Origin of the sequence: Agromyces sp. NPDC058484 (assembly GCF_042720415.1) — a bacterium.
In the GTDB taxonomy this organism is placed as follows: Bacteria; Actinomycetota; Actinomycetes; order Actinomycetales; family Microbacteriaceae; genus Agromyces.
Map to the genome: position 1 here is coordinate 79,017 of NZ_JBHXMP010000002.1, position 54,968 is coordinate 133,984.

The 54,968-nt window shown below is 70.8% G+C and carries 57 protein-coding genes and 1 pseudogene (1 of these 58 only partly in view); 39 read left to right on the forward strand and 19 right to left on the reverse strand.

The annotated features are described in order from the left end of the window. Positions 1-151 precede the first annotated feature (151 nt). Entirely contained in the window at positions 152-667 is a 516-nt protein-coding gene (gene rbfA, locus ACFWN7_RS02845) for a 30S ribosome-binding factor RbfA (RefSeq protein WP_376937172.1), read from the forward strand. A 28-nt stretch (positions 668-695) separates the two neighbouring features. Here rbfA and ACFWN7_RS02850 read toward each other — a convergent pair whose 3' ends face one another. Further along, on the reverse strand, positions 696-1,619 hold the full coding sequence (locus ACFWN7_RS02850) for a LysR family transcriptional regulator (RefSeq protein ID WP_376937173.1): 924 nt from the start codon (positions 1,617-1,619) through the stop codon (positions 696-698). A gap of 111 nt (positions 1,620-1,730) precedes the next feature. Between ACFWN7_RS02850 and ACFWN7_RS02855 the strand changes: the two genes are divergently transcribed. After that, entirely contained in the window at positions 1,731-3,092 is a 1,362-nt protein-coding gene (locus ACFWN7_RS02855) for an MFS transporter (protein ID WP_376937174.1), read from the forward strand. Between the two features lie 67 nt (positions 3,093-3,159). Here the strand turns inward: ACFWN7_RS02855 and ACFWN7_RS02860 are convergent, their stop codons facing one another. After that, positions 3,160-4,047 carry an A/G-specific adenine glycosylase gene (locus ACFWN7_RS02860; RefSeq protein ID WP_376937175.1) on the reverse strand — a complete coding sequence of 296 codons (888 nt, stop codon included), beginning with the start codon at positions 4,045-4,047 and terminating at the stop codon, positions 3,160-3,162. A 186-nt stretch (positions 4,048-4,233) separates the two neighbouring features. Here ACFWN7_RS02860 and ACFWN7_RS02865 point away from each other — a divergent pair, with 186 nt between their 5' ends. Further along, positions 4,234-4,848: a hypothetical protein gene (locus ACFWN7_RS02865; RefSeq protein ID WP_376937176.1), complete on the forward strand. Its 615-nt coding sequence runs from the start codon at positions 4,234-4,236 to the stop codon at positions 4,846-4,848. A 13-nt stretch (positions 4,849-4,861) separates the two neighbouring features. On the opposite strand, the gene ACFWN7_RS02870 is transcribed toward ACFWN7_RS02865, so the two are convergent. Next, positions 4,862-5,857, reverse strand: coding sequence for a ketopantoate reductase family protein (locus ACFWN7_RS02870; RefSeq protein ID WP_376937177.1), 996 nt, complete (start codon positions 5,855-5,857; stop codon positions 4,862-4,864). A gap of 86 nt (positions 5,858-5,943) precedes the next feature. Here ACFWN7_RS02870 and truB point away from each other — a divergent pair, with 86 nt between their 5' ends. The 5 genes from truB (at position 5,944) to ACFWN7_RS02895 (ending at position 9,926) form a co-directional block, all read left to right on the forward strand. Further along, the gene (truB, locus tag ACFWN7_RS02875; protein WP_376937178.1) at positions 5,944-6,924 is read left to right on the forward strand and encodes a tRNA pseudouridine(55) synthase TruB; all 981 of its coding nucleotides are present in this window, start codon (positions 5,944-5,946) and stop codon (positions 6,922-6,924) included. Next, positions 6,921-7,289 (forward strand): hypothetical protein, encoded by a 369-nt coding sequence (locus ACFWN7_RS02880; protein ID WP_376937179.1) that lies wholly within the window; start codon positions 6,921-6,923, stop codon positions 7,287-7,289. The genes truB and ACFWN7_RS02880 overlap by 4 nt, the downstream gene beginning before the upstream one ends. 72 nt (positions 7,290-7,361) lie before the next feature. After that, entirely contained in the window at positions 7,362-7,754 is a 393-nt protein-coding gene (locus ACFWN7_RS02885) for a hypothetical protein (protein ID WP_376937180.1), read from the forward strand. Continuing rightward, positions 7,751-8,698, forward strand: coding sequence for a bifunctional riboflavin kinase/FAD synthetase (locus tag ACFWN7_RS02890; RefSeq protein ID WP_376937181.1), 948 nt, complete (start codon positions 7,751-7,753; stop codon positions 8,696-8,698). The genes ACFWN7_RS02885 and ACFWN7_RS02890 overlap by 4 nt, the downstream gene beginning before the upstream one ends. A 10-nt stretch (positions 8,699-8,708) precedes the next feature. Beyond that, complete coding sequence (locus ACFWN7_RS02895; protein WP_376937182.1) at positions 8,709-9,926, forward strand: CynX/NimT family MFS transporter; 1,218 nt, start codon at positions 8,709-8,711, stop codon at positions 9,924-9,926. 20 nt (positions 9,927-9,946) lie between these two features. On the opposite strand, the gene ACFWN7_RS02900 is transcribed toward ACFWN7_RS02895, so the two are convergent. Beyond that, a complete protein-coding gene (locus ACFWN7_RS02900; protein ID WP_376937183.1) occupies positions 9,947-10,879 on the reverse strand; it encodes an ROK family protein in 933 nt (310 codons plus the stop codon). Positions 10,880-10,991: 112 nt separating this feature from the next. Here ACFWN7_RS02900 and ACFWN7_RS02905 point away from each other — a divergent pair, with 112 nt between their 5' ends. From ACFWN7_RS02905 to ACFWN7_RS02925, 5 genes are all read left to right on the forward strand, one after another. Then, positions 10,992-11,942: a sugar-binding transcriptional regulator gene (locus ACFWN7_RS02905; protein ID WP_376937334.1), complete on the forward strand. Its 951-nt coding sequence runs from the start codon at positions 10,992-10,994 to the stop codon at positions 11,940-11,942. Between the two features lie 62 nt (positions 11,943-12,004). Further along, complete coding sequence (gene deoC / locus ACFWN7_RS02910) at positions 12,005-13,027, forward strand: deoxyribose-phosphate aldolase (protein WP_376937335.1); 1,023 nt, start codon at positions 12,005-12,007, stop codon at positions 13,025-13,027. A gap of 86 nt (positions 13,028-13,113) precedes the next feature. Continuing rightward, positions 13,114-14,748 carry an aldehyde dehydrogenase family protein gene (locus tag ACFWN7_RS02915; RefSeq protein WP_376937185.1) on the forward strand — a complete coding sequence of 545 codons (1,635 nt, stop codon included), beginning with the start codon at positions 13,114-13,116 and terminating at the stop codon, positions 14,746-14,748. Continuing rightward, entirely contained in the window at positions 14,745-15,605 is an 861-nt protein-coding gene (locus ACFWN7_RS02920; protein WP_376937186.1) for an aldehyde dehydrogenase family protein, read from the forward strand. Before ACFWN7_RS02915 ends, ACFWN7_RS02920 begins: the two co-directional genes overlap by 4 nt. Before the next feature lie 108 nt (positions 15,606-15,713). Continuing rightward, positions 15,714-16,595: a glycerophosphodiester phosphodiesterase gene (locus ACFWN7_RS02925; protein WP_376937187.1), complete on the forward strand. Its 882-nt coding sequence runs from the start codon at positions 15,714-15,716 to the stop codon at positions 16,593-16,595. A 7-nt stretch (positions 16,596-16,602) separates the two neighbouring features. On the opposite strand, the gene ACFWN7_RS02930 is transcribed toward ACFWN7_RS02925, so the two are convergent. Both ACFWN7_RS02930 and ACFWN7_RS02935 read right to left on the reverse strand, forming a co-directional pair. After that, the gene (locus ACFWN7_RS02930; protein WP_376937188.1) at positions 16,603-17,145 is read right to left on the reverse strand and encodes an O-acetyl-ADP-ribose deacetylase; all 543 of its coding nucleotides are present in this window, start codon (positions 17,143-17,145) and stop codon (positions 16,603-16,605) included. Positions 17,146-17,153: 8 nt separating this feature from the next. Beyond that, positions 17,154-17,432, reverse strand: a complete 279-nt coding sequence (locus ACFWN7_RS02935) for a metal-sensitive transcriptional regulator (protein WP_376937189.1) — start codon at positions 17,430-17,432, stop codon at positions 17,154-17,156. Between the two features lie 74 nt (positions 17,433-17,506). Between ACFWN7_RS02935 and ACFWN7_RS02940 the strand changes: the two genes are divergently transcribed. Next, positions 17,507-19,444, forward strand: a complete 1,938-nt coding sequence (locus ACFWN7_RS02940; RefSeq protein WP_376937191.1) for a DUF2207 family protein — start codon at positions 17,507-17,509, stop codon at positions 19,442-19,444. A 43-nt stretch (positions 19,445-19,487) separates the two neighbouring features. Here ACFWN7_RS02940 and ACFWN7_RS02945 read toward each other — a convergent pair whose 3' ends face one another. Beyond that, the gene (locus ACFWN7_RS02945; RefSeq protein ID WP_376937192.1) at positions 19,488-19,691 is read right to left on the reverse strand and encodes a hypothetical protein; all 204 of its coding nucleotides are present in this window, start codon (positions 19,689-19,691) and stop codon (positions 19,488-19,490) included. Positions 19,692-19,773: 82 nt separating this feature from the next. On the opposite strand from ACFWN7_RS02945, the gene ACFWN7_RS02950 reads away from it, so the two are divergent. The 8 genes from ACFWN7_RS02950 (at position 19,774) to ACFWN7_RS02985 (ending at position 28,329) form a co-directional block, all read left to right on the forward strand. Next, positions 19,774-20,505 (forward strand): ZIP family metal transporter, encoded by a 732-nt coding sequence (locus tag ACFWN7_RS02950; protein ID WP_376937194.1) that lies wholly within the window; start codon positions 19,774-19,776, stop codon positions 20,503-20,505. A gap of 278 nt (positions 20,506-20,783) precedes the next feature. Next, positions 20,784-22,907 carry a DEAD/DEAH box helicase gene (locus ACFWN7_RS02955; protein ID WP_376937195.1) on the forward strand — a complete coding sequence of 708 codons (2,124 nt, stop codon included), beginning with the start codon at positions 20,784-20,786 and terminating at the stop codon, positions 22,905-22,907. A 97-nt stretch (positions 22,908-23,004) separates the two neighbouring features. Beyond that, positions 23,005-24,033, forward strand: coding sequence for a 6-phosphofructokinase (locus ACFWN7_RS02960; protein WP_376937196.1), 1,029 nt, complete (start codon positions 23,005-23,007; stop codon positions 24,031-24,033). Positions 24,034-24,086: 53 nt separating this feature from the next. Then, positions 24,087-24,569 carry an 8-oxo-dGTP diphosphatase gene (locus tag ACFWN7_RS02965; RefSeq protein ID WP_376937197.1) on the forward strand — a complete coding sequence of 161 codons (483 nt, stop codon included), beginning with the start codon at positions 24,087-24,089 and terminating at the stop codon, positions 24,567-24,569. A gap of 109 nt (positions 24,570-24,678) precedes the next feature. Beyond that, positions 24,679-25,857: an anion permease gene (locus ACFWN7_RS02970; RefSeq protein WP_376937198.1), complete on the forward strand. Its 1,179-nt coding sequence runs from the start codon at positions 24,679-24,681 to the stop codon at positions 25,855-25,857. Continuing rightward, on the forward strand, positions 25,854-26,198 hold the full coding sequence (locus ACFWN7_RS02975) for a peptidase (RefSeq protein ID WP_376937199.1): 345 nt from the start codon (positions 25,854-25,856) through the stop codon (positions 26,196-26,198). The genes ACFWN7_RS02970 and ACFWN7_RS02975 overlap by 4 nt, the downstream gene beginning before the upstream one ends. A gap of 111 nt (positions 26,199-26,309) precedes the next feature. After that, positions 26,310-26,636, forward strand: coding sequence for a hypothetical protein (locus ACFWN7_RS02980; RefSeq protein ID WP_376937200.1), 327 nt, complete (start codon positions 26,310-26,312; stop codon positions 26,634-26,636). A 256-nt stretch (positions 26,637-26,892) separates the two neighbouring features. Next, complete coding sequence (locus tag ACFWN7_RS02985) at positions 26,893-28,329, forward strand: aspartate ammonia-lyase (protein WP_376937336.1); 1,437 nt, start codon at positions 26,893-26,895, stop codon at positions 28,327-28,329. A gap of 9 nt (positions 28,330-28,338) precedes the next feature. Here the strand turns inward: ACFWN7_RS02985 and ACFWN7_RS02990 are convergent, their stop codons facing one another. Both ACFWN7_RS02990 and ACFWN7_RS02995 read right to left on the reverse strand, forming a co-directional pair. Further along, positions 28,339-29,214, reverse strand: a complete 876-nt coding sequence (locus ACFWN7_RS02990; RefSeq protein WP_376937201.1) for a fumarylacetoacetate hydrolase family protein — start codon at positions 29,212-29,214, stop codon at positions 28,339-28,341. A gap of 149 nt (positions 29,215-29,363) precedes the next feature. Then, entirely contained in the window at positions 29,364-30,938 is a 1,575-nt protein-coding gene (locus tag ACFWN7_RS02995; RefSeq protein ID WP_376937202.1) for a DNA-3-methyladenine glycosylase 2 family protein, read from the reverse strand. 73 nt (positions 30,939-31,011) lie between these two features. On the opposite strand from ACFWN7_RS02995, the gene ACFWN7_RS03000 reads away from it, so the two are divergent. From ACFWN7_RS03000 to ACFWN7_RS03015, 4 genes are all read left to right on the forward strand, one after another. Then, positions 31,012-32,424, forward strand: a complete 1,413-nt coding sequence (locus ACFWN7_RS03000; protein WP_376937203.1) for an FAD-binding oxidoreductase — start codon at positions 31,012-31,014, stop codon at positions 32,422-32,424. A 25-nt stretch (positions 32,425-32,449) separates the two neighbouring features. Next, on the forward strand, positions 32,450-33,601 hold the full coding sequence (locus ACFWN7_RS03005) for a PrsW family intramembrane metalloprotease (RefSeq protein WP_376937204.1): 1,152 nt from the start codon (positions 32,450-32,452) through the stop codon (positions 33,599-33,601). 176 nt (positions 33,602-33,777) lie between these two features. After that, positions 33,778-34,149, forward strand: coding sequence for an FKBP-type peptidyl-prolyl cis-trans isomerase (locus ACFWN7_RS03010; protein WP_376937205.1), 372 nt, complete (start codon positions 33,778-33,780; stop codon positions 34,147-34,149). A 104-nt stretch (positions 34,150-34,253) separates the two neighbouring features. Beyond that, entirely contained in the window at positions 34,254-34,793 is a 540-nt protein-coding gene (locus ACFWN7_RS03015; RefSeq protein WP_376937207.1) for a ferritin, read from the forward strand. A gap of 9 nt (positions 34,794-34,802) precedes the next feature. On the opposite strand, the gene ACFWN7_RS03020 is transcribed toward ACFWN7_RS03015, so the two are convergent. Then, the gene (locus ACFWN7_RS03020; protein WP_376937208.1) at positions 34,803-35,141 is read right to left on the reverse strand and encodes a protealysin inhibitor emfourin; all 339 of its coding nucleotides are present in this window, start codon (positions 35,139-35,141) and stop codon (positions 34,803-34,805) included. 77 nt (positions 35,142-35,218) lie between these two features. Then, positions 35,219-36,343 carry a M4 family metallopeptidase gene (locus tag ACFWN7_RS03025; RefSeq protein WP_376937209.1) on the reverse strand — a complete coding sequence of 375 codons (1,125 nt, stop codon included), beginning with the start codon at positions 36,341-36,343 and terminating at the stop codon, positions 35,219-35,221. 47 nt (positions 36,344-36,390) lie between these two features. Here ACFWN7_RS03025 and ACFWN7_RS03030 point away from each other — a divergent pair, with 47 nt between their 5' ends. Continuing rightward, positions 36,391-37,233 carry a CPBP family intramembrane glutamic endopeptidase gene (locus ACFWN7_RS03030; protein ID WP_376937210.1) on the forward strand — a complete coding sequence of 281 codons (843 nt, stop codon included), beginning with the start codon at positions 36,391-36,393 and terminating at the stop codon, positions 37,231-37,233. Between the two features lie 42 nt (positions 37,234-37,275). Here the strand turns inward: ACFWN7_RS03030 and ACFWN7_RS03035 are convergent, their stop codons facing one another. Continuing rightward, a complete protein-coding gene (locus ACFWN7_RS03035) occupies positions 37,276-37,641 on the reverse strand; it encodes a DUF488 domain-containing protein (protein WP_376937211.1) in 366 nt (121 codons plus the stop codon). A 67-nt stretch (positions 37,642-37,708) separates the two neighbouring features. Between ACFWN7_RS03035 and ACFWN7_RS03040 the strand changes: the two genes are divergently transcribed. Then, positions 37,709-38,686: an NAD(P)-dependent alcohol dehydrogenase gene (locus ACFWN7_RS03040; protein WP_376937212.1), complete on the forward strand. Its 978-nt coding sequence runs from the start codon at positions 37,709-37,711 to the stop codon at positions 38,684-38,686. Positions 38,687-38,899: 213 nt separating this feature from the next. Continuing rightward, positions 38,900-39,169: a 30S ribosomal protein S15 gene (gene rpsO, locus ACFWN7_RS03045; RefSeq protein WP_231431357.1), complete on the forward strand. Its 270-nt coding sequence runs from the start codon at positions 38,900-38,902 to the stop codon at positions 39,167-39,169. A gap of 119 nt (positions 39,170-39,288) precedes the next feature. Here the strand turns inward: rpsO and ACFWN7_RS03050 are convergent, their stop codons facing one another. Then, positions 39,289-39,834 (reverse strand): CGNR zinc finger domain-containing protein, encoded by a 546-nt coding sequence (locus ACFWN7_RS03050; RefSeq protein ID WP_376937213.1) that lies wholly within the window; start codon positions 39,832-39,834, stop codon positions 39,289-39,291. 121 nt (positions 39,835-39,955) lie between these two features. Between ACFWN7_RS03050 and ACFWN7_RS03055 the strand changes: the two genes are divergently transcribed. The 3 genes from ACFWN7_RS03055 to ACFWN7_RS03065 are packed head-to-tail and all read left to right on the forward strand — an operon-like array spanning position 39,956 to position 42,486. Then, positions 39,956-40,939, forward strand: coding sequence for a DMT family transporter (locus tag ACFWN7_RS03055; RefSeq protein WP_376937214.1), 984 nt, complete (start codon positions 39,956-39,958; stop codon positions 40,937-40,939). Between the two features lie 9 nt (positions 40,940-40,948). Then, positions 40,949-41,863 carry an LLM class flavin-dependent oxidoreductase gene (locus ACFWN7_RS03060; RefSeq protein WP_376937215.1) on the forward strand — a complete coding sequence of 305 codons (915 nt, stop codon included), beginning with the start codon at positions 40,949-40,951 and terminating at the stop codon, positions 41,861-41,863. Between the two features lie 5 nt (positions 41,864-41,868). Continuing rightward, positions 41,869-42,486 (forward strand): hypothetical protein, encoded by a 618-nt coding sequence (locus tag ACFWN7_RS03065; protein WP_376937216.1) that lies wholly within the window; start codon positions 41,869-41,871, stop codon positions 42,484-42,486. 24 nt (positions 42,487-42,510) lie between these two features. Here the strand turns inward: ACFWN7_RS03065 and ACFWN7_RS03070 are convergent, their stop codons facing one another. Next, complete coding sequence (locus ACFWN7_RS03070; protein ID WP_376937217.1) at positions 42,511-42,909, reverse strand: thioredoxin family protein; 399 nt, start codon at positions 42,907-42,909, stop codon at positions 42,511-42,513. Positions 42,910-43,058: 149 nt separating this feature from the next. On the opposite strand from ACFWN7_RS03070, the gene ACFWN7_RS03075 reads away from it, so the two are divergent. Further along, complete coding sequence (locus ACFWN7_RS03075; RefSeq protein ID WP_376937337.1) at positions 43,059-43,976, forward strand: alpha/beta fold hydrolase; 918 nt, start codon at positions 43,059-43,061, stop codon at positions 43,974-43,976. Between the two features lie 41 nt (positions 43,977-44,017). On the opposite strand, the gene ACFWN7_RS03080 is transcribed toward ACFWN7_RS03075, so the two are convergent. After that, the gene (locus ACFWN7_RS03080; protein WP_376937218.1) at positions 44,018-44,815 is read right to left on the reverse strand and encodes a glycosyltransferase family 2 protein; all 798 of its coding nucleotides are present in this window, start codon (positions 44,813-44,815) and stop codon (positions 44,018-44,020) included. A gap of 272 nt (positions 44,816-45,087) precedes the next feature. Here ACFWN7_RS03080 and ACFWN7_RS03085 point away from each other — a divergent pair, with 272 nt between their 5' ends. The 3 genes and pseudogenes from ACFWN7_RS03085 to ACFWN7_RS03095 form a co-directional block, all read left to right on the forward strand. Then, positions 45,088-46,575, forward strand: a complete 1,488-nt coding sequence (locus ACFWN7_RS03085; RefSeq protein ID WP_376937220.1) for a M28 family metallopeptidase — start codon at positions 45,088-45,090, stop codon at positions 46,573-46,575. Positions 46,576-46,750: 175 nt separating this feature from the next. Then, positions 46,751-47,848 carry an LLM class flavin-dependent oxidoreductase gene (locus ACFWN7_RS03090; protein ID WP_376937221.1) on the forward strand — a complete coding sequence of 366 codons (1,098 nt, stop codon included), beginning with the start codon at positions 46,751-46,753 and terminating at the stop codon, positions 47,846-47,848. Then, a pseudogene (locus ACFWN7_RS03095) lies at positions 47,845-48,474 on the forward strand (FMN reductase); the annotation flags it as partial. The gene ACFWN7_RS03090 and the pseudogene ACFWN7_RS03095, both read left to right, overlap by 4 nt. Positions 48,475-48,489: 15 nt before the next feature. Here the strand turns inward: ACFWN7_RS03095 and ACFWN7_RS03100 are convergent. After that, positions 48,490-48,693, reverse strand: a complete 204-nt coding sequence (locus tag ACFWN7_RS03100) for a dodecin family protein (protein WP_376937222.1) — start codon at positions 48,691-48,693, stop codon at positions 48,490-48,492. Positions 48,694-48,764: 71 nt separating this feature from the next. After that, positions 48,765-48,956 carry a DUF5302 domain-containing protein gene (locus ACFWN7_RS03105; protein WP_376937223.1) on the reverse strand — a complete coding sequence of 64 codons (192 nt, stop codon included), beginning with the start codon at positions 48,954-48,956 and terminating at the stop codon, positions 48,765-48,767. Positions 48,957-49,307: 351 nt separating this feature from the next. Between ACFWN7_RS03105 and ACFWN7_RS03110 the strand changes: the two genes are divergently transcribed. After that, positions 49,308-51,602, forward strand: a complete 2,295-nt coding sequence (locus tag ACFWN7_RS03110) for a polyribonucleotide nucleotidyltransferase (RefSeq protein WP_376937224.1) — start codon at positions 49,308-49,310, stop codon at positions 51,600-51,602. 13 nt (positions 51,603-51,615) lie between these two features. Then, positions 51,616-52,620 (forward strand): SGNH/GDSL hydrolase family protein, encoded by a 1,005-nt coding sequence (locus ACFWN7_RS03115; protein WP_376937225.1) that lies wholly within the window; start codon positions 51,616-51,618, stop codon positions 52,618-52,620. Positions 52,621-52,652: 32 nt separating this feature from the next. Here ACFWN7_RS03115 and ACFWN7_RS03120 read toward each other — a convergent pair whose 3' ends face one another. Further along, positions 52,653-53,543: a RimK family alpha-L-glutamate ligase gene (locus ACFWN7_RS03120; protein WP_376937226.1), complete on the reverse strand. Its 891-nt coding sequence runs from the start codon at positions 53,541-53,543 to the stop codon at positions 52,653-52,655. Between the two features lie 6 nt (positions 53,544-53,549). Further along, positions 53,550-54,014: an Lrp/AsnC family transcriptional regulator gene (locus ACFWN7_RS03125; RefSeq protein ID WP_376937227.1), complete on the reverse strand. Its 465-nt coding sequence runs from the start codon at positions 54,012-54,014 to the stop codon at positions 53,550-53,552. Between the two features lie 166 nt (positions 54,015-54,180). Between ACFWN7_RS03125 and pdhA the strand changes: the two genes are divergently transcribed. Next, on the forward strand, positions 54,181-54,968 hold the 5' portion of the coding sequence (pdhA, locus tag ACFWN7_RS03130; RefSeq protein WP_376937228.1) for a pyruvate dehydrogenase (acetyl-transferring) E1 component subunit alpha. It continues 382 nt past the right edge of the window; only the first 788 of its 1,170 coding nucleotides appear in the window; it begins with the start codon at positions 54,181-54,183; its stop codon lies off the right edge, out of view.

A 54,968-nucleotide genomic window follows, 5' to 3' on the forward strand; every position in this document is an offset into this window, starting at 1 on the left:
GGGGAAAGGTAATCGGAATGAACACCGAAATCCAGGTGGGCCACTATATCGTCACGATCGAGTTGCGCCATACGCCTGGGGTGTTGTGGTGGCCCGGGGGTGACGGACCAACCCTCACCCCCGGCCCCCATCCTCGGAAAGTGAGAACACCATGGCGGATCCGGCACGGGCCAGGAAGATGGCCGATCGCATCAGGGAGATCGTCGCCCGGCGGCTCGACAAGGGGCTCCGCGACCCGCGGCTCGGCTTCGTGACGATCACCGACGTGCGGGTGACGGGAGACCTGCAGCACGCGAGCATCTTCTACACCGTCTACGGCAGCGAGGAGGAGCGCAGGGATTCCGCGCTCGCCCTCAAGGCCGCGACCGGAATGCTCCGCAGTGAGGTCGGTCGCAACATCACCGCGCGCCTCACGCCCTCGCTCGAGTTCATCCTCGACGCCATTCCCGAGAACGCCGAGCACATCGAGGCGCTGCTCCGCGAGGCGCGCGACCGCGACGTCGAGACGTCGACGCTCGCGTCGAGGGCCGAGTACGCCGGCGAAGCCGATCCGTACGTCAAGCCGCGTGAGGTCGGCGACGAGGCCATCGATGCGCCCGACGGTGACGCCCCGGACGCAGACGGCGACGGGGCCGCCGACGCTGCGGAGGCCGGAGGCGCGCGCTGACACGACGCACGTCGCCATCGGGCGTCCGTCAGGCCGTGACGACAGGCCGCCCGATCAGCTCGTCGGCGACCTCGGCGATCCGCAGTCGCATCGCCTCGATGAACGCGAGCACAGCGGGTTGCCGCAGGGCCTCGGGCCGGCAGACGAGCCAGTACGGCAGGCGCTCGTCGATCTCGCCGGCGAAGAGTCGCACGAGGTCGTCATGGCGATCGGCGAGGAACGCCGGCAGCAGGCCGAACCCGGCGCCCGCTCGCGTCGCGTCGACGTGCACGTACACGTTCGTGCTCGAGACGGCGTCGACCATGCCGCGCGTCGATCGGCGTGCCTCGTCGAGGGCGTCGACCTGCAGCATCGACTCGATGAAGTACACGAGCGGCGCGCCGTCGAGAGCGGCCGGCGAACGGGGCATCCCATGCTGCGCGAGATACGCGCGACTGGCGTAGAGACCGAGCGCGTAGTCGGCGAGGTGCACCGCCTCCGCGCGATGCACATGCGGCTTGCCGACGACGACCTCGAGGTCGATTCCCACCCGCTGCTGCGCGACGCGGCGTTGCGCCGCGACGATCTCGAGCGAGACATCCGGATGCTCGCGTCGCACGGCGACGATGGCGGGCGACGCGATGAATCCGCTGAATCCGTCGGTCGCCGAGAGGCGCACGACCCCGGCGAGCCTGGGTGCCTCGGGGGAGAGGGCGCCGAGCGCCCGCTCCACGCCCTCGGCGGCTGCGATGGCGTGCTCGCCGAGCGCCGTGAGCACCCAGCCGGCGGCGCCCCGGGCGAGTACCCGGCCGCCGAGCGCGGCCTCGAGTGCGGCGATGCGCCTCGCGATCGTCGTGTGGTTCAGGCCGAGCTCGGCAGCGGCGGCGGTGTACCGGCCCGCTCGGGAGACGGCGAGCAGCACCAGGAGGTCATCGGGGTTCGGGCGCGGGGGGCGAAGCGTCGTGATCCTCACCTGTGCATCTTCGCACAGGTCGTCTGCGGAGTTCGGCATTGGATGTGCGTCGGACTGCAGTGATACTCGATCGACGGCGCGATCGCGTCGACCCCTGCAAAGGAGCATCGGATGACCCAGACCCGACCCCGCGACGCCGACCCCGCCGCCGCGCCCTCAGGACTCCGGCGAGTCGTCACCGCCTCGATGGCGGGCACCGTCGTCGAATGGTACGAGTTCTTCCTCTACGCCTCGGCGGCCACGCTCGTGTTCGGCACCGCGTTCTTCCCACCGTCCGACGACCCGTTCGCAGGGATCATCGCCGCGTTCCTCACCTATGCCGTCGGCTTCATCGCGCGCCCGCTCGGCGGCATCGTGTTCGGGCACTTCGGCGACAAGTACGGTCGGAAGCGCCTGCTGCAGCTCAGCATCATCCTGATCGGCGTCGCGACGTTCCTCATCGGCTGCCTCCCGACCTACGCCCAGATCGGACTCGTCGCGCCGGCGCTGCTCGTCGCGCTCCGCTTCCTGCAGGGCTTCGCCCTCGGCGGCGAATGGGGCGGCGCCGTCCTCCTCGTCGCCGAGCACAGCCCCGCCCGCTCCCGCGGATTCTGGGCGAGCTGGCCGCAGGCCGCGGTCCCCGTCGGCAACCTGCTCGCGACCGTCGTGCTGTTCGTGCTCTCGTCGACGCTCAGCGAGGCGGCGTTCCTCGGCTGGGGCTGGCGTGTGGCGTTCTGGCTCTCGGCGGTGATCGTGCTCATCGGCTGGTACATCCGCACGAAGGTCACCGACGCGCCGATCTTCCTCGAGATGCAGGAGGAGCGTGAGGCGGCGAAGGCGACGTCGTACGGTGTGCTCGAGGTGCTCCGCCGTTATCCGCGCGGAGTGGTGACGGCGATGGGCCTCCGCGTCGCGGAGAACATCCTGTACTACGTCGTCGTCACCTTCTCGATCGTCTACCTGACCCAGGTCGTGAAGGAGGGCACCGCGAACACCCTGCTCCTCCTGGTCGGTGCGCACGTCGTGCACTTCGTCGTCATCCCGATCTTCGGCCGGCTCTCCGACCGCATCGGCCGGCGACCGGTCTATGCGGCCGGTGCGATCCTCGGAGCGACGTGGGCGTTCTTCGCGTTCCCGCTGATGAACACCGGCCAGCCGGTCGTCATCTGGGCGGCGATCTCGCTCGGCCTCATCTTCCACGCCGCGATGTACGCGGGACAGCCGGCGATCATGGCCGAGATGTTCCCCACCAGGATGCGCTACTCGGGCGTCTCGCTCGGCTACCAGGTGACGTCGATCTTCGCGGGCTCGCTCGCCCCGATCATCGCGACGAGCCTCCTGTCGCAGTTCGGTTCGAGCGTGCCGATCGCGATCTACGTGCTCATCGCCTGCGTGATCACCCTCGTCGCCGTGGCCTTCGCCCGCGAGACGCGCGGGCTCGACCTTCGCGAGGTCGACGCCGCCGACCGCGAGCGGGCTCCGGTCGGCGCCTGAGTCGATCGGCGCGAGTCGATCGGGCACGAGACGGATGCCCCGGGCCGCGAGCCCGGGGCATCCGCTCTCATCCCTCGGGGAGGGCGAGTCCCACCGGGCCGTCGACCACCAGGCCGTCGGACACGAGCCCGGCGATGGCGCGATCGAGCTGCGCCGCGTCGCTCCAGACCGGGGTCAGCCGGGCCCGCGCCACCGGCCGATGCGCGGCGCGCACCTCGCGCATGACGAGCCCGCGCACCTGCCGGTCGGAACCGGCGAACTGCGCCTGTGCCCGCCTGCGCGGTCCGTCGTAGCCCGGGTACCCCGCGCGACGCCACGCACACCCCTGCGCGATCGGGCAGGCGTCGCAGCGTGGCAGGCGAGCCGTGCACACGGTCGCACCGAGCTCCATCGCGGCGGCGTTGAACACGCGGGCCTCGGCGTCCGACTCGGGAAGGAGCGCCTCCATCGCCGAGAGATCGCGGGCCGTCGACGGCGGCCCGGGCTCCGCCTGCCCCTGCCTGGCGCGAGCGATCACCCGTCGCGTGTTCGTGTCGACCACCGGATGCCGCCTGCCGAACGCGAACGCAGCGACCGCGCGTGCGGTGTACGCGCCGACCCCCCGCAGCGCGAGCAGGTCGCCGAGCTCCGACGGCACTTCGCCGCCGTGCCGCTCGACGATCTCGACGGCCGCACGATGCAGCCACAGCGCCCGGCGCGGGTATCCGAGTCGATCCCACGCCCGCACCGCCTCCGCGGGCGGCTCGGAGGCGAGGGCGGCCGGTGTCGGCCAGCGCGCGACCCACGCCTCCCATCGGGGCACGACGCGGGCCACCTGGGTCTGCTGCAGCATGAACTCGCTCACGAGCACCGCCCACGGCGACACCTCGGCGGCACGCCACGGCAACGGCCGCGCGGCATCCGCGAACCAGTCGTTCACGGCGACCGCGATCTCTGGGGCGGGTGCGCGGGACACCGTCTCAGACTATGCGTGCGAGTCCGGTTGGGCCCGTCGACGGCAGGATGCGCCTCGCGAAACCCGTGTATCTGCGACCGAACCCGCAGCAACCCGGGATTCGCGGGGAACAGGCCAGGCGAGGGCGGCGTGGTGCATCTCTCGCACACGGATCGCGGGCGGATGCCGCGCGGCTAGTCTCAAACCATGAAGCTCGTCACGACGCCCCGCGTGAGCTTCCTGCGCGACCTCGCCGACGAGATCGCGGCGCACTACGGCCGCGGCCGCATGATCGTGGCGATCGACGGCCCGCTGCAGAGCGGGAAGACGCAGTTCGCCGACGACCTCGCGGCGGTCCTCCGCGAGCGCGAGCACGCGGTGTTCCGCGCCAGCATGGAACGGTTCCACCGGTCGAGGGCCGCCCAGGACGCCTACGGTGACGACACTCCCGCGCGGTACGTCGGATACGGGTTCGACGAGTCGGCGCTCCGCCGGGTGCTCGTCGAGCCGTTCCGCATGGGCGGCTCGACCGCCTTCGTGACCGGCGTGATCGACCCGGCACGCGACGCGTGGGTGCAGCCGAAGTGGATCACCGGCCCGAGTGACGCGATCCTCATCCTCGACGGGCGCTTCGTGCTGCGGAAGCGGCTCGCGGGACTCTGGGACTTCACGATCGCGCTCGACGGCGAGCCCGCCGACCCCGCCGACGTGCTCGCCTACGCGGAGCGCGACCCGCGGCTCGTCGCCTCGGCGGTCGTCGACGACAGCGACCCCGAGCATCCGCGCCGGCGCCTCCGCGACGTCGACGACAACGCCCGCTGACCACGACGCACGGTCAGCCGGGCACCTCGGCGATCACGCGTTCGACGGCGATGTGCGCACCGGTCGCCTCCACCTCGTGCACGAGCGCCGTGAGGGCGGCGTTGACCGGTGCGCCGAGACCGGCGACGGATGCCTCGCGCACGACCGCCCCGTTCAGGAAGTCGACCTCGGTCGGCTGACCGCGGCGCACGCTCTGCTGCGTCGATCCGAGGTTCGGCACGCCTCCCATGCGCACCCGCATGAACCACGGCAGGAACTGCCCGGCCCAGAGGGGAGCACGGGCGAACAGCCGGAGCCGCCGGTCGCCGAGGCCCTGCAAGCGCCCGAAGCGCACACCGCGGGCGATTCCGACCCGAACCGCCTCACGCATCGACGCGGCCACGACGAGGCGGAGGCGCCGGTCGTCGACGATCTCCTGCACGCTCCGCCCGACGATCGCCGGCACGGCGTTCAGCATGTTCACGATGAGCTTCGTCCACTGCGCACCGCGGAACCCGCCGATCGCGACGACCGGCACCGCAGACGACAGCACGGCGGCGACGCGCGTGCACTCGGCATCCGCCGGGCCGTCGCCGCGGCCGAGATAGCTCGCCGCCGTGGTGGTGACCCGCACCGCGCCCGGCTCGGTGTAGTTCGCCGCGATGATCGACAGCAGGCCCATGCACGACGAGTCGGGGAGGATCCGGGCGGCGAGGTCGACGCCCTCGAGGCCGTTCTGCACGACGACGACGGGCACCCCGTCGATCGTCACCGCGTTCGCCTCGATCGCCGCCGCCGCATCCTGCGCCTTGGTGCACACCAGCACGAGCTCAGGCCGGGTGCTGAGCACCTCGGCGGCCGCGACACGCGCTTGCGCGTCGCCGTAGCCGCCCGTGAGCCGGATGCCGCCCGAGCGGATCGCCTCGAGCCCGGCGCCGCGTGCCGTGACCTCCACCTCGTGGCCGGCACGTGCGAGCAGCGCGGCGAACGTTCCTCCGAGCGCGCCCGCTCCGATGATCCCGATCCTCACCACCCCAGCGTAGGGGCGCCCGGGGTCGCGGCCGGCCCGAGCCCCTGCGGCGCTCCCGCGGCGGCCCGGCTGTTAGCCTGTACGGCGTGAACAGCGGCATCCTCCTCATCGACAAGCCGCAGGGAATCACCAGCCACGACGTCGTCGCGCGAACGCGCCGGCTCGCCGGCACCCGCAAGATCGGGCACGCCGGCACCCTCGACCCGATGGCGACCGGGCTCCTCGTCCTGGGTGTGAACCACGCCACTCGCCTGCTGCACCACCTCGTCGGACTCGACAAGGAGTACCTCGCGACCATCCGGCTCGGGTGGGGAACCACGACCGACGACGCCGAGGGCGAGCCCGGGCCCGCGGCATCCGCCGACCGCATCGCCGCGGCGACCGAGGCGGCCGTCGCGGCGGGCATGCTCAGGCAGTCCGGCGTGATCGAGCAGGTGCCGAGCGCGGTGAGCGCGGTGAAGGTCGCAGGCAGACGCGCCTACCAGCGCGTTCGCGACGGCGAGCAGGTCGAGCTCGCCGCGCGTACCGTGACGGTCTCCGCGTTCGAACTGCTCGCGCTGCGACCGGGCGACGGCGTCGTCGACGTCGACGTGCGCGTCGAGTGCTCGTCGGGCACCTACGTGCGGGCGCTCGCACGCGACCTCGGCGCCGACCTCGGCACCGGCGGGCATCTCACCGCGCTTCGGCGAACGCGCATCGGCGCGTTCCGGGTCGACGAGGCGGCCGGGCTCGAGGGCCTCGACGTCGCCGCGTCGCTCATGAGTCCAGCGGATGCCGCGCGCCGCGTCCTCCCCGTCGCCGCGCTCACCGCGCAGCAGGCGGTCGATCTCGGCCACGGCAAGCGCGTCGAGGCATCCGGGATCAAGGTATCCGGCGTCGAGGCATCCGGGATCGAGGCATCCGGGATCGAGGCATCCGGGATCGAGGCATCCGCCGACCTCGACAGCGTCACCGGTGAGGCGATCGCCGCGATCGACCCCGACGACCGGCTGGTCGCCATCGTCGAGCGCCACGGCCGGTCGCTCAAGGTCGTCACGGGATTCCCGCCCGGGGAGGCGCCCGCATGATCGAGTGGTTCACCTGGGTGCAGCTCGCGGTCGCCGGCGCGGCGGGGCTCGTCTGCCTCGTGCTCGGCTTCGCCGGACGCGTGCCGAACGACCTCGCGAACGGCGCGCTGGTGCTCGTCGAGCTCCTGCTCGTCGTGCAGCTCGTGGTCGCCATCGTCGCGCCGGCCTTCGGCAACGAGGCCACGGGCAGCCTCCTCGAGTTCTACACCTACCTGGTGGGCGCGCTGCTGCTGCCGCCCGCGGCGATCGTCTGGGGCCTCCTGGAGCGGAGCCGCTGGTCGACCGTCGTGCTCGGGGTCGCGGCCCTCGCGGTCGGGGTGATGGTGTACCGGATGCTGCAGATCTGGACCGTGCAGCAGGCCTGACCGCGTCTGAGAGAATCGAACGACATGACTGACGTGCAGAGCGCCCGGCCCGGCCTCCGAAGGGGGCGGCGGATGAGCGGCATCGGACGGGTGCTCGTGGCCGTCTACGGCGTGCTCGCGCTCGCCGCCGTCGGCCGCTCGTTCGTGCAGATCGTCTCCAGGTTCGGCGAGGCGCCGCTCGCGTACACGCTGTCCGCGCTCGCGGCGGTCGTGTACGTCGTCGCCACCGTGGCGCTCATCCGCTCGGGCCGCGGGTGGTACGGCGTGGCCTGGGCGACGATCGTCTTCGAGTTCACGGGCGTCGTCGTGGTCGGCACGCTGAGCATCGTGTATCCCGGGCTGTTCCCGCACGACACGGTCTGGTCGTGGTTCGGCCGCGGCTATCTGTTCATTCCGCTCGTCCTCCCGGTGCTCGGCATGTGGTGGCTCGCGAAGCATCGGCCGCGCGAGGCGGATGCCGCGTGAAGACCTTCAAGGGCCTCGGGTCGGTGCCCCACGGCTTCGGGCCGAGCGCCGTCACGATCGGCAAGTTCGACGGAGTGCACCGGGGGCACCGCGCCGTCGTCGAGCGGCTGCGCTCCATCGCGGCCGCCGATGACCTTCGATCCGTCGTGGTGACCTTCGACCGCAACCCGCTCGCGCTGCTCGCGCCCGAGAAGTGCCCCGAGTCGCTCGTGAGCGTGCGCCAGAAGCTCGAGCTGCTCGGATCGACCGGCATCGACGCCACGTTGCTGCTGCCGTTCGACCGGGCGCTTGCGTCGGTGCCCGCGACGGAGTTCGTCGAACGCGTGCTCGTCGACACGCTCGGTGCGAAGGCCGTGCTGGTGGGCGGTGACTTCCGCTACGGCGCGAGGGGCGCGGGCGACGTCGACCTGCTCATCGCGCTCGGCGGCGCGTTCGGGTTCACCGTCGAGGTCGTCGACGACGTGCGTCCCGGCGACGACCGCCGGGTCTCGTCGACCTGGATCCGCGAACTCCTCGCCGAGGGCGACGTGCGGCACGCGACCGAGCTGCTCGGCCACACGCCGACCGTCTCGGGCATCGTCGTGCACGGCGCGAAGCGCGGGCGCGAGCTCGGATACCCGACCGCGAACCTGAGCCCCGAATCCGAGGGGTTGATCCCGGCCGACGGCGTCTACGCGGGGTGGCTGACCGATGCCGGCACGCGGTATCCGGCGGCCATCTCGGTCGGGAACAACCCGACGTTCAAGGGTGTGCAGAAGCAGGTCGAGGCGTACGTGCTCGATCGCGAGCTCGACCTCTACGATCACGTCGTCGACGTGGAGTTCGTCGACCGCCTGCGCGGGATGGTCGCGTTCACGAGCATCCCCGATCTCGTCGACACGATGCGCGACGACGTCGACCGGTCGCGCAAGCTGCTCACCGACCCGCGCGAGGTCCCGGCCTAGACTCGACCCGATGCCGCCGACCGAGCCCCGACCCCTCTGGGCCGGTCGCGCCCTCGCCTTCGCGGGCATCGTGCTCGTCGCGTTCAACCTCCGCACAGCGGTGGCATCGCTGTCGCCGGTCCTCACGGAGCTCGAACGGGAGATCGCGCTCCCGCCGGCGGCGGTCGGGTTCCTCGGCATGCTCCCGCCGCTCTGCTACGCCGTCTTCGGCATCGTCACGCCGCTCTTCGCGAAGCGGCTCGGGCTCGAGGCGATGCTCGTCGTCGCCCTCGTCGCACTCTCGGCCGGGCTCCTCGGTCGAGGCCTCGCGGGCGATGCGGGCTGGCTCATGGCGATGAGCTCCCTCACCTTCGCCGCGATCGGCGTCGGCAATGTGCTGCTGCCGCCGCTCGTGAAGCGGTACTTCCCCGACCGCATCGGCCTGCTCACCACGGTCTACGTCACCGCCATGTCGGTGAGCACGTTCATGCCTCCGCTCATCGCCGTGCCGGTGGCGGATGCCGCGGGCTGGCGCGTCTCCCTCGGCGCCTGGGCGGTCGTGGCCGCCGTCTCGCTGCTGCCGTGGATCTTGCTGCTCGTGCATCCGCGACGCCGGATGCCCGGCGCCGTCCCCGAGGAGGCCGAGCCCGGGCTCCTCCGCTACGCCCTCCGTTCCCCGCTCGCATGGGGGCTCACCGTCGTGTTCGCGGCCGCCGGGTTCAACGCGTACGCGATGTTCGCGTGGATGCCGCCGATGCTCGACGACATCGCGGGCACACCGCCGGCCGAGGCGGGTGCGCTCCTCTCGCTGTACGCGGCGATGGGCCTGCCGGCCGGGCTCCTCGTGCCGATCATCGCCGCCCGATACGGCCGGGTGCGTCTGCTCATCGGTGTCGGCGTCGTCTCGCTCGTCATCGGCTACCTCGGGCTCCTCGTCGTCCCGACGTCCGCGACGTGGCTCTGGGTGTCGCTCGCGGGCCTCGGGCCGATCCTGTTCCCGCTCACGCTCGTGCTCATCAACCTGCGCACCCGCACGCACGCGGGCGCCGTGGCGCTGTCGGGGTTCGTGCAGTCGGCGGGCTATGTCATCGTGGCGATCGGCCCGCTCGCGGTCGGCCTGCTGCACGACGCGACCGACGGCTGGACGTTGCCGCTCGTGCTCCTGCTCTGCTCGGCCGTGCCTGCCGCGATCGCGGGCGGCGTCGTCGCCCGGCCGCGGTACTTCGAGGACGAGCGCGCGGGCGCTTGAATTCGATCCGCGTGGTGCGTTCAGTCGAGGAAGTCAGGTCGGTGCACGAGGGCGGCGGCGCCGATGAGCGGACCCTCGTCGGAAAGGCCGGACGGCACGATGCGCACGCGCGTCACGAACGGGAACACGGCGCGTTCGGCCAGCGCCGCCCCGGCGTGCTCGAAGAGCGCGGGGGAGACGCGTGAGAACCCGCCGCCGATCGCCACGAGGTCGAGGTCGAGCAGGTTCGCGGCCGACGCGACCGCGTGTCCGATCGCGCCGCCCGCACGGGCGACGGCCGCGATCGCGATCGGGTCGCCCGCCTCGTGCGCGAGTGCGAGGTCTTCGCCGGTCGCACCCGTGAAGCCCTGCGCCCTCGCCCAGGCGACGGTGCGCGGCCCCGAGGCCACGGCCTCGAGGCATCCGCGCCCGCCGCAGATGCAGGCGTCGTCGAAGCCGCCCACCTCGACGTGTCCCACGTGACCGGCATTGCCGGTCGGGCTCGGCGCCGCGCGGCCGCCGAGCACCACGCCGCCGCCGACCCCGGTCGACACGACCATGCCGAGCAGGTTCGGCACGCCGCGCCCCGCGCCCACCCAGTGCTCGGCGAGCGCGATGCAGAGCCCGTCGATGCGGAGGGTCACGGGCGCTTCGGGCACGGCGGCGGCGACGGATGCCGCGAGCGGATGATCACGCCAGGCCGGCACGTTGAGCGGCGACACGAGTCCGTGCAGGGCGTCGACCGGACCGGCCGCCCCGATGCCGACTCCGGCGAGCGCCGCGCCGGTGGGAAGCGCCGCTCGCGCGGACTCCACGACCTCCTGCACCGAGTCGTCGAGCGCGGCGCTCGAGGCGTCGGCGCCGGTCGGCCGCCGATGGCGCGACCCTGCGAGGAGCCGGCCCTGATCATCGACGAGCGCGGCCTCGACCTTCGTTCCGCCGAAGTCGACGGCGAGCGCGAGGGGTCGCTGCATGCCATCAGCATAGGCGCGCGGCATCCGTCGTCTCATTGCTCATGTGAGCAGGATCTCCCGCGAGTGTTGCCGATGCGCAGCCTGCTGCCTACGCTGGAACGTGAGCGGAAGGATGCGTGTGGACGAGATTGACGAACTCCTCTCGATCCGGGCTGCCGAGCTCTACTACGAGGAGAACAAGACGCAGGACGAGATCGGCCAGGCGCTCCGCCTGACCCGGTGGAAGGTGGGGCGTCTCCTCGCGCAGGCGAAGCAGCGCGGGTTCATCCGCATCGAGATCCTGCACCCGCGTGCGAGGCGCCTGCCCATCGAGCGGCGGTTGCGCGACGAGCGCGGCCTCACCGACGCGATCGTCGTCTCCATCGCGGGCGTGCACTCGGCCGAAGAGCTGCAGGAGCGCACGGCGCAGGCGGCCGCCGACTACCTCACCGCGCTCCGGCCGGTGCCGCGCACCCTCGGCGTGAGCTGGGGTCGCACGCTCTTCGAGATCTCGCAGCACCTGCGCAACGGCTGGGCCACCGGGGTCAACGTCGTGCAGATCAACGGCGGCGTGAGTCTCAACCGGCGCCCCGGCACCGCCGCGGCCACCGCGGTCGGCATCGCCCAGAAGGGCGGTGGCAGCGCCACCCTGCTGCCGAGCCCGGCCATCCTCGAGCGGCTCGCGACGAAGGAGGCGATCGAGTCCGATCGCGTCGTCGCCGGGGTCATCGAGTTGGCCCGCTCGGCCGACGCGTACCTGTTCAGCGCCGGTGCGGCCGACCACAGCTCCGTGCACGTCGAGAGCGGCTACCTCTCGGTCGGCGACGTCGACGTGCTCGTGCAGAAGGGGGCCGTCGGCGACGTCGTCGGTCGCTACATCGACTCCGACGGCAACATCGTCGATCCCGCCCTCGACGCCCGTACCGTCGGACTCACGCTCGACGAGCTCCGCGCCGCGCCGCTCGCCATCGCCGTCATCGCGGGCACGGCGAAGCACGCCGTCGCCGATGCGGTGGTGCGCAGCAGCCTGTGCTCGGTCCTCGTGACCGACGAGGCCACGGCACTCCACCTCCTCGACGGCTGAGCACAGGGCGCTCGCCACCGCTCCAGACGACGCAACATCACCAGGAAAGCCAGGTCATGACCATGCCACCTCCAGTCAGCGCAGGCACCGCCCTCGTCACCGCCCGGGAGCGCGCGCTCGCCGTGCTGGGCGGCGAACCCGACGATGCGACCCTTCGCCGCTACCTGCACGGCATCGCCGGCGTCGACGCCGTCGGCCTCGAGCAGCGCGCCGCGGGGCTCGCCACACGATCGATCAAGACCACCTCGAAGCAGTGGGCACTCGACAAGATCATCTCGCTCATCGACCTCACCACGCTCGAGGGCGCCGACACGCCCGGCAAGGTGCGCTCGCTCGTCGCCAAGGCGGTGAACCCCGATCCGACGGATGCCACGGTGCCCCGCGTGGCGGCGGTCTGCGTGTACGGCGACATGGTGCCGTACGCGATCGACGCGCTCGGCGGCGCGCACGGCGACCCCGACGACGGGCTCATCTCGGTCGCGGCCGTCGCCACGGCATTCCCGAGCGGCCGTTCGTCGCTCGAGATCAAGCTCGCCGACACGGCCGAGGCGGTCGCCGCCGGAGCCGACGAGATCGACATGGTCATCGACCGCGGCGCGTTCCTCGCCGGCCGCTACGGTCTCGTCTTCGACCAGATCGCCGCGGTGAAGGAGGCGTGCCGCCGCCCCGACGGCACGAGCGCGAGCCTCAAGGTGATCCTCGAGACCGGCGAGCTGGTCACCTACGACAACGTGCGCCGTGCCTCGTGGCTCTCGATCCTCGCGGGCGGCGACTTCATCAAGACGTCCACCGGCAAGGTGCAACCCGCCGCGACGCTGCCCGTCACGCTCCTGATGCTCGAGGTCGTGCGCGACTGGCACCTGGCCACCGGCCAGCGCATCGGGGTGAAGCCCGCGGGCGGCATCCGCGCGTCGAAGGATGCGATCCGGTACCTCGTGACCGTGGCCGAGACCGCCGGCGAGGAGTGGCTCCGGCCGCACCTGTTCCGCTTCGGGGCGTCGAGCCTTCTGAACGATGTGCTGCTGCAGCGACAGAAGATGACGACCGGCCACTACTCCGGCGCCGACTACCTGACCATCGACTGAGCCCCTTCGAGACGGCCCTGGCGGGCCTCCTCAGGGACCGAACCACACTCGACAACTGCTTCACGAACCGAAGGGTTCCACAGACCATGAGCTTCCTCGAATACGCACCGGCCCCCGAGTCGCGCGCGATCCTGTCGCTTCGCGACGGCTACGGCCTCTTCATCGACGGCGAGTTCGTCGACGGCCGCGGCACGCCGTTCCAGACCATCTCGCCGGCGAGCGAGGAGAAGATCGCGACGATCGCGAATGCGAACGCAGCGGATGTCGCCGATGCCGTCGCCGCGGCGCGGCGCGCCTACGACCGCACGTGGTCGAAGATGAGCGGCCGCGATCGCGGAAAGTACCTGTTCCGCATCGCGCGTCTCGTGCAGGAGCGCACCCGCGAGCTCGCCGTCGCCGAGTCGCTCGACAACGGCAAGCCGATCAAGGAGTCCCGCGACGTCGACGTGCCGCTCGTCGCGGCGTGGTTCTTCTACTACGCGGGCTGGGCCGACAAGCTCGATCACGCCGGACTCGGTGCCGATCCGCGCTCGCTCGGCGTGGCCGCTCAGGTCATCCCGTGGAACTTCCCGCTGCTCATGCTGGCGTGGAAGATCGCGCCGGCGCTCGCCGCCGGCAACACGGTCGTTCTGAAGCCGGCCGAGACCACGCCGCTCTCGGCGCTGATCTTCGCCGAGATCCTGCAGCAGGCCGAGCTTCCGCCGGGCGTCGTGAACATCATCACGGGCGCCGGCGACACCGGGGCCGCGCTCGTCTCGCACGACGGCGTCGACAAGGTCGCGTTCACGGGATCGACCGCGGTGGGCCGGGCCATCGCGAAGGAGATCGCCGGCACCGACAAGAAGGTCACCCTCGAGCTCGGCGGCAAGGCCGCGAACATCGTGTTCGACGACGCGCCCATCGACCAGGCGATCGAAGGCATCGTCAACGGCATCTTCTTCAACCAGGGGCACGTGTGCTGCGCGGGCTCGCGCCTGCTGGTGCAGGAGAACATCCACGACGAGGTCGTCGAGCGGCTGAAGCTGCGCCTGTCGACGCTGCGGCTCGGCGACCCGCTCGACAAGAACACCGACATCGGGGCGATCAACTCGAAGGAGCAGCTGGAGCGCATCCGCGAGCTCTCCGACGTGGGAGTTGCCGAGGGCGCCGACCGCTGGAGCGCTCCGTGCGTGATCCCCGAGAACGGATTCTGGTACGCGCCGACGATCTTCACGAACGTGCAGACCTCGAGTCGCATCGCCCGCGAGGAGATCTTCGGGCCGGTGCTCTCGGTGCTCACCTTCCGCACGCCCGCCGAGGCGATCGCGAAGGCGAACAACACGCCGTACGGCCTCTCCGCCGGCATCTGGACCGACAAGGGCAGCCGGATCCTCGCGGTCGCCGACCAGTTGCGCGCGGGCGTGATCTGGGCGAACACGTTCAACCGCTTCGACCCGTCGAGCCCCTTCGGCGGCTACAAGGAGTCGGGCTACGGCCGCGAGGGCGGCAGGCACGGACTGGCCGCGTACCTCGCGCCGGCGCCGATCGCCGGGCGGGCAGGCGCGAAGTCCGTCACCGCCGGTCGAGCAGCGGCCGTCACCGCCGGTCGAGCAGCGGCCGTCACCGCCGGTCGAGCAGCGGCGAAGCAGCCCATCGAGACCGCGGATGCCGCGCCCAAGCGCACCCGCCGAACCGCGCAGGGTCGATCAGCCGGGCCTGCGAAGAAGGGAGCCGCGAAGTGACCCGCCTCGCCGTGCCGAAGACCTACAAGCTCTACATCGGCGGCGCCTTCCCCCGCAGCGAGTCGGGCCGCACCTACGAGGTCATGGCCGCCGACGGCCGCTTCCTCGCGAACGCCGCGAAGGCCTCCCGCAAAGACGCGCGCGACGCGGTCGTCGCCGCGCGCGGCTCCGTCGGCGGGTGGGCGGGCGCCACCGCGTACAACCGCGGCCAGGTGCTCTACCGCATCGCCGAGCTCCTCGAGGGCCGGCGTGCGCAGTTCGTCGCCGAGATCGAGGAGGCCGAGGGCGCCTCGCGCGCCGTGGCAACCGCCCAGGTCGACGAGGCGATCGACCGCTGGGTCTGGTACGCGGGCTGGGCCGACAAGTTCGCGCAGGTCGCGGGCAACGCCAACCCCGTCGCGGGCCCCTACTTCAACATCTCGGTCCCCGAGCCGACCGGAGTCGTCGCGATCATCGCGCCGCAGGACTCGTCGCTCGTCGGGTTCGTCTCGGCGGTCGCCCCCGCGCTCGTCGCCGGCAACTCGGTCGTGGTCGTCGCGAGCGAGCGGTACCCCCTGTCGGCGATCAGCCTCGCGGAGGTGCTCGCGACGAGCGACGTGCCGAAGGGCGTGGTCAACGTGCTCACCGGGTCGCCCGCCGAGATCGCACCATGGCTCGCGAGCCACGCCGACGTCAACGCGATCGACCTCGTCGGTGCAGGTGACCTCGACTGGCTCGCGCTCGAGGTCGACGCCGCCGACACGCTGAAGCGCGTGCTCCGCCCCGAGTCGGGCCCGGATGCCGCGGCACCGGCGCTCGGGCGCATCAGCGCGTTCACCGAGACGAAGACGGTGTGGCACACGAAGAGCCTGCGGTAGGCACTCGCCGCGTGCCACGAATGGGGAGGTAACGAAACGGTAACGGGGTTGCTAGAGTGACCTGCACCGTCGCGCAACGGCGCGTGACCGGTGGAAAGGCCCGAACCCGTGACCCGCGCCCCCCGACGCGCCGTGCGCATCCTGCTCGCCACGATCGGCGTGATGACGACGGCCTCCGTGCTGCTGATCGCCACGACGCCCACCACCGCCTCGGCGGTCGACGTGTTCGGGTCGCTCCGCGTTCCCGGCGAGGCGGCGTTCATCGTCGGGCATCGCGGCGATCGCGCCGAGGCGCCCGAGAACACGATGCCGTCGCTCGAACTCGCCATGGACGACCTCGACTTCGTCGAGACCGACGTGCAGCTCAGCCGCGACGGCGTGCCGGTGCTCTTCCATGACGTGACCCTCGAGCGGATCACGGGCATGCCCCGCCTCCCGGGGGAGCTCGGCCTCGCCGAGCTCCGTCGGCTCGACGTGGGATCGTCGTACGGCGAGGAGTACGCGGGGGAGCGCATCCCGACGCTCGACGAGTTCCTCGCCGCCCTCGCCCGTCGCGAGACGGCGCGCGCGCTCGTCGAGCTGAAGGCCGACTGGCGCGCCGACCAGGTGCGCACCGTCGTCGACCTCGTCGAGCGGCACGGGCTCCGGGGTCGCGTGGTGCTGCAGAGCTTCAGCCTCGAGACGCTCTTCGCGGTGCAGCGCGTCTCGCCGACCACGCCGCGCATCATGCTCATCCGTGAGCTGCCGGCCGAGCCGGTGGCGCTCGCCGAGCGACTCGGGGTGATCGGGTTCGGCACCACCGCGGCATCCGTCACCGAGGTGCCCGGCGCGCTGGAGGCGCTGCACGAGGCGGGCGTCGCGGTGCTCTGCTACACGCTGAACACCCATGACCACTGGCAGGAGGTGAGCGAGCTCGGCGTCGACGGCATCATCACCGACCAGCCGAGCGAGCTCGACGAGTGGCTCGCGGTGACCGCGCCCGGCACGTGAGCGCGGGTCAGGCGACCTCGACGCCGAGTCGCTCGGCGACGCGGCGGAACTCGTCGTGCATCCGCGCCGAGAAGAGCACGAAGCGCACGAGCGCCGGGGGTTCGGCCGTCTCGGCGGCGGCAGCGAGGGCCACGGCCGCGGCATCGTCGGCGGGCCATCCGTAGATCCCCGCCGAGATCGCCGGGAATGCGACGGATGCCGCACCCAGCCCCGCGGCGACGCCGATCGAGTTGCGGTAGGCCGCGGCGAGCAGGAGCCGCCGCTCGTCGGCCTCGGGGCCCGGCCCCGGCCACACGGGGCCCACGGTGTGCACGATCCATCGCGCCGCGAGTCGCCCCGCGCCCGTCGCGACCGCCTCGCCCGTCGGCAGTCCGGCGCGAAAGGTCGTCGCCCGGAGCATCCGGCACTCCTCGAGGATCGTCGGACCCCCGGCCCGATGGATGGCGCCGTCGACGCCGCCGCCGCCCATGAGGCTCGAGTTCGCGGCGTTCACGATCACATCGACGTGCTCGGCGGTGATGTCGCCGGTGACGAGCTCGATGCGGGGCATCCGAACCGCTATCCGCGGTTGTTGGAGAGCTCGAAGATGCGGATCAGCTCGGCCACCGCCGAGTCGCGCTCGTCGCCGCCCTCCTCGTACATCTCGGTGACGTGCGTGCGCAGGTGGTTCTCGACGAGCAGCTTGTTGAGCGAGCCGAGCGACTTCTGCACGGCGAGCGAGAGCGTGATGATGTCGACGCAGTAGTCCTCGTTCTCGATCATCTTCTCGATGCCGCGCAACTGGCCCTCGATGATCTTCGTGCGGTGCAGGGCGCGCTTCTTGATGTCGTCGATCACCTGTTCAGGATACTCCGCTTCTCCGAATACCCCCTATAGGTACCCTTCGACCCGGGGACGCTAGCGTGGTGACCATGCTCCGTCGCTCCGCTCGTGTCGTCGTCGCGCTCGCTGCGTTCGCGCTCGCCGGTGGGCCCGCCGCGGTCGCCGCCGCGGTGCCGCACGACGCCGCGTCGGCGACGCGGTCGGATGCGACATCCGTCAACGAGGCGCCCGTCACCGCGCTGCCCGCCGGCGTCGACGACTTCACCTTCGCGTCCTTCGACGCGGTCTACGAACTGAGCCGAGACGACGGCGGGCGGTCGGTGCTCGACACGACTGAGACGCTGGTGGCGGTCTTTCCCGAGATCGACCAGAACCGCGGCATCCGGCGCGCGATCCCGCTGCGCTACGACGGCCACCCCACCGACATCGACGTGCAATCGGTGACGGATGCCGCGGGCACGCCCCGTTCGTTCGAGGTCGAACGCGACGACGACGGGGAGTTCCTCCTCGTCACGATCCGCGCCGACGACTACGTGCACGGCGAGCAGACCTACGTGATCGGCTACCGTCAGCACAACGTCACGCACGTGCCCGACGACGCCGCCATCGACGAGTTCACCTGGGACGTGAACGGCACGGGCTGGGCGCAGCCGTTCGGGCGGGTCGGCGCGGAGCTGCGGATGTCGGAGGACGTCGCCGAGGGCTTCACCGGCGACGTGGCGTGCTACCGAGGCCGGGCCGGGTCGACGGGGCCGTGCGAGTCGCTGGTCGTCGCCGAATCGTTCCCTCCGATCGTGTCCGCCGCGACGACGGGCATCGGGCCGTACGAGAACCTCACGATCGCGGCAGGGTTCCGCTCGGGCACGTTCGAGCCGCGCGACGAGTCGTTCCTCGCGTCGCCGGCCGCGATCGTCGCCGCCGCAGCCGCAGGGGGCGGCGTCGCCCTGATGGTCGTCGCGATCGTGTTCCGGCTCACCCGATGGCGCGACCATTCCGGGCGGGGAACGATCATCGCGCAGTACGAGCCGCCGACGGTCAGCGCGATGATGTCGGCCGATCTCGTCGGCCGGTCGGGCAAGGGGGTCACGGCGACGATCCTCGAGCGCGCGGTCGACGGAGAGCTCCGCATCGTCGAGACCGGGCGCAAGAAGTACGCCGTCGAGTTCGTCGGCGGCGAGGCGGGCGATGCCGACGCGCGCGCCGTCGTGTCGGCGCTGTTCCGCGACCGGCCCGTGCCCGGAGCACGCCGCGAGCTGAAGTCGCACGACACGACGCTCGGCAAGCGCCTGCTCTCGATCCGCCAGAAGGTCACGAAGGCCGTGGTGGCGAGCGGGCTGCGCCGCAGGCCCGACCTCGGCCGGCGCGTGCTGCTCGCGATCGGCGCGGGCGCCGCGGCCACGCTGAGCGTCGTGTTCGGCGTCATCGCCCTCGACCAGCAGATGGGCGGACCGTGGCCCGCCGTGCTCTTCGTCGTCGCGATCCTCGCCGCCATCGCGACCCTCGTGACCGTCGCCGACGTGCGACCGCTCACCGAGACCGGCCGCGACGTGCGCGACCACCTCGAGGGGCTCCGGCTCTACATCCGGCTGGCCGAGGCCGAGCGCCTTCGGGTGCTGCAGAGCCCGAGCGGCGCGATGCGCGTCGATCGCGCCGCCGCGGCATCCGTGGCAGGAGGCTCCGATCCGTCGGTCCGGGCCGTCGCGTCGTCGGGTGCCGCCGTCGCGCTCGACCCGGCTGTCGTGCTGAAGCTCAACGAGCGGCTCCTGCCGTACGCCGTGCTCTTCGGCGAGGAACGCGAATGGAGCCGGGAGCTCGCGACGCTGTACGAACAGCGCGGCGAGTCACCGGCGTGGCACGCCGGACGGAACGGGTTCAACGCCGGGGCCTTCGCTGCCTCGGTGTCGTCGTTCTCGTCGACGTCGAGCTCATCATGGTCGGGTTCGAGCTCGAGCTCGTCGTCGAGCGGATCGGGTGGCGGCGGCTCATCGGGCGGCGGCGGCGGCGGAGGCGGTGGCGGCGGCGTGTGACGCGACCGCCGGGGTCGATCCGGCGCGGCGACCGCCGACGACCTCAGCCTTCGCCGGCGGTCGCTCGGTCGTCGGGAAGATCGACCCGGCGTTCCTCGTCGATGCCCGGCACCTCGTCGTCGAGGCTGTCGTCGAGCGTGCGGTCGTCGTCGCCCGACGCGAGCTCGTCCTCGTCGAACTCGGAGTCCTGCGCGACCGTGAATTCGTCGTCATCGGGCACGAGGCCCGCCCCCGCGAGATCGTCCATGGCTGAAGCATAGGACGACTCGGGCGGGTCCGCATCGTGCGTTTCCGGCCAGGTGCGGCGGGTCGGGCCGTATGCTCCGAACATGCCGGATTGGATGTGGGCCGCGCTCGCGGGGCTCGCCGCGGGCGGGGCGCTCCTCGTCGGCGCCGCGGTCGCGTGGTTCGTGCGCGTGCCGACCCGCGTGGTCGCCGGCTTCCTGGCGTTCGGCTCGGGGGTGCTCGTCTCCGCGCTCGCCTACGACCTGGTGCTCGAGGCGCAGGACGAGGGCGGGTTCTGGCCGACCGTCGGCGGATTCGCCGTCGGCGCCGTGGCCTACGTCGTCGCGAACGAGCTGCTCGACCGCCACGACCAGCGCAATCGGCGTCCCTCGGACCAGGACCCGGGCACGGGTGGCGGCATCGCGATCGGCGCCCTGCTCGACGGCATCCCCGAGTCCGCCGTGCTCGGCCTCAGCATGGTCGGCGGTGGCGGCGTGAACATGCCGGTGCTCCTCGCGATCGTCATCTCGAACGTGCCCGAGGGGCTCTCGAGCACCGCCGACCTGAAGCGAAGCGGGCGCTCGGCGGGCTACGTGTTCCTCCTCTGGTCGGGGATCGCCCTCGCGAGCGTTGTCTCCGCGGTGCTCGGCTTCGTGCTGCTCGACACCGCGAGCGGCGAGACCACCGCGTTCATCACGGCGATCGCAGCGGGCGCGATCCTCGCGATGATCTGCGACACGATGATCCCCGAGGCGTTCCGATCGGCGCACGCGTTCACCGGCCTGCTCGCGACGGCGGGCTTCCTCCTCAGCTACGCGCTGCACGTGCTCGGATGACGACGGAGGATCGCACGTCGCCGAGGTCGCCCGCCTGCGGCTAGAATGGACGGGCGCCCGACGAATCCGTTCTTCGGCCGACCACGCGAGCCCGGCTCGCGTGCTGCTCGGTTCGGGATCCGGCGTACCGCGAACGGTGACATCGAACCGTCACGTGCGGGGCCCGGCCACCGGCACCGGTGACCAGGTGGCGTGGCGGGCAGCGGCGTCTCGGAGACGACCGCTTCGGAGGCGGCACGGAATTCGAGAGACGGCACAGAAACGGGAGGACCATGGCCATGGCCCAGACGAGGCAGCGGCAGCGAACCCGCTCGCGCGACGACGACGCACCCATCATCCCGATCCTCGCGCGCAAGGTGCGCGAGGTCGAGCAGAAGGCGCAGAAGGGCAAGCTGGGCCCGACCAACCGCACGAAGTTCCAGGTGATCGCGCTCCTCATGCGTGAGGAGCGCGCGCGGGTGAAGGCGGACTCCGAGGTGACGGATGCCGCGCGCGCCGAGTTGCTCAAGCGTCTCGACGGTATCGCGCAGATCCTCGCGAAGACCGCGGCCCGCGACACGAGCCTCATCGCCCTCCTCGAGCCCGACGCCTCGATCTCGACGGTGGCGCAGCGCTTCCGCCGCGACTGGCTGCTCGAGTCCGGCGCCGAACTCAGCCCCGACGAGCTCATCATCGTGCGCGAGGCCGAGGTGAAGCCGGAGCTCGCCGAGAATCAGGTGATCCCTGCATCCGTGCGCTCGCGGCAGCTCGCGAACCCGTTCCTCGCGCCCGACTTCTCCAAGCCGCCCGCCCCCGTCGTGCCGGTGCGCCGGCTCGCGAACTGGGAGCTGCTCGGCCCGTTGTTCAAGTCGTTCGAGATCGGTTCGGGCGGGCAGTCCGCCTCGATGGGCCTGCCCGAGGCGCCGAAGGTCGACCGTCTCTCCCCTCGCGGGCTGGAGCTCATGAAGCACCAGGTGCGTTTCATCGAGTCGGCACGGCTCGGCCATCGCACGTTCCTGCTCGCCGACGAGCCGGGGCTCGGCAAGACCGCGCAGTCGGTGCTCGCGGCATCCGTCGCCGACGCCTACCCGCTGCTCGCGGTGGTGCCGAACGTCGTGAAGATGAACTGGGCGCGCGAGGTGGAGCGCTGGACACCGCACCGTCGCGCGACGGTCATCCACGGCGACGGCGACAGCCTCGACGCGTTCGCCGATGTCGTCGTGGTGAACTACGACGTGCTCGACCGGCACATGGCATGGCTCTCGACGCTCGGGTTCAAGGGCATGGTCGTCGACGAGGCGCACTTCATCAAGAACCTGCAGTCGCAGCGCTCGCGCAACGTGCTCGCGCTCGCCGACCGCATCCGGAGCACGTCGCCCGGCGGCGACCCCCTGCTGCTCGCGCTCACCGGCACGCCGCTCATCAACGACGTGGACGACTTCCGCGCGATCTGGCAGTTCCTCGGCTGGATCGAGGGCGACAAGCCGTCACCCGAGCTGCTCGGAAGGCTCGAGGAGGCAGGCCTCACACCCGCCGACCTGGGCTTCTACCCCGAAGCCCGGCGCTCCGTGATCGACCTCGGCATCGTGCGCCGCCGCAAGGTCGACGTCGCGGCCGACCTGCCCGACAAGCGCATCGCCGACCTGCCCGTCGAGCTCGACGATGAGCTGGGCCGCTCGGTGCGGGCGGCCGAGCGCGAGCTCGGCAATCGGCTCGCCTCGCGGTTCCGAGCGCTCGTCGAGTCGCGGAACCTGCGCGTCGGCGACCTCGACGACGACCTGCGCGACCAGTTCATCCGGGCCGTCGCGAGCGCCGAGCTCGAGGAGTCGAAGTCGGCCCGCTCCGGCGAGAACGTCTTCACGATGGTGCGCCGGATCGGGCAGGCGAAGGCCGGCCTCGCCGCCGACTACGCCGCCCAGCTCGCGCGTTCGGTCGGCAAGGTCGTGTTCTTCGCGAAGCACATCGACGTGATGGACCAGGCCGAGGCCGCCCTCGCGGCACGCGAGCTCCGCACGGTGTCGCTGCGGGGCGACCAGACGGCGCTCCAGCGCCAGGCCGCGATCGACGCGTTCAACAAGGACCCCGAGGTCGCGGTCGCGGTGTGCTCGCTCACGGCGGCGGGCGTCGGCGTCAACCTCCAGGCGGCGTCGAACGTCGTGCTCGCCGAACTCAGCTGGACGGCGGCCGAGCAGACCCAGGCGATCGACCGCGTGCACCGCATCGGCCAGGACGAGCCGGTCACGGCGTGGCGGATCATCGCCGCGCACACGATCGACTCCCGCATCGCCGAGCTCATCGACTCGAAGCAGGGGCTCGCAGCTCGCGCCCTCGACGGCAGCGACGTCGAGCCCGGGTCCGCCGACTCGGTGCAGCTCGACGCGATCCAGCACGTGCTGCGGCGAGCGCTCGACGGCGCGCTCTGACCGGTGTGAACGCTATAGACTGCGGCAGTCGAGCCGCCCCGGCGTCGTGGCACGCGGCATACCACCTGTTCTGGCGAGCACCTGGAGTCAACACCACATGAAGATCGGGATCCTCACGAGCGGCGGCGACTGCCCCGGCCTGAACGCGGTCATCCGCGGTGCCGTGCTGCAGGGCGTCATCACGCACGACGCGGAGTTCGTCGGCTTCCGATGGGGCTGGCGCGGTGTCGTCGAGGGCGACATCATGCCGATCACGCGCCACGACGTCCGCGGCCTCTCGAAGCAGGGCGGCACCATCCTCGGCTCCAGCCGCACCAACCCGTTCGAGGGCGAGGGCGCCGGCCCCGAGAACATCCAGCGGATGCTCGACGCGAACGGCATCGACGCCGTCATCGCGATCGGCGGCGAGGGCACCCTCACCGCGGCGCGGCGGCTCACCGACGCAGGGCTCCAGATCGTCGGCGTGCCGAAGACGATCGACAACGACCTCAAGGCCACCGACTACTCGTTCGGCTTCGACACGGCCGTCGAGATCGCCACCGAGGCGATCGACCGCCTGCGCACGACCGCCGAATCCCACGGCCGGTGCATCGTGCTCGAGGTCATGGGCCGCCACGTCGGCTGGATCGCCCTGCACTCCGGCATGGCGGGCGGCGCCCACGCGATCCTCATCCCCGAGCAGCCCACGAGCATCGACCAGATCTGCGAATGGGTCGAGTCGGTGCGGCATCGCGGCCGCGCGCCGCTCGTCGTCGTCGCCGAGGGCTTCACCCTCGAGGGGATGACCGAGGCGCACTCGCACAAGGGGCTCGACGCCTTCAACCGGCCGAGGCTCGGCGGCATCGCCGAGCGGCTCGCGCCCATGATCGAGGAGCGCACCGGCATCGAGTCGCGTGACACCGTGCTCGGCCACATCCAGCGCGGCGGCGCCCCCTCGGCCTACGACCGCGTGCTCGCGACGCGTCTGGGCATGCACGCCGTCGACGCCGTGTACGAACACGCCTGGGGTTCGATGGTCACCCTCCGCGGCACCGACATCAAGACCGTCTCGATCGCCGAGGCGGTCGGCGGTCTCAACCGCGTTCCGCAGTGGCGTTACGACGAGGCGAAGATCCTCTTCGGTTGATCCTTCGACCCTTCGACAAGCTCAGGGACCGCGGAGAGCGCAAAGGAGCACGGATGCCGCTGCCACAGGTCTGCGTCTGCTATCTCCTGCGCGAACGCGCGGGCGGCACCGACGTGCTCCTCGGACGCAAGAAGCACGGACTCGGCGTCGGCAACTTCGTGGGCCTCGGCGGCAAGCTCGAGCCGGGGGAGTCAGCGGTCGACGCCGCCGTGCGCGAGGTGCTCGAGGAGTCGGGCGTCGTCGTCGCGGCATCCGACCTCGAGCCCCGTGGGCTGCTCAGCTACCGCTTTCCGCACCGTGAGACCTGGAGCCAGGAGTCCAGCGTGTTCGTGTGCCGCTCGTGGCGGGGCGAGCCGCGCGGGTCCGACGAGCTCGACCCCGAGTGGTTCCCGCTCGACCGAGTGCCGTACAACGAGATGTGGGATGATGCACGGCGCTGGCTGCCGGAAGTGCTCGCCGGGGCATCCGTTCGACGCACATTCGTGTTCGGCGAGGACCTCGCGACCGTGGTGGATGAGCGCGGATCGGTCGCGTAGTATCGTCGGGGTGCACGGCGATCGCCGATTCTGCAACCACGTCCCCTGAACATTCGGTGAACCTCAGCACCGATCCAGAGCCAGTCACTCGTTCCACAGAAGGGCGCCGGTGGATCTCACCCTCATCGTCGTGCTGGTCATCGCACTGGCGCTGTTCTTCGACTTCACGAACGGCTTCCACGACACGGCGAACGCCATGGCGACGCCGATCGCCACGGGAGCGCTGCGGCCGAAGATGGCCGTCGGGCTGGCCGCCATCCTGAACCTCGTCGGTGCGTTCCTGTCGACCGAGGTGGCGAAGACCATCTCGGGCGGCATCATCCGAGAGGGCGACGGCGGGGTGCTGATCACGCCCGAGCTGATCTTCGCCGGGCTCATCGGCGCCATCGTGTGGAACATGGTCACGTGGCTGCTGGGCCTGCCGTCGTCGTCGAGCCATGCCCTCTTCGGCGGGCTCATCGGCGCCGCGCTCGTCGGATTCGGCCTGCAGGCGATCGACTTCAGCGTCGTGATGTCGAAGGTCATCCTGCCCGCGATCCTCGCGCCGCTCACCGCCGGGCTGATCGCGTACATCGCGACGAAGCTCGCCTACGCCATCACGCGCCGCTACGACGGCAAGCCCGACGGCCGTGACGGATTCCGGCACGCGCAGATCTTCTCGTCGTCGCTCGTCGCCCTCGCGCACGGCACGAACGACGCGCAGAAGACGATGGGCGTCATCACACTCACGCTCGTCGCGGCCGGCCTGCAGAGCTCGGGCGACGAAGTGCAGCTCTGGGTGATCGTGACCTGCGCCGTGGCGATCGCCCTCGGAACGTACATGGGCGGCTGGCGCATCATCAAGACCCTCGGCACCGGACTCACCGACGTGAAGCCCGCACAGGGATTCGCGGCCGAGACCTCGACCGCCGCGACGATCCTCGCGTCGAGCCACCTCGGCTTCGCCCTGTCGACCACGCAGGTCGCGTCGGGATCGGTCATCGGGTCGGGCCTCGGCCGCCGCGGATCCAAGGTGCGCTGGCGCACGGCGGGTCGCATCGGCGTCGGCTGGCTGATGACCCTTCCCGCCGCCGGCGGCGTCGGCGCTCTCGCGGCCTTCATCGCCCAGTTCGGCGTCGTCGGCGTCATCGTCGACGCGATCGTCGGCGTGGTCGTGATCGTGGGCATCTTCCTCTGGTCGCGCCGCAACGAGGTTTCGCACAAGAACGTCGTGAGCGAGGTCGCCGCGTCGGGCCGGGCCGTGAAGATCAAGCGCAACCCCAAGCCGAAGAAGAAGGTGGCGCCGTGATCGACTGGCTCGCGTTCCTCGTCGTGCTCGTCTCGGCGCTCGCCGGGGCGGGCGTCGTCGTGAGCGCGTACGCGCTCGGCATCCGGCTGCTCACGATCTCGGGTCGCACACCGATCGTGACGCCCGCGACGTTCACGGATGCCATCACCGTCGTGACGCCCGCCGAGATCCGCCAGGCCGAGAAGCGAGCCGCCAAGGCGGCGCGGAAGTCGCCGCTCAGCGAGGGGCAGAAGCGCGCGGCGCTCATCGGCGCCTGGGCGTGCTTCGTGGTGAGCGCGGTCGCGGTCGTCGTCGGCATCTACCTCATCGTCGGCGAGCACCTCTTCACGCTCTTCGGCTGAGACGAGCACTGCGCGGGCGCGCCTCCCTGCGGATGCGGGGGATAGCCCCATACCTCGGCCGCGGCGGCCTCCGTAGCGTGGAATCACATCCACGAACAGGAGAACACCACCATGACCACCGCAACTCCCACCGAGCCGCAGGCGCCGTTCGCAGCGCCGAACCCGTACGCGGCACCCGCTGCGCCCGCGGAGGAGTCGCGCGGATTCAGCATTTCGAGCCTCGTGCTCGGGCTCGTCTCGATCGTCGCGAGCTACACCGTCGTCGTGCCGATCGTCGGCCTCGTGCTCGGCGTGACGGCCCTGAAGCGCGAACCCGCGTCGCGCACCATGGCGATCTGGGGCATCGTGCTGAACGCGGTCATGCTCGCGGGCGCAGCGCTCGTGACCTTCGGCGCCCTGGTCTTCGGCCTCGCGATGCTGCCGTTCGCCTTCCTCTGATCGCAGTCGGCCACGGGCCGCGCCCCGGCTTCGGGGCGCGGCCCGTTTCTCGTGCAGCGGGCGGCAGGAGCGTCGGGGCTGCCCGCCGCCCGTTCGCGGGAATCGACTCGGCGGTAGGCTCGAGGGAGTATCAGGCGCGGCGATCCCGCGCGAACGAGGCAATGGAGCCGCAGTGTCGATGACCCGACCCGAACACCTGTCCGAGCACACGACCGCGAAGGAGCACGTCACGAATCCCGTCGAACCCGACCCTCCCATGCGCACCGAGACCGACTCGCTCGGCACCGTGGAGGTGCCGGCGGGTGCGTACTGGGGCGTGCACACGGTGCGGGCGCTCGAGAACTTCCCGATCACCAAGCGGCCGATCTCTGTCTATCCCGATCTCATCGTCGCCCTCGCCTCGGTGAAGCAGGCGGCGGCTCGCGCCAACCACGAGGTCGGCGTGCTCTCCGCGAAGAAGGCCGCCCTGATCGACGAGGCCTGCCAGCGCATCATCGACGGCGAGCATCACGACCAGTTCGTCGTGGGCGTCATCCAGGGCGGCGCGGGCACGTCGACGAACATGAACGCGAACGAGGTCATCACGAACCTCGCGCTCGAGATCGCGGGGTACGGGAAGGGGCGCTACGACGTGCTCCACCCGATCGACGACGTGAACCGCAGCCAGTCCACGAACGACACGTACCCCACAGCGGTCAAGCTCGCGATGACCTTCGCGCTCAACGACATGCTCGGCGAACTCGACCAGCTGCGCATCGCGTTCGGGCGCAAGGGCCGGGAGTTCCACGAGATCCTGAAGGTCGGGCGCACACAGCTGCAGGATGCCGTGCCGATGACCCTCGGCCAGGAGTTCCATGGTTTCGCGACGACGCTCGGCGAGGACATCGATCGTCTTCGCGAGACGATCAAGCTGCTGCTCGAGGTGAACCTCGGCGCCACGGCGATCGGCACCGGCATCACCGCGGATCCCGGCTATGCCGAGGCGGTCGTGCGCCATCTGAACGCGATCACCGGGCTCCGCATGGAGCCCGCGCCCGACCTCATCGAGGCGACCAGCGACACGGGCGTGTTCATGACGTTCTCGAGCGCGCTGAAGCGCAGCGCGATCAAGCTCTCGAAGATCTGCAACGACCTCCGTCTCCTCTCGTCGGGCCCGCAGGCCGGCCTCGGCGAGATCAACCTGCCGCCGAAGCAGGCAGGGTCGAGCATCATGCCCGGCAAGGTGAACCCGGTCATCCCCGAGGCGGTCAGCCAGGTCGCCTATGCCGTCGCCGGGGCCGATGTCACGGTCACGATGGCGGCCGAGAGCGGCCAGCTGCAGCTGAACGCATTCGAGCCGGTCATCGCCCACTCGCTCCTGCAGTCCATCACGTGGATGCGCCAGGCGTGCTGGACCCTGCGCGTCAACTGCGTCGACGGGATCACCGCGAACACCGAACGGCTCGACGCCATGGTCTCGTCGAGCGTCGGCGTGATCACCGCGCTCATTCCCTTCATCGGCTATGCCGAGGCGTCGAACCTGGCCAAGCAGGCGCTGGCGACCGGGCGTCCGGTCGCCGACCTCGTCGTCGAGGGCGGGCTGATGACCCGCGCCGACGTTGAGGGGCACCTGTCACCGTCGCACCTGTCGGGCATCCACCCGATCACGACGACGATCCCGGTGGCCGACCTGCAGGGCGAGCCGTCGGAGTGAGCGCCGGCCTCAGATCACGCGGCAGTGCGTGGTGAGCGAGCCGATGCCCTCGATCGAGACCGTCACGGTGGAGCCGTCGCGAAGGAAGACCTGAGGGTTGCGGGAGTAGCCCGCGCCCCCGGGGCTGCCGGTCGAGATGAGCGTGCCGGCCGGGATCGTCGCGGAGCGCGAGAGGTAGGAGATGATCTCGGCCACGCCGCGCACCATCTCGTTCGTCGAGGCGTCCTGCAGAACGCGCCCGTCGAGGTTCGTCGTCAGCCACAGGTCTTGCGGGTCGGCGATCTCATCGGCGGTCACGACGACGGGCCCGGTGGGCGTGAAGCCGTCGAACGACTTGCAGCGCGACCACTGCGCCTCGCTGAACTGCAGGTCGCGTGCGGTGATGTCGTTGACGACGGTGTAGCCCCAGACGTAGTCGAGTGCGTCGCGAGCGTGCACGCCGCGCGCGGGACGGCCGATGATCACACCGAGCTCCGCCTCGTAGTCGACCTGCGTCGTGAGGTCCTCGGGCCACGCGGTCGTCGAACCGTGCCCCGAGAGCGAGTTCGGCCAGAGCGAGAAGATCGTCATCGCGGTCTCGGAGCGGAGCTTCAGTTCCGAGGCGTGGGCTGCGTAGTTCGCGCCGATCGCGATGACCTGTGCCGGCCGGAGCACCGCGGACGAGTGCCGGAGGCCTGCGACCGGCAGGAGCTCGGCACCGGCGGCGAGGGCCGTGTCCACCGCGTCGCGCACCTCGGAGAGCCTGTCGGGGCCGCGTTCGATGAGGTCCTGCAGATCGCGCGGCGCCGGGTTCATGACCTCGTCGAGGAAGAGCGCGGAATCGCCTGAGACCACCGAGAGTCGAGGGGTGGTCTGGCCTTCGACTCTCAGGTGCGCGAACTTCACCTGACTAGGCTATCGGGCGCCCTCCTGCGCCAAGTTGTGCATCACGTACAACGAACGTCGCGCACGGCTCCGCGGCGTCGACAAGGCCGCCGGATGCCGCGCCGCCACGTCGCCGGGAATGGGTGCGTCGATCGGGGCCGGTGGACGGATCAGGCGCCTGCGCTCGCGGCACGCCAGAGATGCATCGACGCGTAGCTGCGCCACGGCGCCCACCGTGCGCCGACCGCGTCGAGCGCCGGCGCGGTCGAGGGGAGGCCGAGGCGTGCGGCACCGCCCCGCAGGGCGAGGTCGCTGGTCAGCAGGATGTCGGGCGCCCGGGTCACTCGCATGGCGAGGTAGCCGGCCGTCCACGGACCGATGCCCGGCACCTCGAGCAGGTCGCGCCGCAGTTCGTCGCGATCGCGCTCGGGCGCGACGACGAGGTCGCCGGCGTCGAGGCGTCGAGCCACGTCGACGATCGTGCGGATGCGCGCTCTCGGCCCGCGGAGCACCGATTCGCCGCCGTCTGCGATCGCGCCCGCCGTGGGAAACAGCACGTCTGGTTCGTCGTCGCTCACCGCGGGCATGCGTTCGCCGAGGGCTTGGGCGAGCCTGCCGAGTGCGGTGCGCGCCGATGCCACCGACACCTGCTGCCCGACCAGGGCGCGGAACACGAGTTCGTGGGCGTCGAGGCATCCGGGCACGCGCATGCCGGGTGCCGCGGCGACGGATGCCGCGAGGGCGGGGTCGCTCGCGAGCGCCGCGTCGATCGCCACGGCGTCTGCGTCGAGGTCGAAGAGCCGGCGCACGCGTGCCACGAGCGGCGGCAGGTCGGCGAGGGTCGCAAGCCGAGCCTCGACGTCGATCGCGGGGGCGGCGTGGTCGGTCGCACTGAGGCCGACCACCGCCGGGCCGCCGGGAAGGCGCAGGGTGCGCCGGTACTCGGCGGGCGCGGCGACCTCCACTCCGTCGAGCGCGCGCGCCCCCAGCCACGCGAAGACGCCCGCCGCGTCGAACGGTGCCCGGGCGGGCAATCGCAGGCGTACGACGCTCGCGACCTCGGCCGTCGCTGCGCCGGCCGCTGTCGTGCTGAGGTCGGCGGGGCCGGGCGAGGGGCGCCGCTCGCGCAATCGTGCCGTCGCACGGAGCTCGAGCGGGCTGCGTTCGTAGACCTCGCGGATCGTGTCGTTGAACTGGCGGATGCTGCCGAAACCCGACGCGAACGCGACATCCGCCACCGGAAGCGACGTGGCGGTGAGCAACGACCGAGCCGTCTGCGCGCGGTGTGCGCGCGACAGTGCGAGCGGGCCCGCGCCGAGCTCGGCACCGAGCACGCGGGTGAGGTGCCGCGGCGTGTACCCGAGGCGTGCCGCGAGGCCCGGCACGCCCTCGCGCTCGACGACACCGTCGGCGATGAGCCGCATGGCCCGTGCTGCGAGGTCGTCGCGCAGGTCCCACTGGGGGGAACCGGGCACCGCGTCGGGCAGGCAGCGCTTGCACGCACGCAGCCCGGCTTCGTGCGCCGCCGCCGCAGTGAGGTAGAAGCTGACGTTCGACGGTTTTGGGGAGACGGCCGGGCAGCTCGGCCGGCAGTAGATGCCGGTGGAGTGGACGCCGGTGATGAACTGTCCGTCGAAGCGCGCATCGCGCGACTGCATGGCCCGGTAGCGCTCGGCGAAGACCGGGTCGGCGAGCGGGTCGAGCACGTCTGCGGGCCCGGTGAGCGAGCGCTGCGGCTGGGTCATGCGACCAGCCTCGCACGTGCCGCCGACATCGACTAGCGGGAATCGGACACGGCCGCATCGCTAGGCTGGACGGATGCCGCATGACGTCGTCACCCAGCTGAAGCTCGCCCTCGGTGCGTCCGTCACGACCGATCCCGCCGCACTCGACGCGACCCGCGAGGACCGCTCGGGATGGCGCAGCGCGACCCCGCCGCTCGCGGTCGTGCACGCGGCATCCGTCGCCCAGGTGCGGCAGGTCATGCGCATCGCGCATGAGACGCGCACACCGGTCGTGCCGCGCGGGGCGGGCACGGGCCTCGCCGGCGGGGCCATCGCCAGCCCGGGCGCGGTCGTGCTCGACGTGTCGCGCATGAACCGCATCCTCGAGATCTCGGAGGCCGACGAGCTCGCGGTCGTCGAGGCCGGGGTGCTGAACGGCGACCTCAACGCCGCGCTCGCGCCCCTCGGCGTGTGGTTCGCGCCCGACCCCGCGAGCCGCGCCATCTCATCCATCGGAGGCAACATCGCCACGAACGCCGGCGGTCTGCTGTGCGCGAAGTACGGCGTCACCCGCGAGGCCGTGCTGGGGCTCGCGGTCGTGCTCGCCGACGGACGGCTGCTCCGCACCGGCCATCGCACCGTCAAGGGCGTGACCGGTTACGATCTCACGGCCCTGTTCACCGGGTCCGAAGGCACCCTCGGCGTCATCGTCGAGGCCACGGTGCGCCTGCGGCCGATCGCGCGCGGCGAGGTCGTCACCGTCGCGGCGGTGTTCTCCGACGTGGAGCGTGCCGCCGCGGCATCCGCCGCCGTGACCGCCGCGCGCATCAGGCCGGCCGTGCTCGAGCTCATCGATGCGTCGGGCCTCGCCCGTGTCGCCGCCTACCTCGGGCCGGCCGGCATCGCGGGCACCCCGCTGGAGGGCATCGCCCCGGGCGAGACGTTCCTGCTCGCGCAGAGCGATGCCGAGGGGGCGGGCGCCGAGGCCGACGCGATCGCGGCGGTGTTCGAGTCCGCGGGCGGCCGGGTCTCGCGATCAGCGGATGCCGCGGCCGGCGAGCGCCTGCTCGACATCCGGCGGGCGATGCACCCCGCGCTCGCCGCATCGGGCCAGGTGCTCATCGAGGACGTCGCGGTGCCGCGCTCGCGGCTGCCTGAGATGTTCCGCGCGATCGACGAGATCGGGCGGCGCCACGGGATCGAGATCCCCACGATCGCGCACGCGGGCGACGGCAACCTGCACCCGAACTTCGTGTACTCGGGCGACGAGGTGCCGACCGGCGTGTGGGCGGCGGCCGACGAGATGTTCCGCGCGTCCGTCGCGCTCGGCGGCACGCTCACGGGCGAGCACGGCGTCGGCATCCTCAAGCGTCGCTGGCTCGCCGACGAGCTCGGCGTCGACTCGCTCGAGCTGCAGCGGGGCATCAAGGAGCTGTTCGACCCGACCGGCATCCTGAATCCGGGCGTGATGTTCGAGTCATCCGCCTTCGAATCGACCGCACGGTGACGCACGCGGTCGATAGGCTGCGCGAGTGAGCTCCCCGTCGCCCGCTGTGAATCCGTCGCCCGCGCCGCCGCTCTGGAACACGCCGCCCGTCGCACGGGGCGGCGGCGGAGTGTTCGCGGCGATCGGCATCGTCGTCGCGGCGATCGTCGGTCTCCTCGTCTTCGCGTACCTCGTCGCGGGCCTCGGCCCGTCGAGCCTCGCCATCGGCTCGGTGCTCGCGCTCGTGCCGCTCATCATCGTGCTGCTCACGGTGCGCTGGGTCGACCGCTGGGAGCCCGAGCCACGCTGGGCGCTGTGGTTCGCGTTCCTGTGGGGCGCGGGGGTCTCGGTCGCGATCGCGCTCGTCGTCGACCTCGGCGTGCAGCTGGCGATCGCGTTCGCCGAGCCCGGCGTCGGGCCGAACGAAGCCGTGCAGGCGGTGGTGCAGGCGCCCATCGTCGAGGAGACGGCCAAGGGCGTGGGCGTGCTGCTGCTCTACGCCTTCTCGCGATCCCACTTCGACGGGCCCGTCGACGGCCTCGTCTACGCCGCCACGATCGCAGCGGGCTTCGCCTTCACCGAGAACATCCTCTACTTCGGCGTCGCGCTCGCCGAGGGCGGTGCGGGAGAGCTCGGCGCCACCTTCGTCATGCGCGGACTGTTCTCGCCCTTCGCGCACGTGCTGTTCACGGTCTGCATCGGGCTCTGCGTCGGCATCGGTGCGCGACGCGGCGGCGGCGCCGGCGTCGTGGGCTGGTTCCTCCTCGGCCTCCTGGGTGCCGTGCTGCTGCACGCGTTCTGGAACGGCTCGCTCGCGTTCGCGACCGACGCGATCGGCCTCTACTTCACCGTGCAGGTGCCCATCTTCGTCGGGGCGATCCTCATCACGTGGTTCCTGCGGCGCGAGGAGACGCGCGTGACCCGAACCCGCCTCGCCGAGTACGGGGCGGCAGGGTGGTTCAGTCCTGCCGAGGTCGAGATGCTCGCCACGCCGGGCGGCAGGCGGCAGGCGGTCGCGTGGGCGCGGGCGCAGACACCGCCGCGCACGGCGACGATGCGCAGGTTCATCACGGATGCCACGCACCTCGCGTTCACCCGCCAGCGGCTCGTCACCCGTCGCGACGCCGGCCGTGCCGCGGTCGACGAGCCCGCGCTGCTGGCCGCGGTGGCGGCAGGCCGGGCCGCGCTGATGCGCTGAGCCGCAGGAGGAGTGTTCGCCCCGGCATGAAGAAACTCGCCGCCCTGTGGTGTGGCACTGCCGACATCGCTACGGGGCGGCGAGTTCTCGGATTCCAGAGTGCAACGTGTTCGCAGTCAGCGCAAGAGGCAGGTGGACGCTTGTCCGCCCGGGCCGACTCCGTTTGGATGGAACGCATGACTGACACGAACAGCAAGCCCGAGGTCGACGCACCCGAGGGCCCCGCCCCGGCCGACCTCGTCATCGAGGACCTCGTCGTGGGCGACGGCGCCGAGGCGAAGCCCGGCTCGACCGTCGACGTGCACTACCTCGGCGTCGAGTACGACACGGGCGACGAGTTCGACTCGTCGTGGAGCCGCGGCCAGTCGATCAACTTCCCACTCCAGGCCCTCATCTCCGGATGGCAGGAGGGCATCCCCGGCATGAAGGTCGGCGGTCGTCGCAAGCTCACCTGTCCGCCGGCCAAGGCCTACGGGGCCGCAGGCGGCGGTCACCAGCTCTCGGGCAAGACGCTCATCTTCGTGATCGACCTGCTCGGCGTGAGCTGAGTCGTTCCACCCACTTCGAAGGCCGTCGGGTGCGCCCGGCGGCCTTCGTGCTGCAAATCGGATCTGCGGTCGTGGCGGGGCCGTATCGCCGCTAGCCTCGGGGAATGACCGAGACGACGTTCGACAGCCTCCTCGCCGCCCAGATCGGCAACGAGTTCTCCGCATCACAGCAGTACATCGCGATCGCCGTGTGGTTCGACGACCACGACCTGCCCCAGCTCGCGCGGCACTTCTACCGGCAGGCGGTCGAGGAACGCAATCACGCCATGATGCTCGTGCGGTACCGTCTCGACCGCGACCTGGGTGTCACGATTCCGGGCGTCGCGGAACCTCGCACGGCGTTCGCAGATGTCGAGGAGCCGATCGCGCTCGCCCTCGAACAGGAGAAGCAGGTCACCACGCAGATCGAAGCACTCTTCGCGGCCGCCCGCGCGGAGGGCGACGCGCTCGGCGAGCAGGCCATGCTGTGGTTCCTCAAGGAACAGGTCGAAGAGGTCGCATCGATGTCGACGTTGCTGACGATCGTGCAGCGCGCCAACGCCGGCGGCACGCTGTTCGACGTCGAGAACTTCGTCGCCCGCGAGCAGATCGGCGACGCCGGAGCCGACCCCGACAGTCCAGAGGCGGCGGGCGGCGCGCTGTGACGGACGGGCCTAGCCGGGGCGCCGACGTCGGCCCGCGTCCGTCGTCGATCGGCCGTCGCCCCTCGCCGCCGGACGCCCCCGCTCGGGTTCGGCCGTCTCCTGCACCCGGTTGACGAGTTCGCGCCACGGGCCGACGAGTTGTCGCTCGGCGAGCGTGGCCTCGTACGGCTCGCAGCGGATGCGGTAGACGAAGCGATCGGGTTCGGGCGGCGCGGGCGGTGGCCGACCCCACGGGATCTCCTCGATGAGGAGGTACCAGTCGTCTCGGTCGGGCTGATCGTCGACGCGCACCTCCCACGTGAGACGGAGGCCCGCCAGGCCGCCGCTCCGCGACACGATGACGTCCATGAACGGGATGGTACTCCGGCACGCCGAACGGCGCCCCCGCGCGGGCTGCACAGGCCCCGCGTGGGCGCCCCGCCCGGCTACGCCGGAGCCACCGCGACCCCGACCGTCGCCCAGCCGCCCTCGACCGCCCGAGCCTCACGCGAGGCGGGGCCGTACCGCTCCCGGGCCGCGCGCACCGTCTCGCTCGCGAAGCGCCGGAAGTCGGTGTTCGGCCGCAGGCGCCCGGAGGTGAGCACGTCGTACCAGACGCGCCCCACCTCCTCCCAGGCGAACCCGCCGAGCTCGACCGCAGCGAGCGCGAACGCACGATTCGGTATGCCGGAGTTCAGGTGCACTCCGCCGTTGTCGTCGTCGGTGTCGATGTAGCGGTCGAAGTGGTCGGGCTGCGGGTCGCGGCCGAGGATGTCGTCGTCGTACGCCGTGCCGGGCTCCTTCATCGAGCGGATGGCGCGACCGTCGACCGCGGCGGTGAACACGCCCTCGCCGATGAGCCAGGTGGCGGATGCGGCATCCTGACCCCTCGAATACTGTTCGACGAGCGCGCCGAACACGTCGGAGACATGCTCGTTGACGGCCCCCGACTGGCCCTGGTAGCGAAGGTTCGCCGTGCGTTCGGTCATGCCATGCGCGAGCTCGTGCCCGACGACGCTGAGCGACTGCGCGAACCCGCGGAACACCTGACCGTCGCCGTCGCCGAAGACCATGCGTCCGCCGTCCCAGAACGCGTTGTCGTAGTGGTCGCCGTAGTGCACGGTCGCCTCGAGCGGCATGCCCCCGTCGTCGATCGAGTCGCGCGCGAACACCCGGGCGAACAGCTCGAACGTGTCGCCGAGCCCGACGTACGCCTGATCGGCCGCCGTGTCGCCGGTGGGCGGCTGACCTTCTCTGCGCACGAGGCGACCGGGCAGCGTGTCATCGCCCTCGGCGTCGGAGATGCGCCGGTCGGGCTGCGGAGCCGTGCCGGGCGCGGCGGCAGGCCGCTCATCCCGAGCCGAGGGACGCCCGGGCGCCATGAAGGAGGGGAGGTCGCCCGCGGCGCGCCACTCGCGCACCGGCTGGTCGCGCACGAGCGATCGGCGTGCGGCTTCCGCCGCCTCATCGAATCGCGGACCCGCCGCGCGGGCGATGTGCGCGAGCAGGTAGGGCGGCACGATCGCCGCGTGCCGCGACCGATGGGGGTGGGGCCGGGGCATCCGCGTCATGCACCGATCGTGGCACGTCCCGCCGACAGGCATGGGAAGCTGAAGGGGTGTCCGCCGCCCTCGCCGAGACAACCGAGGTCCGCACGCACCCGATCGGACTCGTGCCGGCGGTGCTCGTGTGCGGCGCGGCGGTGCTTCTGTTCGGGTTCATGGTGCCGGTCGCGGGCTACGCGGTGCTGGGCGCCGGGCTCGTCGCCGCCTGGCTCACCGACCGTTCGGGCCGAACGAGCCGGCTGCTGCCCGACCTGTCGCTCGTCGCGCTCGGGCAGGTGATCATCTCGACCATCTCGCTCGCGGCCGACATCAGCTATCCGAGCATCGTGCGCTTCGCCGTCGTGCTCGGCCTCGCCGTGGTGGTGCCCTACGTCGTCTCGCGATACGGGTACGGCGACCGCGTCATCCGCTTCCCGTGGCGCACCGGCCGACGTTGGACGCGCACCCAGTGGATCTACCTCGTCGCTGTGGCAGTCGCCGGATGGCTCATCCTGCCGTTCTACTTCATCACCTCGGGCGTCTACCAGAACTGGCCGACCGTGACCGAGCCCGACGAGATCGCCCGCTTGTTCGTCGGCGTGAACGCGGTGGGCACCTGGGACGAGTTGTTCTTCGTCTGCACGGTCTTCGCGTTGTTGCGGCGCCACTTCCCGACCTGGCAGGCGAACCTGCTGCAGACGATCGTGTTCGTGTCGTTCCTGTGGGAGCTCGGCTACCAGTCGTGGGGGCCGCTGCTCACGATCCCGTTCGCGCTCGTGCAGGGCTACACCTTCAAGCTCACGAAGTCGCTCACGTACGTGCTGGTCGTGCACCTGATCTTCGACGCGGTCGTGTTCTGCGTCATCGTGTACGCGCACAACGGCTGGCCGGCGATCTTCCCGCTGGTGCCGGCGTAGGCCGGACGCAAGGGGGGCGAAGTCCGATCAGGCGCCGTGGGGTCACGATTCGACGGAGGCCCCATGCTGCCCCAGCCACTCGAGCATCACGGCCACGTGGTTCACGCTCGGGTCGTGCGACGAGTACAGCAGCGTGACACGGTCGTGCTCGTCGCCGAGGGCGAGCAGCTCGGTCGTGACAGGATTCGCGTCGAGTTCGGCGACGTAGCGCGTCACGAACTCGTCATGCCGCGTGGGGTTGCGGTGCCACTCCGTGCGGAGGTCGGCTGAGGGCGCGATCTCCTTCAGCCACAGGTCGAGGTCGGCGCGCTCCTTCGACACCCCGCGCGGCCACAGTCGGTCGACCAGCACCCGGTAGTCGTCGGATGCCGCGGGCTCGTCGTAGAAGCGCTTCATCGTGAACCCCATGGGCGACAGTCTGCCGCAGGCCGTCGACGACGCGAAGGAGTACGCCAGGGCTCGATACGCTCATCGCGTGACCAGCGCACCCCACTTCATGCACGCGATCGTGCTCGACCGTTACGGTCGGCCCGGGCGGGTCATGCGCCTCGCCGAGGTTCCACGACCGGTACCGGGCCCGGGGCAGGTGCTCGTTCGCGTGCACGCCGTGTCGTTGAACTCGTGGGATGTCGACATCGTCACCGGCGCGGCCCTCAACCGTCTTGCGGCGCCGTTCCGGCCGCAGCATCGGGTGATCGGGTCGGATGTCGCGGGCGACGTCGTCGCGGTCGGCGACGGCGTCACTCGGCATCGGGTGGGCGACCGGGTGTTCGGCGAGCTCACCGCGAGCGGGTGGGGCGGCTTCGCCGAGTACGTCGCCGCCCCCGAGGATGCCGTCGTGCCGCTGCCCGATCGCGTCGACGATGTCACGGCGGCGGCGCTGCCGCAGGCCGGGAGCATGGCGCTGCAGGCGCTCGGCGACCGCAGTGCGTTCAGCGGACGGCGCGTGCTCGTCGTGGGTGCCGGCGGCGGGGTGGGCACGTTCGCGCTCCAGCTCGCGACCGCTGCCGGGGCACGCGTCGCCGTCGTCGATCGCGCGGCGAAGCTCGGCCGACTGCGCGAGCTCGGGGCATCCGAAACCTTCGACGCAGCACCCATCCCGCGCGAGACCGACGCGTTCGATCGCATCCTCGACGTGGTGGGAGCGCTGTCCGCCGCCGAGCACCGGCGCCTGCTCGCACCCGACGGCGAGGCCATCGCGATCGGCGGCCGTCCGCGGCGCATTCTGGGCTACGCCCTCGCGGGCGCGCGCAGCGCCGAGCGAGACGGCGGTCGCAGGGTGCGCCTGCTCGCGGCCGTGCCGAACCGCGACCTGCCAGAGCTCGCAGCGCTCGTCGCGGCGGGCTCGCTCCGGGCGATCGTCGACGGTCCGCACCCGCTCGAGACCGCGCCGCGCCAGGTCGAGCGGCTCCGTGCAGGCGACGTGTTCGGCAAGGTCGTGTTCATGCCATGATGCGCGGGCGCCCTCATGCCGTACGACCTTTTCCCGGCTCACGACGCTTCCGAAGGGTCGTCGCGCGGCAGAAAGGTCGTCACGCTGAGCCCGACCGGCACGCGGCATCCGCTCTGCTAGACTCGTGAGGTTGCCGTCAGAACGGCCGCGCAGAAAGAGAGCCCAGGCAGAAGGCCACGGGCAGCGCGCAACGAGAGAAAGGGGATCCCATCTATGGCACTCGAAGCAGACGTCAAGAAGGCGATCATCGAAGAGTACGCGACGCACCCCGGTGACACTGGATCCCCCGAGGTTCAGATCGCGCTCCTCACGAAGCGAATCAAGGACCTCACCGAGCACCTGAAGGAGCACAAGCACGACCACCACTCGCGTCGTGGCCTGCTCCTCCTCGTCGGTCAGCGTCGTCGTCTGCTCGGCTACCTCGCCGACGTCGACATCGCGCGCTACCGCTCGCTCATCGAGCGTCTCGGGCTGCGCCGCTGAGCGCAAGCTCGCGCGGCTCTCGATGACACCGCGAACTTCTTGCGAAGGCCTCCGCTGCGGCGGAGGCCTTCGTCATTCCCGGGTCGATACTCCGAGCGGATGCCGCGGGCCGATCCCCGTCACGCCGACCGTGCGCGGTACGCGCGAACCGCCATCCGGTTGCCGCATCGGGTGCTGCAGAACCGGCGCGAGGCGTTCTTCGACATGTCGACGTAGAGGCTCTCGCAGTCGTCGGCGTCGCAGACGCGGAGGCGCTCCATCTCGTCGGCGCGGATGACGTCGACGAAGGCCATCGCCGCCTCCACCAGGATGCGCCGAGCCAGCGGTGCGTCGAGCTCGGTCGCGTGGATGTGCCAGTCGAGGTCGTCGTGGCGCACGAGCCGCGGAAGGGCGCGGGCGTCTTCGAGCAGGTCGTTGACCTCCTCGACGGCGGCGTCGCGGTCGAGCAGCCAGAGGGCACGCAGCCGGGCGCGGGCGCTGCGCACCTCGGCGAGTTCGCGGTCGTCGCCGTCGCGCCGGCCCGAGAACCTCCACCCGTCGAGCAGGGCCGTCAGCTGCGCCGGTGTCGACAGCTCGTCGTCGCCGGAATCGGATGCCTCGGGCACGGTGTCGGCGAGCGCTGCGGCGAACCCGAGCGAGGCTTCGGTGTCATTGGTGAAAATCATTTGACTCCTGACGGACGTGCGGAGTAGCGTAACCAGCATAACGCGGTTCGGTCATGACAAGGCCGAGGATCGCGGACATCCACACAGAAACACCCGCCAGTCACAGTCAAGGGAGCGCCCGATGCGTGGATCGCGCGGCATCGCCGGAATCATGCTCGGGCTCGCGTCGGGCCTCGCGTTCGGCGCGGGCGGCGCCATCGTCAAGCCGCTGCTGGAGGCGGGCTGGTCGCCGGGCGCCGCGGTGTTCCTGCGCATCTCGGTCGCCGCGCTGCTGCTCGTCGTGCCGGGTCTCATCGCCCTGCGATTCGACCTGCGCCCGCTCTGGCGGGCGAAGTGGACCGTGCTCGTGTACTCGATCATCGCGGTCGCCGGCGTCCAGCTGGCGTTCTACGCCTCCATTGCGCGCATCCCGGTGAGCGCCGCGCTGCTCATCGAGTACCTCGCGCCGGTCGCCCTGGTTGCGTTCGCCTGGGCGCGCACACGCCGCGCACCCCAGTTGGTGGTGCTCTCCGGTTCCGTCGTCGCGATCGCCGGCCTCGTGCTCGTCATCGGCCCGGCCGGCGGCGCCATCGACCCGCTCGGCATCGTGCTCGCGGGCGTCGCCATGCTGGGCGTCGCGGTCTACTACGTGCTCGGCGCCCGTGACGACCTGGGCGTGCCGCCGATCGCGCTGGCCGCCGCCGGAGTGGTCATCGGAGCCATCGTTCTCGGTCTCGCGGGCCTCACGGGCCTCGTGCCCTTCGAGTTCGTGCTGACCGACATGCCGTTCCTCGGCGGCGCCGCGCCCTGGTGGGTGCTCGTGCTCACCGTCGGCGCCATCTCGACCGCGTTCGCCTACGTTGCGGGCATCCAGGCGATCCGCATGCTGGGCACGAGGCTCGCCTCGTTCCTCGGCCTCTCCGAGGTCGTCTTCGCCGGAGTAGTGGCCTGGGTGCTGCTCGGCGAGGCGATCGGTCCGTTGCAGCTGCTCGGCGGCATGCTCATCCTCTGCGGAATCGTGCTCGTGCGGCTCGAGCGACGCGCAACCGAGCCGTCCGCGGGCGATCCCGCGCCCGACGCCGAACTCGTGCCCGCCGCCCGGCCCCTGGCCGCAGAACACTCCTAGACTCGCCGCATGCGATTCGGCGTCGTCATCCTCCCGCAGTACGACTGGCCCGAGGCCGCCCGCCGGTGGCGCGCAGCCGAGGAGTACGGTTTCGACCACGCCTGGACCTACGACCACCTCTCGTGGCGCGGGCTCGCCGGTGAACGATGGCACGCGACCGTGCCGACCCTCACCGCCGCGGCGACCGTGACGAAGCGCATCGGGCTCGGCACGTTCGTCGCCTCGCCGAACTACCGGCATCCCGTGCCCTTCGCGAAGGACATCGCGACCGTCGACCAGATCTCCGGCGGCCGGATACTCCTGGGCGTCGGCTCGGGCGGCACCGGCTTCGACGCGTTCGTGCTCGGCCGGCCCGAGCTCACGCCGCGCGAGCGCTTCGCCCGCTTCGCGGAGTTCGCCGAGGCGCTCGACGCGCTGCTGCGGTTCGAGCAGCCGGGGGCCGACGGCGGCGCGGGCGGCACTGGTGACGCCGCCCCCGCCGGCATCTCGTTCGAGGGCGAGTGGTACACGGCATCCGGCGCGCGCATGGTCGGCGAACCGTCGCAGCATCCGCGGATGCCGCTGCACGTCGCCGCCGACGGGCCGAGAGGCCTTGCGCTCGCCGTGCGCATCGCCGATGGTTGGGTCACGACCGCGGGCGACGACGACGACACCGAGGCGTGGTGGCGGAGGGCCGGCGACCTGATCCGTCGCCTCGACGACGCGTGCGCCGACGCCGGACGAGACCCATCCACGATCAGCCGCACGCTCTCACTCGACGCCGAGGCGCGCTACAGCCTCGCGAGCGTCGGCGCGTTCGACGAGGCGGTCGGGCGCGCCGCCGAGTTCGGCTACACCGACGTCGTCTCGCACTGGCCGCGCGAGCACGGCCTGTACGCCGGTGACGAGTCCGTGCTCGACGAGGTGGCGCAGCGGCTAGCCTGAAACGCATGCCCGCGCCCCGTTCGAAGCCCCTGCTCCGCTGGGAGCCGCTCCCATTCCTCGTGCTGATGGTGCTGCTCCTGCTGACGGGACCGATTCGCCCCGACGGCTCGCCCGTGCTGTTCGTGCTCCTCGTGGCCCTGATCCTCGCCGCGATCGGCTGGCTCCTGATCTCGCTGATCCGCGGCAGCCGGCGCACCAACCCCGACCAGTGGGGCGACCTGGCCACGCTCGAGGGTCTCGACATCGTCGACGCGCCGCATTTTCAGCGTGTCGTGCGCAGGGTCGTGCCGGTGGAGGACGTGCAGCGGCACCAGCCCGCGATCGAGCTCGCCCGCCTGTTCGGCGGCACCGAGCAGCAGGCCGTCCTCGTGCCGCGCGCGAACCGCTGGCTCACCCGCCGGTACCGCATCGGCGTGCAGCTCGTGGGGGGCGACCGCCCGCGGCACGCGGGCTTCCTCGGACATGCTGCGCAGGAGCACTGGGTCGAACTGCTCGACGGCCTCCGCGAACGCGGCGAGTACGTGCGGGTTCCGGCGATCGTGACGGGAGCGTCGCGCCCCTACCGCGTCGATCTCGACCTCAGCGGCCTCGAGGGCCTGACGGAATACGGCGCCGCCGGGTAGCCGGGGGTCGCGGCATCCGCTCGGTCAGGCCTCGGTGGCCCCGGACGCGGCGACGGCCTGCTCGGCCTCCTGACGGGCGAGGTCGCTGCGTACCATGTCCATGTCGAGCTCGCGCACCTGCGAGATGAGGTCGTCGAGCATCGGACGGGGGAGCGCGCCGGCCTGCGCGAAGACGCCGATGCCCTCCTTGAACGCCATGATCGTGGGGATGGAGGTGATGTTCATCGCTGCGGCGAGCTGCTGCTGGTCTTCGGTGTCGACCTTCGCGAAGACGAAGTCGGGGTTCGCCTCGGAAGCCGCCTCGTAGTTCGGCGCGAACTGCATGCACGGCCCGCACCAGCCGGCCCAGAAGTCCACGAAGACGGTCTCGCCCCCGAGGATGGTCTGCTCGAAGTTCTCAAGGGTCAGCGCGACGGTAGCCATGCGTCCACCCTACGACGCGTCGCTGTGCGGGCGTCCGGCGTCGCCTGTGGGTGGGCTGTGAGGGCCCGGGGTATCGTGAGGGCGTGGTCGAATTCGGAGGGAAGCTCGGTTCGTTCCGTCGGCGCGGCTCGGCCCACGATGCGGCACCGGTGCTTCCAGCGGATGTCGCGACGGATGCCGCGGACGAGGCGCGCCTGCTCGACGAGGCCATCCCGGATCTCGACTGGCGGGCCTTCCCGCCCGACGCCGAGTTCTCGCGCTTCGAAGCGCCGAGCGGCGCACTCGCCCGTGTGGCGATCGGACCGGCATCCGGTCCGCGCGTCGTGCTCGTGCCCGGCGCCACCGGCTCGAAGGAGGATTTCGTGCTGATGATGCCGCTGTTCGCGGCATCCGGCTATCGCGTGGAGGCGTTCGACCTGGCGGGGCAGTACGAGTCCGCCGACGCCGGCCCATGGAACCTCACGCCTCGCCGCGGCACCTACGATGAGCGCCTCTTCCTCGACGACCTCATCGCCGTGCTCGACGACGGCGCTGCGCGCGCGCACGTGCTCGGCTACAGCTTCGCGGGCACCATCGCCGAACTCGCCCTCCTCGAGCGACCCGATCGGTTCGCCAGCCTCACACTCCTGAGCGCGCCCCCCGAGCCGGGGCAGGCGTTCCGCGGTGTGAGGCGCATCGGACGCCTGAGCGGCCTCACGACGCCGCGTCAGGGTGCGGCGCTCATGCTCTGGGGCATCCGGAACAACCTGAACCGCGTGCCGCCGGGTCGCATCGCCTTCGTCCGCGAACGGTTCGCCCGCACCCGGCGGGAGAGCATCGACGACATCATCGGGCTCATGATGCGAACGCCCGATCTCCGGGCGGGGCTCGCCGCATCGCCCGTGCCGAAGCTCGTCGCCGTCGGCGAGCACGACATCTGGCCGCGCGAGCTGCACGAGCGGTTCGCGCGCGAGATCGGGGCGCGCTTCGCCGTGTATCCGACCGGGCACAGCCCCTGCGAGACCGCACCGCACCGACTCGTGCGCGACATGACCGCGCTGTTCGCCGAGACCGACGAAATCCCGTAGGGGCGACGTCACCATCTCGGACCACGGATGCCGCGCACGCGTCAGGCCGGCAGCGGTTCCTCGCCCTCGACGTCGACGTCGACGTCGACCTCGTCGGACGCGCCCCAGTGCGCGCTCGCCCGGCGATGGGCGGCACGGCGCTCGCGCGGTGACCACGCCCGGAAGTCGATCGCGAGCGTGACGAACGCGATGCGCATGCGGCGCCAGAGCCCCCCGAGGCTGTCGAACGGCCGCGCGGACAGCCCGACGAGGAGCGTGTCGTGGCGCACGACGATCATGCCCGGCTGGATCCACCACGAGAGGTCGAGATCGTCGTGCACGTCGCCGCGGTCGCGGTGCACCAGCTCGCGAAGCTCGAGCCACGCGTCGCGCCGCATGGCGTAGTTGGAGCCGAAGGCGGGGGGATGCCCGAGGAGCAGCCCGATGAGCGCGAAGTATCCGCCGAGGTAGATGTTGCGCGCGATCCACCGGATGGGCGCGTTCGCGCCGTAGAAGACGCCCGAGCCGGTGATGATCGTCGGACGGTCCTCCCGCGACATCCGCCGCTCGACCTCGGCGAGCCATCCTGGAGCCGGCACCGAGTCGGCGTCGAGGCGGGCCAGCACGTCGCCGGATGCCGCGTCGAGTCCTGCTGCGGTGGCGGGCCAGACGCCGCGCACCGGCTCGGAGACGAGACGCGCGCCGTGTGCGATGGCGACGTTCGCCGTGTCATCCGTCGATCCGTTGTCGACGACGATGATCTCGTCGGCCGGGCGCGACTGGACTGCGAGCGCGTCGAGGCATCCGGCGAGGTACACCGCGTCGTTGTAGCTCGGCACGACGACCGAAATGGTGCTCACGTGCGCGAGTCTAGCCACGAGACCCTCGCACCACGCACGTTTCGTGCGTGCGGCGTCCGTTTCTCGAATGGGGGCTGTCGCATCGCGTGTGCTCCAACATAGGCTCGCCGAAGTTGGGGACCAACGGAGGTCCCGAATCGGAAGGGAAGACGATGTACCCATCTGAACCACGTTCAGGGCGAGCCCGGACTGTCGCGATCGCGACGGCGGCTGTGTTCGCCATCGCCCTCGTCCCGGCGGGGAGCGCCCTGGCTGCCGAACCCGGGCAGGACATGAAGTGTCACAATCGCAACAACAACACCGTCTCGAAGCTCCTCGAATGCGTGGACGCCGATGGCGCGTTCGAGCATCTCGAGGCACTGCAGGCGATCGCCGACGAGAACGGCGGCAACCGGGCCGCCGGGCTGCCCGGGTACGACGCAAGCGTCGAGTACGTCGCCTCGACACTCGAGGACTACGGCTGGGACGTGACGATCGAGGAGTTCCCGTTCAAGTACGTCGGCCCGTCGGAGCTCGAGCAGCTCACGCCGGTGAACGCCGTGTACGAGACGGGGCCGTTCACCGGAACCGGCTACGGGGAGGTGACCGGCACGGTGATCCCTGTCGACGTCAACCTCGTCGGCGACCGGGCGAGCACGAGCGGCTGCGAAGCCGCCGACTTCGCCGGGCTCGACTTCTCGGGCGCGAGCGACATCGCACTCATCCAGCGCGGAAGCTGCGCCTTCGCGGACAAGGCGATCAATGCCGAGGCCGCCGGGGCCGAGGCCGTGATCATCTTCAACCAGGGGAACACTCCCGAGCGTGAAGAGCTGATCGTCGGCACACTGGGCGGCGACGACGTCGTCGGCATCCCCGTGGTCGGCGCGAGCTTCGCACAGGGCGAGGCACTTGCGCAGCAGGGCTCCACGGCTCGCGTCATGGTGCCGCAGCCGGAAGATCGGCCGCAGAAGAACGTCATCGCGGAACTGCCGGGCAGGAACGAGGACAACATCGTGATGGCCGGTGCGCACCTCGACTCGGTGCAGGCCGGCCCCGGCATCAACGACAACGGCAGCGGCTCAGCGGCGCTGCTGGAGGTCGCCGAGCGCCTTCGCAAGCTCAAGCCGCAGAACACCGTTCGCCTTGCGTGGTGGGGCGCAGAGGAGAGCGGCCTGATCGGATCCGAGCAGTACGTCGCCTCGTTGAGCCAGGTCGAGCGCAGCCACATCGCCCTCTACCTGAACTTCGACATGGTCGCGTCGCCGAACTACATCTACATGATCTACGACGGCGACCAGTCGGGCTTCGAGGCTCCGGTGGCGGTGCCCGAGGGATCGGTGCAGATCGAAGACCTCTTCGAGAGCTACTTCACGAGCGTGGGTCAGCCGTACGATGATGCCGAGTTCAGCGGCCGCAGCGACTACCAGGCGTTCATCGAGAACGACATCCCCGCCGGTGGACTGTTCACCGGAGCAGAGGTCGTGAAGAACGAGGAACAGGAAGCGATCTGGGGCGGTGTCGCCGGTGAGGCGTTCGACCAGTGCTACCACCAGGCCTGCGACGACATCGAGAACGTCGACCTCGACGCCCTCGACGTGAACGTCGACGCGATCGCGCTCGCGGTGCTCGCCTATTCCTATTCGACGGAGTCGGTCAACGGTGTGCCGGGCAAGCCGGTGCGCGGTGGGCTGAACCTGCCGGCGCCAGCCGGTCCCGAGATGACCTGGAGTGCCGGTGGCGGCGGATATCACCACGACCATGAGCCGACGGACCTCGACTGAGGTCGTGTCGGATCAGATCTGACCCGACGGGGCGGGGGTGCCGGATCGGCGCCCCCGCCCTTCCACGTGCCGGGGTCGCCGACCCGCGGCGAATCGGGAATACCGCGGTGGCGGCATCCGTTGGAGTAACTGTATGCATACGCATATGAATCGAGATCAGGCCCGGGAGGCCGGCATGCAGTTCGGAATCTTCACCGTCAGCGACATCACGCAAGACCCCACGACCGGTCGAACGCCGACCGAGAACGAGCGCATCAAGGCGACGCTGACGATCGCGAAGCACGCCGAAGAGGTCGGGCTCGACGTCTTCGCGCTCGGCGAGCATCACAACCCGCCGTTCTGGTCGTCGTCCCCCACGACGACCCTCGCGTACCTCGCCGCGCAGACCACGACGCTGCAGCTCTCGACCGCGACCACGCTCATCACGACGAACGACCCGGTGAAGATCGCCGAGGACTTCGCGATGCTCCAGCACGTCGCCGACGGCCGGGTCGATCTCATGCTCGGCCGCGGCAACACCGGCCCGGTCTACCCCTGGTTCGGCAAGGACATCCGCCAGGGCATCGAACTCGCCCTCGAGAACTACAACCTCCTGCACCGACTGTGGCGCGAGGACTCCGTCGACTGGCAGGGGCGGTTCCGAACCCCGCTCCAGGGCTTCCAGTCGACTCCGCGCCCGCTCGACGACGTGCCTCCGTTCGTCTGGCACGGCTCGATCCGCAGCCCCGAGATCGCCGAGCAGGCTGCGTACTACGGCGACGGCTTCTTCGCGAACCACATCTTCTGGCCCGCATCGCACACGCAGCGCATGGTCGCCCTCTACCGCCAGCGCTTCGAGCACTACGGGCACGGCGACGCCTCGCAGGCGATCGTCGGACTCGGCGGCCAGGTGTTCATGCGCAAGAACTCGCAGGACGCGGTGCGCGAGTTCCGCCCCTACTTCGACAACGCGCCGGTCTACGGCCACGGCCCGAGCCTCGAGGAGTTCACGCAGCAGACCCCGCTCACCGTCGGCAGCCCGCAGGAGGTCATCGACCGCACGCTCGGCTTCCGCGACTACGTGGGCGACTACCAGCGACAGCTGTTCCTCATGGACCACGCGGGCCTTCCGCTGAAGACGGTGCTCGAGCAGCTCGACCTCCTCGGCGAGGAGGTCGTTCCGGTGCTCCGTCGCGAGTTCGCGAAGGACCGGCCCGCCGCGGTTCCGGATGCCCCGACCCACGCGTCGCTCGTCGCCCGCAGGGCGAGCGAGAAGGCGGGTGCGACCGCATGACCACCACACGCACCATCGCGGTCGTCTCGGCCGGCCTCAGCCAGCCCTCCTCGACGCGACTGCTCGCCGACAAGCTCGCCGACGCCACCGTGACGAAGGTGAAGGCTGAGGGCATCGACACGACCGTCGAGACGTTCGAGCTCCGCGACGTCGCCGGCGACATCATGAACCACATGCTCACGGGCTTCGCGAGCCCGAAGCTCGAAGCCGTCATCGACGCGGTCACCGGAGCCGACGGTCTGATCGCCGTCACGCCGATCTTCACGACGAGCTACTCGGGGCTCTTCAAGTCGTTCTTCGACGTCATCGACAGCACGTCCCTCAGCGAGATGCCCGTCGTGATCGGCGCCACCGCGGGCACGCCGCGGCACTCGCTCGCACTCGATTACGCGTTGCGTCCGATGTTCACGTACCTGCACGCGGTCGTCGTGCCGACGGCCGTCTTCGCGGCCACCGGCGACTGGGGCGACGCCCCCGACAGCGTGAAGACGCTGCCGAATCGCATCGACCGCGCCGCGGACGAGCTCGCGGCCCTCGTGGCCACGACCGACCGCTCATCGGCAGTGCGCGACCCGTTCGCGCTCGACCGCCCGTTCAGCCACCTCATCGGCGGGCTGGTGGGGGAGTTCGCACGGCGCGACTCACTCGAGGACGAAGCTCACCTCGAGCGTCACAGACCACGCCGTGATCACGCCGTCCTTCGCTTCGACCTTCTGCTCCTTGACCCAAGCGCCGCTGACGTGCCGCAACGTCTCGGCGGCACGGGCGACACCCGCGGCGACGGCGTCCTCGAAGCTCGTCTCCGAGCGGACGGTGATGGTGGTGACCCGGGCGACCGATGACATGGCGTTCCTCCTCGAACGGCGGATGTTCCGTACGGCCCATCATCCGACAGAGGGCCGCCGATTGCGAGGGGTCAGCCGCTCTTGCGGCGGAACTCGCGCTTGTGGTCGGCCGGGCCCTGCGTGTGCTGGGCACCCCCGCCGCCGTCGAGGTGCGACTCGCCCTCGCGCTGCTTCGAGGCCGTGTTCTTGCGCTCGAGCGCCTCGCGGAACTTGCGTTTCGTCTCCTCGGAGGGGCCGGTTGTGCTCTGCTCGTCGGAAGTCATGCCTTCGAGTCTGGCACACGAACGCCGCGGCATCCGACGTCGCAGCCGGTGGAAAGCGCCCCTCTGCTAGAGTTGGACCGGTTGCCCGATGGGACGCCCACGTCTGATGTGCCGCGGCGCGGCGCGGCATCCGCTTCGGATGCAGACCACAACCGAACATCGAGCACCGATGGAGCAGGCCGGCAGGAAGCTGGTCCCCTGTGGTGGCTTACCGATCGAGACCCGAGCGGTGAACTTCTACTGGTGGCCAGCGTGAGCGTATCGCCTGATGCGTTTCGTAATGCCTGTTCCTGCTCCCGACGTTGAGTCGTGCCCACACGGGGTGCGACGGTAAACAAAGGAGACGACCTCTTGGAAGGTCCTGAAATCACGTTCGCCGAAACCGTCATCGACAACGGCAGGTTCGGCACCCGCACCATCCGCTTCGAGACCGGGCGCCTCGCCCAGCAGGCGCAGGGCTCCGCCGTCGCCTACATCGACGAGGAGACCATGCTGCTGTCGGCGACCTCCGTCTCCAAGCAGCCGAAGGAGCACTTCGACTTCTTCCCGCTCACCATCGACGTCGAAGAGCGCATGTACGCCGCGGGCCGCATCCCCGGCTCGTTCTTCCGCCGCGAGGGCCGCCCCTCCACCGAGGCGATCCTCACCTGCCGCCTCATCGACCGCCCGCTGCGCCCCTCCTTCGTCGAGGGCCTCCGCAACGAGGTGCAGGTCGTCGTCACCGTGCTCGCCATCGAGCCCGACGAGTACTACGACGTGCTCGCGATCAACGCGGCGTCGCTCTCGACCCAGCTCTCGGGCCTGCCGTTCTCGGGCCCGGTCGGCGGCGTGCGCGTCGCGCTCATCGACGGCCAGTGGGTCGCGTTCCCGAAGTACTCGCAGATCGAGGACGCCGTGTTCAGCATGGTCGTCGCCGGTCGCGTGGTCACCGAGGCCGACGGCTCGCAGGATGTCGCGATCATGATGATCGAGGCCGAGGCCACCGACAACGCGTGGAACCTCATCCAGGCCGGCGGCGTCAAGCCCGACGAGACGATCATCGCGCAGGGCATCGAGGCGTCGAAGCCGTTCATCAAGCAGCTCGTCGAGGCGCAGCAGCAGGTCGCGAAGACCGCTGCCAAGCCCACGGCCGACTACCCGACGTTCCCGCCCTACCAGGCGTCGACGAAGGATGCCGTCGAGGCGTTCGCGCTCGAGGAGCTGAAGGGCATCTACCAGATCGCCGAGAAGGTGGCTCGTCAAGACGCCGACGACGCGCTCAAGGCGCGCGTCAAGGAGCACGTCGCGGCGAAGGTCGAGACGGGCGAGCTCCCTGAATCGGCGAACGCCGAGGTCTCCGCCGCCTACAAGTCGGTGACGAAGCACGTGGTGCGTTCGCGTGTGCTCGCCGAGGGCGTGCGCATCGACGGGCGCGGGCTCGCCGACATCCGCCCGCTCGACGCCGAGGTGCAGGTCGTGCCCCGCGTGCACGGCTCGGCCATCTTCCAGCGCGGTGAGACCCAGATCATGGGCGTCACCACGCTGAACATGCTGAAGCTCGAGCAGCAGCTCGACTCGCTGAGCCCGGTCACCAAGAAGCGCTACATGCACAACTACAACTTCCCGCCCTACTCGACCGGTGAGACCGGTCGTGTCGGGTCGCCGAAGCGTCGCGAGATCGGGCACGGCGCACTCGCCGAGCGTGCGCTCATGCCGGTGCTGCCCTCGCGCGAGGAGTTCCCCTACGCGATCCGCCAGGTGTCCGAGGCGCTCGGCTCGAACGGCTCGACGTCGATGGGCTCGGTCTGCGCGTCGACGCTGTCGTTGCTGAACGCCGGCGTGCCGCTGCGCGCGCCGGTGGCGGGCATCGCGATGGGCCTCATCTCCGACACCGTCGACGGCGAGACCCGCTACGCCGCGCTCACCGACATCCTCGGGGCGGAGGACGCGCTCGGCGACATGGACTTCAAGGTCGCCGGCACTTCGGAGTTCGTCACCGCGATCCAGCTCGACACGAAGCTCGACGGCATCCCGGCATCCGTTCTCGCCGGCGCGCTGACGCAGGCGAAGGACGCCCGCACGACGATCCTCGCGGTGCTGAACGCGGCCATCGACGGCCCCGACGAGATGGCACCGACCGCGCCCCGCGTGATCAGCGTGCAGATCCCGGTCGACAAGATCGGCGAGCTGATCGGGCCGAAGGGCAAGACGATCAACGCCATTCAAGATGAGACCGGCGCCGACATCTCGATCGAGGAGGACGGCACCGTCTACATCGGCGCGACCGACGGCCCCTCGGCCGAGGCCGCCCGTGCGCAGGTCAATGCGATCGCCAACCCGACCAACCCCGAGGTCGGCGAGCAGTTCCTCGGCACGGTCGTGAAGATCGCCGCCTTCGGTGCGTTCGTCTCGCTGCTGCCCGGCAAGGACGGCCTGCTGCACATCTCCGAGGTGCGCAAGCTCGCCGGCGGCAAGCGCGTCGAGAACGTCGACGACGTGCTCGGCGTCGGCCAGAAGATCCTCGTCGAGATCACGAAGATCGACGACCGCGGCAAGCTCTCGCTCGCCCCGGTGCTGCAGGAGGAGGCCGACACGAACGGCCGCGACGCCTCCGGCACGCACGCCGAGGAGCCCGCCGAGGGCGCCGAGGTCGCCGAAGTCCAGTAGCCGAGCGCAGCGGATGCCCCGCCCCGCCACCTTCCCCGAGATTGTCGAAGGGAGGGTCGGGGCGGGGCATCCCCTGTATTGGGGCTGGTGGTCGCTCTTGCCGCCGGCTATCCGGGGGAGTATCTTCCGCCGTATGTCAGCAACGACGCAGCACGGTCGATTTCCGTCCCGCTTCGGCGCGGTCTCGCTGATCACCGCCGGATTGGTTCTCGCCGGCGCCGTGCCGGCCGCGGCCCTCAGCACCTCATCCGTCCCGGCCGTCGCCACGGCGAGTGCGGCGCCGAGTTCGAACTGGTGGTCCTCCTGGCATCGTGACTACGTCGCCCTGGGCGATTCGTTCACTGCCGGCCAAGGTGCGCCGCCCTACAAGCCGGGGCCGTGTCTGCAGAGCCGCTACACCGGCTATCCCACCATCGCCGCCACCTTCAGCAGGTACCGCCTGACCGAGAACAAGGCCTGTTCGGGCGCGACCGTCGCCGACACGACCGCGCAACTCGCGGGAGTCGCCACTGGCACCGATCTGGTGACGCTCACGGTGGGCGCGATCGATGTCGGCTCGAACGACGTCCTCGCCGCGTGCGCCCTGAATCCGGATCCGACCGTCGACCCGTGCAAGACCGCGATCGAAGCCAGCACCGTGAAGCTCGCGCAGCTCGGCCCGCAGCTCGTCGGGCTGTACACGACGATCGCGGCGACGCTGCCGGAGGCCCGCATCGTCGTTCTGAACTATCCGCACCTGTTCAACCCCGGGGTGGCACCGCTGGGCGACCTCGTGAACACTGCGACCGATGCGTTGAACGTGGTGATCGCGGGCGCTGTCGCGGCATCCGGCAATCCGCGGGTTGCCTACGTCGACGCGACGCAGGAGTTCGCCGGACACGGCATCGGATCCCGACTGCCGTACATCAGCTTCGATCAGAATGATGTGTTCGCGGTCGCGAACTTCCATCCGAACGTGCTCGGCAACTCGCTGGGATACGCCAGGGCGCTCTCGAACGACCGGGTCCTCAGCCCCTGAGGCGGGGCATACCGGCGGGGGCATCCGTCGTCTCACGATCGTGCGAGCAGCGCGATCGTCGCATCGGCGAGCCGCCCCGCACTGCCGGGAGCGCGGTCGAAGTAGAGCATCGGCTCGATGAGCTCCAGCTCGAGCACGGCCAAGCGCCCGTCGACGCGCACGACATCGAACCGGGCGTAGACGAGGTCGAAGGGCAGGCGGGCGAGCATCGCCGCCACCTGCGCGGCATCGCCGGGGCCGACATCCGTGGCCGCGACCGTGCCACCGTAGATCCCGTGCGCCCGGAAGTCGCCCTTCGCCGGATGCTTGCGCAGCACGTGGCTCAGCACTTCACCGAGGAAGACGAACGAGAGCTCGCCCTCGTCGAGGATCGCGTCGGCGAACGGCTGCACCATCACCTCGAGGCCTGACGGAAGGCCGTCGAGCACGTGAGCGAGGGATCCGGCATCGGTTCGCACGACGCCCGATCCACCGACCCCGACGGCGGGCTTCAGCACGAGCTCGTCCCAGCCCGCGTCGGCCACCCGCGCGTGGATCCGAGCCGAGTCGGCCCGCGTACCGCGCACGAGTGGGACGATCGGAACGCCCAGACGGTCGAGGTCGTCGAGGTAGTGCTTGTCGGCGTTCCAGTGCACGGCGTCCAACGGGTTGACCAGCGTGCAACGCGAGCGATCGATCGTCGTCGTCACCTCGATGAAATCCACGAGGTGGTCGACGTAGTCCCACGTGCTGCGCAGGAGCGCGCCGTCGTACGAGTCCCAGTCCGTCGCGGGATCGTTCCAGGCCACGGGCTCGGCCTCCACGCCGCGTTCCGCGAACGCCGCGATGAGTGCTCGGTCGTCGGCGAACAGCGACTCCACGTCGGGGATCTCCCAGGTCACGAAACCGGGAAGCCGCTCGCAGCGCAGCACCGCGACGCGCATCGGGCCTCACGTCCTCCGGTCGAGCAGCGGGCGGATGCGGTAGGGGATCAGCTCGCCCATCGCGAGCGACGTCTCGGTGCGTTCCACGGCGTCGATGGCGAGGATCTCGCCATCGATGCGGAACAGGTCGTGCGCGTCGCGGCAGACGACGCGCACGAGCAGGTCGACGTTGCCCGACAGTCCGTGCGCCTGGATGACCTCGGGGATCTCGGCGATCGCGTCGACCACGTCGGCGAGCTGCTTCTGCCGCACGTGCACCGAGATGAACGCCTCGAGCGGAAAGCCCAGCGGCACGGGATCGATGCTGCGCTCGAACGAGAGGAAGGCGCCGGATGACTCGAGCCGCGACATCCGGGCCTGCACCGTGTTCCTCGACATCGCGAGCCGGTCGGCGAGAGCGACGACGGTCGCGCGCGGGTCGGCGGCGAGCGCCGCGAGCAGCGATCGGTCGACCGCGTCGTAACCGTTCATAACGCCACACGATAGCACTGGATGCGCCGCATTGACTTGGCAACATGCTCAACCGCGACGATGATACTTGAGCTGTGTGACCGATCGACGTATTCTCGCAGTATCCGGCAGAGCCGCCGGGCGCGGGCTGCTCACGAGGCGGGCCCGCCGAAAGCGAGGATCGATGATGACCCCATCCGACCGAGACGCGACCGGGCTCCTCACACGGCCCGACGACTTCGTGCAGCTCATCACGCCGAACGGCGAACGCCACCGCGACGCGGAGTTCGACCCGTGGGTCGCCGACGTCGACGCGGCCGCCCTCGGCCGCCTCTACCGTGACATGGCGATCGTGCGACGACTCGACACCGAGGCCACCGCCCTCCAGCGTCAGGGCGAGCTCGCCCTCTGGCCACCGCTCGCCGGACAGGAGGCCGCCCAGATCGGCTCCGCGAGGGCCCTCCGCGACGACGACTTCGTCTTCTCGAGCTACCGCGAGCACGCCGTGGCGTGGTGCCGCGGGGTGACGCCCGCCGACGTGCACATCGTCTGGCGCGGCTCGGCGGCATCCGGCTGGAATCCGTACGAGCACGGCATGGCCGTGCCGCAGATCATCATCGGCGCGCAGGCCCTGCACGCGACGGGCTACGCCATGGGGCTCGCCTGGGAGGGGTCGGATGCCGCGTCGATCGCGTACTTCGGCGACGGGGCCACCAGCGAGGGCGACGTGAACGAGGCGCTCGTGTTCGCCGCGAGCTTCGACGCGCCCGTCGTGTTCTTCTGCCAGAACAACCAGTGGGCGATCTCCGAGCCCGTCGGCCTGCAGTCGAAGCAGCCCCTCGCGCGCCGCGCCGACGGCTTCGGCATGCCCGGCATCCGCGTCGACGGCAACGACGTGCTCGCGGTGCTCGCGGCCACGCGCACCGCGCTCGATCGCGCCCGTCGGGGTGAGGGGCCGACCTTCATCGAGGCAGT

Coding starts and splice junctions, on each gene's coding strand:
- ACFWN7_RS03000 (WP_376937203.1), top strand. CDS start 31,012: ATGCCGCATGACGTCGTCACCCAGCTGAAGCTCGCCCTCGGTGCGTCC.
- ACFWN7_RS02930 (WP_376937188.1), bottom strand. CDS start 17,145: ATGCCCCGCATCGAGCTCGTCACCGGCGACATCACCGCCGAGCACGTC.
- ACFWN7_RS02960 (WP_376937196.1), top strand. CDS start 23,005: ATGAAGATCGGGATCCTCACGAGCGGCGGCGACTGCCCCGGCCTGAAC.
- ACFWN7_RS02865 (WP_376937176.1), top strand. CDS start 4,234: ATGAAGCTCGTCACGACGCCCCGCGTGAGCTTCCTGCGCGACCTCGCC.
- ACFWN7_RS02980 (WP_376937200.1), top strand. CDS start 26,310: ATGACCACCGCAACTCCCACCGAGCCGCAGGCGCCGTTCGCAGCGCCG.
- ACFWN7_RS03020 (WP_376937208.1), bottom strand. CDS start 35,141: ATGGACGTCATCGTGTCGCGGAGCGGCGGCCTGGCGGGCCTCCGTCTC.
- ACFWN7_RS03100 (WP_376937222.1), bottom strand. CDS start 48,693: ATGTCATCGGTCGCCCGGGTCACCACCATCACCGTCCGCTCGGAGACG.
- ACFWN7_RS02945 (WP_376937192.1), bottom strand. CDS start 19,691: ATGGACGATCTCGCGGGGGCGGGCCTCGTGCCCGATGACGACGAATTC.
- ACFWN7_RS03025 (WP_376937209.1), bottom strand. CDS start 36,343: ATGACGCGGATGCCCCGGCCCCACCCCCATCGGTCGCGGCACGCGGCG.
- ACFWN7_RS03055 (WP_376937214.1), top strand. CDS start 39,956: ATGCGTGGATCGCGCGGCATCGCCGGAATCATGCTCGGGCTCGCGTCG.
- ACFWN7_RS02900 (WP_376937183.1), bottom strand. CDS start 10,879: ATGCAGCGACCCCTCGCGCTCGCCGTCGACTTCGGCGGAACGAAGGTC.
- ACFWN7_RS03120 (WP_376937226.1), bottom strand. CDS start 53,543: ATGCGCGTCGCGGTGCTGCGCTGCGAGCGGCTTCCCGGTTTCGTGACC.
- ACFWN7_RS02915 (WP_376937185.1), top strand. CDS start 13,114: ATGAGCTTCCTCGAATACGCACCGGCCCCCGAGTCGCGCGCGATCCTG.
- ACFWN7_RS02940 (WP_376937191.1), top strand. CDS start 17,507: ATGCTCCGTCGCTCCGCTCGTGTCGTCGTCGCGCTCGCTGCGTTCGCG.
- ACFWN7_RS03065 (WP_376937216.1), top strand. CDS start 41,869: ATGCCCGCGCCCCGTTCGAAGCCCCTGCTCCGCTGGGAGCCGCTCCCA.
- ACFWN7_RS03085 (WP_376937220.1), top strand. CDS start 45,088: ATGAAGTGTCACAATCGCAACAACAACACCGTCTCGAAGCTCCTCGAA.
- ACFWN7_RS03015 (WP_376937207.1), top strand. CDS start 34,254: ATGACCGAGACGACGTTCGACAGCCTCCTCGCCGCCCAGATCGGCAAC.
- ACFWN7_RS03090 (WP_376937221.1), top strand. CDS start 46,751: ATGCAGTTCGGAATCTTCACCGTCAGCGACATCACGCAAGACCCCACG.
- ACFWN7_RS02950 (WP_376937194.1), top strand. CDS start 19,774: ATGCCGGATTGGATGTGGGCCGCGCTCGCGGGGCTCGCCGCGGGCGGG.
- ACFWN7_RS03115 (WP_376937225.1), top strand. CDS start 51,616: ATGCCCCGCCCCGCCACCTTCCCCGAGATTGTCGAAGGGAGGGTCGGG.
- rbfA (WP_376937172.1), top strand. CDS start 152: ATGGCGGATCCGGCACGGGCCAGGAAGATGGCCGATCGCATCAGGGAG.
- ACFWN7_RS02995 (WP_376937202.1), bottom strand. CDS start 30,938: ATGACCCAGCCGCAGCGCTCGCTCACCGGGCCCGCAGACGTGCTCGAC.
- ACFWN7_RS03070 (WP_376937217.1), bottom strand. CDS start 42,909: ATGGCTACCGTCGCGCTGACCCTTGAGAACTTCGAGCAGACCATCCTC.
- ACFWN7_RS03060 (WP_376937215.1), top strand. CDS start 40,949: ATGCGATTCGGCGTCGTCATCCTCCCGCAGTACGACTGGCCCGAGGCC.
- ACFWN7_RS03010 (WP_376937205.1), top strand. CDS start 33,778: ATGACTGACACGAACAGCAAGCCCGAGGTCGACGCACCCGAGGGCCCC.
- ACFWN7_RS03035 (WP_376937211.1), bottom strand. CDS start 37,641: ATGGGGTTCACGATGAAGCGCTTCTACGACGAGCCCGCGGCATCCGAC.
- ACFWN7_RS02895 (WP_376937182.1), top strand. CDS start 8,709: ATGCCGCCGACCGAGCCCCGACCCCTCTGGGCCGGTCGCGCCCTCGCC.
- deoC (WP_376937335.1), top strand. CDS start 12,005: ATGCCACCTCCAGTCAGCGCAGGCACCGCCCTCGTCACCGCCCGGGAG.
- ACFWN7_RS02905 (WP_376937334.1), top strand. CDS start 10,992: ATGCGTGTGGACGAGATTGACGAACTCCTCTCGATCCGGGCTGCCGAG.
- ACFWN7_RS02955 (WP_376937195.1), top strand. CDS start 20,784: ATGGCCCAGACGAGGCAGCGGCAGCGAACCCGCTCGCGCGACGACGAC.
- ACFWN7_RS02965 (WP_376937197.1), top strand. CDS start 24,087: ATGCCGCTGCCACAGGTCTGCGTCTGCTATCTCCTGCGCGAACGCGCG.
- ACFWN7_RS02855 (WP_376937174.1), top strand. CDS start 1,731: ATGACCCAGACCCGACCCCGCGACGCCGACCCCGCCGCCGCGCCCTCA.
- ACFWN7_RS03125 (WP_376937227.1), bottom strand. CDS start 54,014: ATGAACGGTTACGACGCGGTCGACCGATCGCTGCTCGCGGCGCTCGCC.
- ACFWN7_RS03050 (WP_376937213.1), bottom strand. CDS start 39,834: ATGATTTTCACCAATGACACCGAAGCCTCGCTCGGGTTCGCCGCAGCG.
- ACFWN7_RS02885 (WP_376937180.1), top strand. CDS start 7,362: ATGAGCGGCATCGGACGGGTGCTCGTGGCCGTCTACGGCGTGCTCGCG.
- ACFWN7_RS03105 (WP_376937223.1), bottom strand. CDS start 48,956: ATGACTTCCGACGAGCAGAGCACAACCGGCCCCTCCGAGGAGACGAAA.
- ACFWN7_RS02880 (WP_376937179.1), top strand. CDS start 6,921: ATGATCGAGTGGTTCACCTGGGTGCAGCTCGCGGTCGCCGGCGCGGCG.
- ACFWN7_RS02985 (WP_376937336.1), top strand. CDS start 26,893: ATGCGCACCGAGACCGACTCGCTCGGCACCGTGGAGGTGCCGGCGGGT.
- rpsO (WP_231431357.1), top strand. CDS start 38,900: ATGGCACTCGAAGCAGACGTCAAGAAGGCGATCATCGAAGAGTACGCG.